Annotated in this window: 58 protein-coding genes and 6 tRNA genes (1 of these 64 only partly in view); 19 read left to right on the forward strand and 45 right to left on the reverse strand. The window is 60.7% G+C overall.

The features are described 5' to 3' along the window. Positions 1 to 30: 30 nt before the first annotated feature. The 19 genes from ACB031_RS14345 to ruvA all read right to left on the reverse strand — a co-directional run bounded on the left by ACB031_RS14345 (position 31) and on the right by ruvA (position 12,267). Positions 31 to 106: transfer RNA gene (locus ACB031_RS14345), tRNA-Val, on the reverse strand. Between the two features lie 16 nt (positions 107 to 122). Continuing rightward, positions 123 to 198, reverse strand: a tRNA-Lys gene (locus ACB031_RS14350). Positions 199 to 222: 24 nt separating this feature from the next. Next, positions 223 to 298, reverse strand: a tRNA-Val gene (locus tag ACB031_RS14355). Positions 299 to 319: 21 nt separating this feature from the next. Continuing rightward, positions 320 to 395, reverse strand: a tRNA-Lys gene (locus tag ACB031_RS14360). A 49-nt stretch (positions 396 to 444) separates the two neighbouring features. Then, a tRNA-Val gene (locus ACB031_RS14365) sits at positions 445 to 520 on the reverse strand. Positions 521 to 550: 30 nt separating this feature from the next. After that, positions 551 to 626, reverse strand: a tRNA-Lys gene (locus tag ACB031_RS14370). 174 nt (positions 627 to 800) lie between these two features. After that, a complete protein-coding gene (gene ybgF / locus ACB031_RS14375; RefSeq protein WP_026141093.1) occupies positions 801 to 1,610 on the reverse strand; it encodes a tol-pal system protein YbgF in 810 nt (269 codons plus the stop codon). 158 nt (positions 1,611 to 1,768) lie between these two features. Further along, positions 1,769 to 2,293 carry a peptidoglycan-associated lipoprotein Pal gene (gene pal, locus ACB031_RS14380; protein ID WP_005304908.1) on the reverse strand — a complete coding sequence of 175 codons (525 nt, stop codon included), beginning with the start codon at positions 2,291 to 2,293 and terminating at the stop codon, positions 1,769 to 1,771. 49 nt (positions 2,294 to 2,342) lie between these two features. After that, positions 2,343 to 3,668: a Tol-Pal system beta propeller repeat protein TolB gene (gene tolB / locus ACB031_RS14385; RefSeq protein WP_139751981.1), complete on the reverse strand. Its 1,326-nt coding sequence runs from the start codon at positions 3,666 to 3,668 to the stop codon at positions 2,343 to 2,345. 94 nt (positions 3,669 to 3,762) lie between these two features. Continuing rightward, complete coding sequence (gene tolA / locus ACB031_RS14390) at positions 3,763 to 4,920, reverse strand: cell envelope integrity protein TolA (protein ID WP_017765796.1); 1,158 nt, start codon at positions 4,918 to 4,920, stop codon at positions 3,763 to 3,765. Positions 4,921 to 4,925: 5 nt separating this feature from the next. After that, positions 4,926 to 5,372, reverse strand: a complete 447-nt coding sequence (gene tolR, locus ACB031_RS14395; RefSeq protein WP_005304918.1) for a protein TolR — start codon at positions 5,370 to 5,372, stop codon at positions 4,926 to 4,928. Further along, positions 5,372 to 6,049, reverse strand: a complete 678-nt coding sequence (tolQ, locus tag ACB031_RS14400; RefSeq protein WP_213344251.1) for a protein TolQ — start codon at positions 6,047 to 6,049, stop codon at positions 5,372 to 5,374. The genes tolR and tolQ overlap by 1 nt, the downstream gene beginning before the upstream one ends. A gap of 1 nt (position 6,050) precedes the next feature. Beyond that, positions 6,051 to 6,458: a tol-pal system-associated acyl-CoA thioesterase gene (gene ybgC, locus ACB031_RS14405; RefSeq protein WP_005304924.1), complete on the reverse strand. Its 408-nt coding sequence runs from the start codon at positions 6,456 to 6,458 to the stop codon at positions 6,051 to 6,053. 105 nt (positions 6,459 to 6,563) lie between these two features. Continuing rightward, positions 6,564 to 6,875: a cyd operon YbgE family protein gene (locus tag ACB031_RS14410; RefSeq protein ID WP_124249326.1), complete on the reverse strand. Its 312-nt coding sequence runs from the start codon at positions 6,873 to 6,875 to the stop codon at positions 6,564 to 6,566. Continuing rightward, complete coding sequence (cydX, locus tag ACB031_RS14415; protein ID WP_005304933.1) at positions 6,862 to 6,978, reverse strand: cytochrome bd-I oxidase subunit CydX; 117 nt, start codon at positions 6,976 to 6,978, stop codon at positions 6,862 to 6,864. Before cydX ends, ACB031_RS14410 begins: the two co-directional genes overlap by 14 nt. Positions 6,979 to 6,992: 14 nt before the next feature. Beyond that, the gene (cydB, locus tag ACB031_RS14420; protein ID WP_005304945.1) at positions 6,993 to 8,129 is read right to left on the reverse strand and encodes a cytochrome d ubiquinol oxidase subunit II; all 1,137 of its coding nucleotides are present in this window, start codon (positions 8,127 to 8,129) and stop codon (positions 6,993 to 6,995) included. A gap of 12 nt (positions 8,130 to 8,141) precedes the next feature. Continuing rightward, positions 8,142 to 9,698: a cytochrome ubiquinol oxidase subunit I gene (gene cydA, locus ACB031_RS14425; RefSeq protein ID WP_005304948.1), complete on the reverse strand. Its 1,557-nt coding sequence runs from the start codon at positions 9,696 to 9,698 to the stop codon at positions 8,142 to 8,144. Positions 9,699 to 10,633: 935 nt separating this feature from the next. Continuing rightward, positions 10,634 to 11,644 (reverse strand): Holliday junction branch migration DNA helicase RuvB, encoded by a 1,011-nt coding sequence (ruvB, locus tag ACB031_RS14430; RefSeq protein WP_268037514.1) that lies wholly within the window; start codon positions 11,642 to 11,644, stop codon positions 10,634 to 10,636. A gap of 8 nt (positions 11,645 to 11,652) precedes the next feature. Beyond that, a complete protein-coding gene (gene ruvA, locus ACB031_RS14435; protein WP_005304953.1) occupies positions 11,653 to 12,267 on the reverse strand; it encodes a Holliday junction branch migration protein RuvA in 615 nt (204 codons plus the stop codon). 237 nt (positions 12,268 to 12,504) lie between these two features. Here ruvA and ACB031_RS14440 point away from each other — a divergent pair, with 237 nt between their 5' ends. Next, on the forward strand, positions 12,505 to 14,514 hold the full coding sequence (locus ACB031_RS14440; protein WP_371139814.1) for a methyl-accepting chemotaxis protein: 2,010 nt from the start codon (positions 12,505 to 12,507) through the stop codon (positions 14,512 to 14,514). Between the two features lie 135 nt (positions 14,515 to 14,649). Next, positions 14,650 to 16,374, forward strand: coding sequence for a proline--tRNA ligase (locus ACB031_RS14445; protein ID WP_017787582.1), 1,725 nt, complete (start codon positions 14,650 to 14,652; stop codon positions 16,372 to 16,374). A gap of 93 nt (positions 16,375 to 16,467) precedes the next feature. Here ACB031_RS14445 and ACB031_RS14450 read toward each other — a convergent pair whose 3' ends face one another. From ACB031_RS14450 to ACB031_RS14460, 3 genes are all read right to left on the reverse strand, one after another. Further along, a complete protein-coding gene (locus ACB031_RS14450) occupies positions 16,468 to 17,148 on the reverse strand; it encodes an SDR family oxidoreductase (protein WP_371139815.1) in 681 nt (226 codons plus the stop codon). 65 nt (positions 17,149 to 17,213) lie between these two features. Beyond that, on the reverse strand, positions 17,214 to 17,843 hold the full coding sequence (locus ACB031_RS14455) for a TIGR04219 family outer membrane beta-barrel protein (RefSeq protein ID WP_010636188.1): 630 nt from the start codon (positions 17,841 to 17,843) through the stop codon (positions 17,214 to 17,216). A 93-nt stretch (positions 17,844 to 17,936) separates the two neighbouring features. After that, on the reverse strand, positions 17,937 to 18,377 hold the full coding sequence (locus ACB031_RS14460) for a copper chaperone PCu(A)C (RefSeq protein ID WP_042007917.1): 441 nt from the start codon (positions 18,375 to 18,377) through the stop codon (positions 17,937 to 17,939). An 89-nt stretch (positions 18,378 to 18,466) separates the two neighbouring features. Between ACB031_RS14460 and ACB031_RS14465 the strand changes: the two genes are divergently transcribed. Beyond that, positions 18,467 to 19,216 (forward strand): enoyl-CoA hydratase-related protein, encoded by a 750-nt coding sequence (locus ACB031_RS14465; protein WP_026139216.1) that lies wholly within the window; start codon positions 18,467 to 18,469, stop codon positions 19,214 to 19,216. Positions 19,217 to 19,219: 3 nt separating this feature from the next. Here the strand turns inward: ACB031_RS14465 and ACB031_RS14470 are convergent, their stop codons facing one another. After that, positions 19,220 to 19,648 carry a DUF2753 family protein gene (locus ACB031_RS14470; RefSeq protein WP_005304979.1) on the reverse strand — a complete coding sequence of 143 codons (429 nt, stop codon included), beginning with the start codon at positions 19,646 to 19,648 and terminating at the stop codon, positions 19,220 to 19,222. A gap of 290 nt (positions 19,649 to 19,938) precedes the next feature. Between ACB031_RS14470 and ACB031_RS14475 the strand changes: the two genes are divergently transcribed. Next, positions 19,939 to 20,598: a CatB-related O-acetyltransferase gene (locus ACB031_RS14475; protein ID WP_371139816.1), complete on the forward strand. Its 660-nt coding sequence runs from the start codon at positions 19,939 to 19,941 to the stop codon at positions 20,596 to 20,598. A gap of 40 nt (positions 20,599 to 20,638) precedes the next feature. On the opposite strand, the gene ACB031_RS14480 is transcribed toward ACB031_RS14475, so the two are convergent. Then, positions 20,639 to 21,346 (reverse strand): ParB-like protein, encoded by a 708-nt coding sequence (locus ACB031_RS14480; RefSeq protein WP_371139817.1) that lies wholly within the window; start codon positions 21,344 to 21,346, stop codon positions 20,639 to 20,641. A 156-nt stretch (positions 21,347 to 21,502) separates the two neighbouring features. On the opposite strand from ACB031_RS14480, the gene ACB031_RS14485 reads away from it, so the two are divergent. After that, positions 21,503 to 23,107, forward strand: coding sequence for an ABC transporter substrate-binding protein (locus ACB031_RS14485; protein WP_371139818.1), 1,605 nt, complete (start codon positions 21,503 to 21,505; stop codon positions 23,105 to 23,107). 120 nt (positions 23,108 to 23,227) lie between these two features. Continuing rightward, a complete protein-coding gene (locus ACB031_RS14490; RefSeq protein ID WP_017780459.1) occupies positions 23,228 to 23,539 on the forward strand; it encodes a hypothetical protein in 312 nt (103 codons plus the stop codon). 64 nt (positions 23,540 to 23,603) lie between these two features. Here the strand turns inward: ACB031_RS14490 and ACB031_RS14495 are convergent, their stop codons facing one another. Genes ACB031_RS14495 through ACB031_RS14515 form a run of 5 tightly spaced genes read right to left on the reverse strand, consistent with a single transcriptional unit; the run spans position 23,604 to position 26,519 of the window. Then, positions 23,604 to 24,023, reverse strand: a complete 420-nt coding sequence (locus ACB031_RS14495) for a DUF4426 domain-containing protein (protein ID WP_005304995.1) — start codon at positions 24,021 to 24,023, stop codon at positions 23,604 to 23,606. Positions 24,024 to 24,041: 18 nt separating this feature from the next. Beyond that, the gene (yggU, locus tag ACB031_RS14500; RefSeq protein ID WP_011707385.1) at positions 24,042 to 24,341 is read right to left on the reverse strand and encodes a DUF167 family protein YggU; all 300 of its coding nucleotides are present in this window, start codon (positions 24,339 to 24,341) and stop codon (positions 24,042 to 24,044) included. Next, entirely contained in the window at positions 24,341 to 24,892 is a 552-nt protein-coding gene (locus tag ACB031_RS14505) for a YggT family protein (protein ID WP_371139819.1), read from the reverse strand. The genes yggU and ACB031_RS14505 overlap by 1 nt, the downstream gene beginning before the upstream one ends. A 40-nt stretch (positions 24,893 to 24,932) precedes the next feature. Continuing rightward, positions 24,933 to 25,757, reverse strand: a complete 825-nt coding sequence (gene proC / locus ACB031_RS14510; protein ID WP_010636181.1) for a pyrroline-5-carboxylate reductase — start codon at positions 25,755 to 25,757, stop codon at positions 24,933 to 24,935. 60 nt (positions 25,758 to 25,817) lie between these two features. Continuing rightward, the gene (locus ACB031_RS14515) at positions 25,818 to 26,519 is read right to left on the reverse strand and encodes a YggS family pyridoxal phosphate-dependent enzyme (RefSeq protein WP_371139820.1); all 702 of its coding nucleotides are present in this window, start codon (positions 26,517 to 26,519) and stop codon (positions 25,818 to 25,820) included. Positions 26,520 to 26,558: 39 nt separating this feature from the next. Between ACB031_RS14515 and tapT the strand changes: the two genes are divergently transcribed. From tapT to yaaA, 3 genes are read left to right on the forward strand one after another with little or no spacing between them, the layout of a single operon-like run. Continuing rightward, positions 26,559 to 27,593 (forward strand): type IVa pilus ATPase TapT, encoded by a 1,035-nt coding sequence (gene tapT, locus ACB031_RS14520; RefSeq protein ID WP_005305010.1) that lies wholly within the window; start codon positions 26,559 to 26,561, stop codon positions 27,591 to 27,593. Between the two features lie 28 nt (positions 27,594 to 27,621). Beyond that, positions 27,622 to 28,731 carry a type IVa pilus ATPase TapU gene (gene tapU / locus ACB031_RS14525; RefSeq protein WP_010636179.1) on the forward strand — a complete coding sequence of 370 codons (1,110 nt, stop codon included), beginning with the start codon at positions 27,622 to 27,624 and terminating at the stop codon, positions 28,729 to 28,731. Between the two features lie 31 nt (positions 28,732 to 28,762). Then, a complete protein-coding gene (gene yaaA, locus ACB031_RS14530) occupies positions 28,763 to 29,536 on the forward strand; it encodes a peroxide stress protein YaaA (RefSeq protein ID WP_371139821.1) in 774 nt (257 codons plus the stop codon). A 176-nt stretch (positions 29,537 to 29,712) separates the two neighbouring features. Here yaaA and srmB read toward each other — a convergent pair whose 3' ends face one another. Continuing rightward, positions 29,713 to 30,936, reverse strand: coding sequence for an ATP-dependent RNA helicase SrmB (gene srmB, locus ACB031_RS14535; RefSeq protein ID WP_017783071.1), 1,224 nt, complete (start codon positions 30,934 to 30,936; stop codon positions 29,713 to 29,715). 128 nt (positions 30,937 to 31,064) lie between these two features. Here srmB and ACB031_RS14540 point away from each other — a divergent pair, with 128 nt between their 5' ends. From ACB031_RS14540 to brnQ (ACB031_RS14550), 3 genes are all read left to right on the forward strand, one after another. Then, complete coding sequence (locus tag ACB031_RS14540; RefSeq protein WP_201971278.1) at positions 31,065 to 31,775, forward strand: tRNA1(Val) (adenine(37)-N6)-methyltransferase; 711 nt, start codon at positions 31,065 to 31,067, stop codon at positions 31,773 to 31,775. Between the two features lie 191 nt (positions 31,776 to 31,966). Continuing rightward, positions 31,967 to 33,274 (forward strand): branched-chain amino acid transport system II carrier protein, encoded by a 1,308-nt coding sequence (gene brnQ / locus ACB031_RS14545; RefSeq protein WP_005305030.1) that lies wholly within the window; start codon positions 31,967 to 31,969, stop codon positions 33,272 to 33,274. Positions 33,275 to 33,667: 393 nt separating this feature from the next. Beyond that, positions 33,668 to 34,945 (forward strand): branched-chain amino acid transport system II carrier protein, encoded by a 1,278-nt coding sequence (gene brnQ / locus ACB031_RS14550; protein WP_371139822.1) that lies wholly within the window; start codon positions 33,668 to 33,670, stop codon positions 34,943 to 34,945. A gap of 64 nt (positions 34,946 to 35,009) precedes the next feature. Here the strand turns inward: brnQ (ACB031_RS14550) and ACB031_RS14555 are convergent, their stop codons facing one another. From ACB031_RS14555 to zur, 3 genes are read right to left on the reverse strand one after another with little or no spacing between them, the layout of a single operon-like run. Continuing rightward, a complete protein-coding gene (locus ACB031_RS14555) occupies positions 35,010 to 35,237 on the reverse strand; it encodes a hypothetical protein (protein ID WP_005305036.1) in 228 nt (75 codons plus the stop codon). A gap of 4 nt (positions 35,238 to 35,241) precedes the next feature. Beyond that, positions 35,242 to 35,703, reverse strand: coding sequence for a chemotaxis protein CheX (locus ACB031_RS14560; RefSeq protein ID WP_019838909.1), 462 nt, complete (start codon positions 35,701 to 35,703; stop codon positions 35,242 to 35,244). Next, positions 35,693 to 36,151 carry a zinc uptake transcriptional repressor Zur gene (gene zur, locus ACB031_RS14565; RefSeq protein ID WP_005305041.1) on the reverse strand — a complete coding sequence of 153 codons (459 nt, stop codon included), beginning with the start codon at positions 36,149 to 36,151 and terminating at the stop codon, positions 35,693 to 35,695. The genes ACB031_RS14560 and zur overlap by 11 nt, the downstream gene beginning before the upstream one ends. A 138-nt stretch (positions 36,152 to 36,289) precedes the next feature. Between zur and dusA the strand changes: the two genes are divergently transcribed. Further along, positions 36,290 to 37,276, forward strand: coding sequence for a tRNA dihydrouridine(20/20a) synthase DusA (gene dusA / locus ACB031_RS14570; protein WP_065018784.1), 987 nt, complete (start codon positions 36,290 to 36,292; stop codon positions 37,274 to 37,276). Between the two features lie 2 nt (positions 37,277 to 37,278). Further along, on the forward strand, positions 37,279 to 37,428 hold the full coding sequence (locus ACB031_RS14575) for a hypothetical protein (protein WP_005305049.1): 150 nt from the start codon (positions 37,279 to 37,281) through the stop codon (positions 37,426 to 37,428). A gap of 75 nt (positions 37,429 to 37,503) precedes the next feature. Here ACB031_RS14575 and ACB031_RS14580 read toward each other — a convergent pair whose 3' ends face one another. From ACB031_RS14580 to ACB031_RS14590, 3 genes are all read right to left on the reverse strand, one after another. After that, a complete protein-coding gene (locus ACB031_RS14580) occupies positions 37,504 to 37,929 on the reverse strand; it encodes a hypothetical protein (protein WP_005305052.1) in 426 nt (141 codons plus the stop codon). A 101-nt stretch (positions 37,930 to 38,030) separates the two neighbouring features. After that, on the reverse strand, positions 38,031 to 38,303 hold the full coding sequence (hupA, locus tag ACB031_RS14585) for a nucleoid-associated protein HU-alpha (protein ID WP_005305063.1): 273 nt from the start codon (positions 38,301 to 38,303) through the stop codon (positions 38,031 to 38,033). A 58-nt stretch (positions 38,304 to 38,361) separates the two neighbouring features. Next, complete coding sequence (locus ACB031_RS14590) at positions 38,362 to 38,547, reverse strand: hypothetical protein (RefSeq protein WP_128830359.1); 186 nt, start codon at positions 38,545 to 38,547, stop codon at positions 38,362 to 38,364. 97 nt (positions 38,548 to 38,644) lie between these two features. On the opposite strand from ACB031_RS14590, the gene ACB031_RS14595 reads away from it, so the two are divergent. Together ACB031_RS14595 and ACB031_RS14600 are read left to right on the forward strand one after the other, a co-directional pair. Then, positions 38,645 to 39,130 (forward strand): Rsd/AlgQ family anti-sigma factor, encoded by a 486-nt coding sequence (locus ACB031_RS14595; RefSeq protein WP_005305066.1) that lies wholly within the window; start codon positions 38,645 to 38,647, stop codon positions 39,128 to 39,130. Positions 39,131 to 39,231: 101 nt separating this feature from the next. Continuing rightward, positions 39,232 to 39,612: a PilZ domain-containing protein gene (locus ACB031_RS14600; RefSeq protein ID WP_005305070.1), complete on the forward strand. Its 381-nt coding sequence runs from the start codon at positions 39,232 to 39,234 to the stop codon at positions 39,610 to 39,612. Between the two features lie 78 nt (positions 39,613 to 39,690). Here ACB031_RS14600 and radA read toward each other — a convergent pair whose 3' ends face one another. Next, complete coding sequence (gene radA, locus ACB031_RS14605; RefSeq protein ID WP_005305075.1) at positions 39,691 to 41,055, reverse strand: DNA repair protein RadA; 1,365 nt, start codon at positions 41,053 to 41,055, stop codon at positions 39,691 to 39,693. Positions 41,056 to 41,155: 100 nt separating this feature from the next. Here radA and ACB031_RS14610 point away from each other — a divergent pair, with 100 nt between their 5' ends. After that, the gene (locus tag ACB031_RS14610) at positions 41,156 to 43,534 is read left to right on the forward strand and encodes a PilZ domain-containing protein (protein WP_371139823.1); all 2,379 of its coding nucleotides are present in this window, start codon (positions 41,156 to 41,158) and stop codon (positions 43,532 to 43,534) included. A 114-nt stretch (positions 43,535 to 43,648) separates the two neighbouring features. On the opposite strand, the gene ACB031_RS14615 is transcribed toward ACB031_RS14610, so the two are convergent. Then, positions 43,649 to 44,554 (reverse strand): alpha/beta fold hydrolase, encoded by a 906-nt coding sequence (locus ACB031_RS14615; RefSeq protein WP_017765771.1) that lies wholly within the window; start codon positions 44,552 to 44,554, stop codon positions 43,649 to 43,651. A gap of 50 nt (positions 44,555 to 44,604) precedes the next feature. Next, positions 44,605 to 45,615 carry a phosphoserine phosphatase SerB gene (gene serB, locus ACB031_RS14620; protein WP_371139824.1) on the reverse strand — a complete coding sequence of 337 codons (1,011 nt, stop codon included), beginning with the start codon at positions 45,613 to 45,615 and terminating at the stop codon, positions 44,605 to 44,607. A gap of 120 nt (positions 45,616 to 45,735) precedes the next feature. Between serB and ACB031_RS14625 the strand changes: the two genes are divergently transcribed. Together ACB031_RS14625 and ACB031_RS14630 are read left to right on the forward strand one after the other, a co-directional pair. Then, a complete protein-coding gene (locus tag ACB031_RS14625; protein WP_017783080.1) occupies positions 45,736 to 46,344 on the forward strand; it encodes an AhpA/YtjB family protein in 609 nt (202 codons plus the stop codon). A gap of 60 nt (positions 46,345 to 46,404) precedes the next feature. Further along, positions 46,405 to 48,651, forward strand: a complete 2,247-nt coding sequence (locus tag ACB031_RS14630) for a PAS domain S-box protein (RefSeq protein ID WP_201990021.1) — start codon at positions 46,405 to 46,407, stop codon at positions 48,649 to 48,651. A 69-nt stretch (positions 48,652 to 48,720) separates the two neighbouring features. Here ACB031_RS14630 and deoD read toward each other — a convergent pair whose 3' ends face one another. The 6 genes from deoD to ACB031_RS14660 all read right to left on the reverse strand — a co-directional run. Next, complete coding sequence (gene deoD / locus ACB031_RS14635; protein WP_005305092.1) at positions 48,721 to 49,437, reverse strand: purine-nucleoside phosphorylase; 717 nt, start codon at positions 49,435 to 49,437, stop codon at positions 48,721 to 48,723. 77 nt (positions 49,438 to 49,514) lie between these two features. Beyond that, positions 49,515 to 50,723, reverse strand: a complete 1,209-nt coding sequence (locus tag ACB031_RS14640) for a phosphopentomutase (RefSeq protein WP_010636141.1) — start codon at positions 50,721 to 50,723, stop codon at positions 49,515 to 49,517. Between the two features lie 14 nt (positions 50,724 to 50,737). Further along, positions 50,738 to 52,069, reverse strand: a complete 1,332-nt coding sequence (deoA, locus tag ACB031_RS14645) for a thymidine phosphorylase (RefSeq protein ID WP_371139825.1) — start codon at positions 52,067 to 52,069, stop codon at positions 50,738 to 50,740. Positions 52,070 to 52,179: 110 nt separating this feature from the next. Continuing rightward, positions 52,180 to 52,953 (reverse strand): deoxyribose-phosphate aldolase, encoded by a 774-nt coding sequence (gene deoC / locus ACB031_RS14650; RefSeq protein ID WP_371139826.1) that lies wholly within the window; start codon positions 52,951 to 52,953, stop codon positions 52,180 to 52,182. A 390-nt stretch (positions 52,954 to 53,343) separates the two neighbouring features. Next, on the reverse strand, positions 53,344 to 53,514 hold the full coding sequence (locus ACB031_RS14655) for a XapX domain-containing protein (RefSeq protein ID WP_005305103.1): 171 nt from the start codon (positions 53,512 to 53,514) through the stop codon (positions 53,344 to 53,346). A 124-nt stretch (positions 53,515 to 53,638) separates the two neighbouring features. After that, positions 53,639 to 54,669, reverse strand: partial view of a NupC/NupG family nucleoside CNT transporter gene (locus ACB031_RS14660; protein ID WP_010636138.1) — the 3' portion only. Its footprint extends 244 nt past the window's final position; only the last 1,031 of its 1,275 coding nucleotides appear in the window; its start codon lies off the right edge, out of view; the stop codon is at positions 53,639 to 53,641.

A 54,669-nucleotide genomic window follows, 5' to 3' on the forward strand; every position in this document is an offset into this window, starting at 1 on the left:
CGACCCATCTAAATCATTTTTTTACAAACTTGGTGGTCGTTACTGGGATCGAACCAGTGACCCCCTCCTTGTAAGGGAGGTGCTCTCCCAGCTGAGCTAAACGACCTGGGATTCTGAAATGATGGTGGGTCGTGCTGGATTCGAACCAGCGACCAATTGATTAAAAGTCAACTGCTCTACCGACTGAGCTAACGACCCATCTAAATCATTTTTTTACAAACTTGGTGGTCGTTACTGGGATCGAACCAGTGACCCCCTCCTTGTAAGGGAGGTGCTCTCCCAGCTGAGCTAAACGACCTGGGAATTCATCTGGGCAAATTGGTGGGTCGTGTAGGGATCGAACCTACGACCAATTGATTAAGAGTCAACTGCTCTACCGACTGAGCTAACGACCCACACCTGACTTGCCTCTTTCACTGCCCGCCTTGGCAGACAGCTTAAAACTGGTGGTCGTTACTGGGATCGAACCAGTGACCCCCTCCTTGTAAGGGAGGTGCTCTCCCAGCTGAGCTAAACGACCTGGGAATTCTGTCTCCACCTGGTGGAGAAATGGTGGGTCGTGCTGGATTCGAACCAGCGACCAATTGATTAAAAGTCAACTGCTCTACCGACTGAGCTAACGACCCTCACCACGACCAGGACCAACTGCAATGCTGCACCGGCTCTGACGGCGGCCTATATTACGGATTTATCATCCTGGCGCAACAGAAAAATCTTAAATTCCATCTGTTTGTTCACTGCGCATACAAAGCGAGGCTGTATTTACAAGACTGTTACGAAAACAGTGACATGCGGCAAAGTTATAGCTTGCTCAAACTCTGTTTGGCCAGCTGGGCCGGCGAGGTGTTGGGATAGCCCTTGATCACCTGCTCATAGAAGTTCTTGGCTTCCGCCTTCTTGCCATCCAGTTGTGCCAGCATACCCAGCTTCAACAGGGCGTCGGCTCGCTTGGGCGACTTGCTGAACTTGGTGGCCACCGTGGTGAACTGGGCGGCAGCGCCGGTCCGATCCCCCTTGTTGAACAGCAACTGGCCCAGCCAGTAATGGGCGTTGGGAACATAGCTGGAGCTCGGGAACTGCTTGATGAACCCTTCGAAGGCCGGAATCGCCTTGTCGTAGTTCTTCTCCTTGAGCACCATGTTCACGGCCGCATCATAGGCCTGATTCTCGTTCTGGTTGGTGGAGTAGTTGGCCGCGGCGGCCGGCGTCGCGCTCGCAGCGGCGGCTGCCGGGGCTGCTGATGTAGCGGCAGGCTGGCTGTTGGCCACCTTGTCGAGCTCCTGATAGAGCTGGCGCTGACGCTCCTGCGACTGTTCCATCTGGTAGGTCTGCTGCTCCAGCTGGCCACGCAGCTCGGAGACCTCTCCTTGCAGGGCATCCACCTGTTGCTGCAAATCTGCCTGCAGGCGCAGACGGGCGTTGAGCGTGCGCTCCAGCAGGGCAACCCTGTCTTCCAGGCTGCCGGTGGGCACGATGGCGCCGTTGTTGCCGCTTAGGACAACCCCGCCACCCGAGTCACCGCTCAGATCGCTCACCGGTGCCGCCGCTTGCGCATTCAGAGCAACCAATACGGCCAGCGCAACAGCAGCTTGCTTGTACACAGATTTCATTCGGATCAAACCTTAGCGTTTAGTGCAAATAAAACGGCCAGCGCCATCGTCGCTCGCTTATACAGATTTCATTCGGATCAAACCTTGGCGTTTAGTGCAAATAAAACGGCCATCGAAATGGCCGCTTGCATATAAACGAACTTCGTTCGATTCAAACCTTAGTAAACCAGGACCGCACGGCGGTTCTTGGCAAAGGCATCCTCGGTGTGAGACATATCCAGCGGCTTCTCTTCGCCATAGCTGACGATGGAGAGCTGCTCAGCCTGCACACCCAGGGTTTGCAGATACTTGGCAACAGCCTTGGCACGACGCTCGCCCAGCGCGATGTTGTACTCCGGAGTACCGCGCTCGTCGGCGTGGCCTTCGATCAGTACTTTGACGCTCGGGCGCTCACGCAGGTAGCTGGCGTGGGCATCCAGCAGGTCGGCGTATTGACCCTGGATGTCGTAACCGTCGAACGGGAAGTAGATCACGTTGTCACGCTGCAGCGCTTCGAACTTCTGACGCATCTGCTCTTCCGGGGACAACATGCCATTCGCGCCACCGGTTTGTACACCGCCCATGCCGTCGGTCATGCCTGATTCGGCGCCAGCGGCATCGGAATCAGAAGAGGAGCTACAAGCGGCCAGGGTGAACAGTGGCAGTGCGATGGCCAAACCCTTGAGCAGTTTATTGAGTTGCATGCTATTTCCTTAAACCTTTATAACAAAACAAAAAACAATTGGATTTTTATCAATTCAAGAAGGGCGACCAAGCTGGTGCACGAATTTCACCGCTACTGGTCGGAAGCACAGCCTTGAAGCGACCATCAGTCGACACCAATGCGAGACTCTTACGACCCTGATAGATGGTGGCATAAATGATCATGCTGCCATTGGGAGCCACACTTGGCGACTCATCCAGCGCGCTCTGGGTAAGGACCAGCAGGGCATTGTTTTCCATATCCTGACGGGCGATACGGTATTGCCCCTGAACCCGGGTCACCATCACCATGATTTTGCCATCAGGAGTAATGGACGCACCCTGGTTGGATTCACCTTCCCAGGTCATCCGGCGAGTCATGCCAGTCGCCAAATTTACGCTATAAATCTGGGGTTTGCCACCACGTTCAGAGGTGAACAGCAAATTTTGACCGTCCGGCATCCAGGAGGGTTCGGTGTCGATTACCCGGCTGGTTGTGACGCGGGTCAGCTGCTTGCTAGCAACATCAACGACATAGAGGTTCGGTGACCCGTCCTTGGAGAGAACGATAGCCAGACGACGACCATCCGGAGACCACTCCGGCGCCCCGTTGATGCCGCGGAAGCTGGTGATCAGGCTGCGCTGCTGGGTGTAGATGTCCTGCACGTAGATCTCGGATTTCTGGTTCTCGAAGCTCACGTAGGCCAGCTTGCTGCCGTCCGGCGACCAAGCCGGGGACATCAGCGGCTCGCGGGAACGCAGCAGGGTCTTCTCGTTGTAACCGTCGTAGTCGGAGATCCGCAGCTGATACGGGAACTGGGTACCCTGCTGCACGGAGACATAGGCCAGACGGGTCAGGAAGGCCCCACGCTCGCCGGTCAGACGCTCATAGACGATGTCGGAGATGCGGTGGGCAAACTGGCGCATCTGGGCACCCGGGATGGTCGCCATCCGGCTGTCCAGGATGTAGCCGTTGCTCTCGCCACCCTGGGTCTTGGCCAGCTGGCCCTTGAGCACGTCGACCAGCTCGAAGTTGATCTTGTAGGTACCGTCGCCGACGGCGGCGATGGAACCGACCACCACGGCTTCGACGCCTTGGGAGGCCCAGGGTGCGAAGTTGATTTCACCGCTGGAGCTCGGGGTCTGCGGCATCTGGCCACGAGCCAGCGGTCTGAACTTGCCGCTGCGCATCAGGTCGTTGGAGACCACTTCAGCGATGTCCTGCGGCAGCTGGCCATTGCCTTCCCACTTGAAGGGGGCGACGGCGATCGGTCGTGCACTGTCGATACCGCCGGTGATGACGATGTCCAAGGCCGCCTGGGCGCTCTGACCCAGCAACAAACAGCCAACCAAAGCAAAAAACACTTTTCTTATCATGGCTTAAACACTCGGTTCCAAAATAATGAGAGATTAACTTCCTTTTTCGGCAAGACGCTGCCAACCACCTTACTCGATCCCCTCGCCATCAGTGCTAGATGTTAGGTTCCAGCTTGAGGTTGAACTCCTTCAACATCTCGAATGCCGCAGGATCCTTGGGTACCGGCAACTGATTGGCCTTCAGTACGGCTGCTTTGCCGGAACGACATACCGCCGGGTCACCCTGGCCGTTATCTACCGAGATGACAAAGCCAGTGCTCGCAAGACGTACGCCGATAGTACATGTTTTGCCCCGCATGGTGGGATCCAAAATCATATATCGCTCAACAGTCGCCTTGATAAGCGCCGCATATTTGTCGACTTCACCCTTGGCCGCCGCCGATGCTGCCTGACTGCGGGCATTGGCCTCAGCCGCCAGCTGCTGCTGCATCATGTCTTCCATCTCTTTTTGCAGCTTGGCCTCCTCGGCCGCTTTGCGCTTGCGTTCAGCCGCGATCTTGGCCTGCTTGTCGGCCTCTGCCTTGGCTTTCTTCTCTGCGTCAGCTTTTGCCTTCTTGGCCGCCTCTTCCTTGGCTTTCTTCTCGGCTTCAGCCTTGGCCTTCTGCTCGGCCTCCGCCTTGGCTTTCTTGTCCGCTTCTGCCTTCGCTTTTTTCTCGGCTTCGGCTTTGGCTTTCTTCTCGGCTTCCGCTTTCTTGGCCTTGGCCTCCTCAGCCTTGGCCTTCTCTTCGGCCTCTTTCTTCTCTTGTTCCTTTTTCTTCTTCAGCGCCAGCGCCTTGCTCTCTTCTTCCGCGGCCTTGCGCTCGGCCTCCGCCTTCTTGGCCTTCTGCTCTTCGAGCTTGCGGGCTTCCTCGGCCTTCTGGGCCTTCTCTTCCGCCTGCTTCTGCTCGGCCTGCTTCTTCTGCTTCTCTACTTCGGCCTTGCGGGTGGCCTCCTCGGCCTCCTTGCGCTTGGCCTCTGCAATCCGCAACCGTTCCTGCTGCTGGGCCAGCTCGCGCTTGGCGATGTCCGTGTCTTCCTTATCCTTCTCTTTCTCTACCTTCTGCGGCTTGGGCTGAGCCTTCTGCTGCTGGATCTGCTTGGCCTGCTCGTTGAGGAAGTTCTCGTCGAGCATGACGGCATTGACGATCTGCCCCTTCGACTCGGGTCGCTTCGGCTTGCTGAAGTCGAGCCCGACAAACAGAATGATGCCGATGATCAGGTGCAGCAGAAGCGACGCGATGAGATAACCGGAAATACCACGCTTCACATCCATCTCCGTCAGTTCACCGGATCTGTCATCAGGCCGACCTGAGGCACACCGGCTTTCTTGAGGGCCACCATCAGCAGGATCACCTCTTCGTAGCGCACCGACTTGTCACCGGCCACCACCACGGGGGCGTTCTGGTTGATGGCCAGGTAACCCATGGCCTTCTCGGTGATGTACTGCTGCATCGCCTCGGGCGTCCCGCTCGGGACGGGTTCGTCCTCGGCCTCGCCGGCCTTGATGACGTACTCGCCTTCGGTATTGACGCTGACGATGAAGGGCGGCTTGGCATCCTCCGGCAGCTGCTCGGATTCCGCCTGCGGCAGGTCAACCTTGACCCCTTGCGTGATCACGGGCGTCACCGCCATGAAGATGATAAGCAGCACCAGCATGACGTCGATATAGGGAACCACGTTGATCTCGGCCACCTTCTTGCGCCGGATCCGCTGATAGGTTTGCATTACTGATCACCCTGCTGCTGAGCAATTTGACGGTTCAGAATGGTGGTGAACTCGTCCATGAAGTTGGCGTAGGCGTTCTCCAGCCGCTCGACCTTGTTGGAGAAGCGGTTGTAGAAGATAACGGCCGGGATGGCGGCAAACAGACCCATGGCGGTGGCGATCAGCGCCTCCGCGATACCAGGGGCCACCATCTGCAGGGTAGCCTGCTGCACCTGCCCCAGGGCGATAAAGGCGTTCATGATCCCCCAGACGGTACCAAACAGACCGATATAGGGACTGATGGAGCCGATGGTCGCCAGGATCGGCAGGTTGGACTCGAGATCGTCCACCGCGCGGGAGAGGGAGACGCGCATGGCACGGTAGGTACCGTCCATCACCGCATCCTGACCACGGGCGCCGGCCTTGAGCAGACGGGCATACTCCTTGAAGCCGGAGTAGAAGATGTCTTCCATGCCTTCGATGTCATCGCGGCGGGAAGAGGACTCCTGATAGAGACGGTTGAGGTCGACCCCGGACCAGAATCTGTCTTCAAACTGCTCCGATGCGATATTGGCTGCCTTGATGGCCTTGGAGCGCTGGATGATCAGCGCCCAGGAGACGACCGACATGCCCATCAGGGTCATCATGACCAGTTTTACCAACAGGCTGGCTTGCCAAAACAGGCCAATAAACGAAATTTCAGCGTGCACTTAACAGCACTCCCTTCACATTTTCAGGTATTGCAACAGGTTTCATATGCGGATGACTGACACAGGCTATCTGTACCATGGCCTGGGTGATCAGTCGTCCATCAGCCGCCAGTATCCGTTGTGAGAAGCGCATGGAGGCGCGTTTCACTTCGGTCACTTGCGTCAATACAGTCAAAAGCTCATTAAAACGGGCCGCCGAGCGGAAATCGATCTCTGTTCGACTCACCACAAACGCGTACCCGGCACCCAGCAGGACATCCTGTTCGATGCCGCCAGCACGCAGGAACTCGGTGCGAGCACGTTCCATAAACTTGAGATAATTGGCGTTGTAGACGATGCCCCCGGCATCGGTGTCTTCGTAGTAGACACGCACCGGAAACTCAGAGACTTCCCCCATAACAATCTGTGATCCATACGACAGTCAGATGGGGGGCTATCATAGCGCAGGGCTGAATAGGAAAGAAGCAGGGGGAAGCAGGGAAATCCTGCCTCCCCCCGTTTTTTATGAAAGGAAATAGCCTTGGGTCAGCCAGAGCCCGTACAACAAACTGGGCAAGGCGAGCCAGGGGAAAAACAGCACGCGACCGACGAGGCTGCGGGGATGGAATCCCAGCCCGTGCATGACCCCGCAACAGACCGCCCACATCAGCCAGGGCGCCAGCCAGAGGCCGTGTTCGCTGGTGTTGGCGGCCACCAGATTGGGGGCCTGTAAAATAGCGACGGCCAACAGGGCCGCCGCTACCAGCATCAACCCCTGCCAGGGTTGGCGCTCCAGGGGAGCGGCCAACCGGGCGAGTCGATCACTTGTTTTCATCGATCTGGCGATCCATGTTCTCGGTGTGTTCCAGCCACAGCGCATTGATGATGCCGAATGCACAAGCCAGCAGCAGACCCAGGATCCAGGTGAAATACCACATATCAGGGCACCTTCTTAGTAGAGCGATTGTTGGTTGTCTTCGATGTGCTTGCTGGTCACCCGGCCGAACATCTTGATGTAGGTCCACAGGGTATAACCCAGCACAATCGGTACGAAGATGGCGGCCGCTACCGTCATCACCCGTAGGGTGTTGAGAGAAGCGGTGGCATCCCACATGGTCAGGCTCAGTGACGGCTCAAGGCTTGAGGGCATCACGAACGGGAACATGGAGAAGCCGGCAGTCAGGATCACGCCGGCAATCGCCAGAGAGGAGCAGGTGAACGCCAGCCAGCCCTTGTTCAGCTTGGCAAACAGCGATGTCAGCAGGCTCATCGCCAGACCCAGCACGGGTGCCGCAACCATCCAGGGATAGAGGCTGTAGTTGTTCATCCAGGCACCGGCCTGACGCACCACTTCCTTGTTCATCGGATTGGAGACGGCATCGGTCGCGGCGGCCTTGACCACCACATAGCCTTCCATGCCGCTGACCCAGAAACCGGCCAGTGCGAACAGCACCAGGGTCACCAGCGAGCAGATCATGGCGGCGGTGCGGGAGCGGGCCAGCACTTCACCGTCGGTCTTCATCATCAGCCAGGTAGCACCCTGGGTGACCAGCATGAACAGGCTCACCAGACCGGCCAGCAGGCCGAACGGATTGAGCAGACCGAAGAAGTTGCCGTGATAGGTCAGCATCATGAACTGGTTGAAGTCGAACGGCACGCCCTGCAGCAGGTTGCCAAACGCCACGCCAAACACGATGGGCGGTACCGCGCTACCGACGAACAGTGCCCAGTCCCAGTTGCTGCGCCACTTGGCATCTTCACGCAGGGAACGGTACTTGAAACCGACCGGGCGGAAGAACAGTGCCATCAGGGTCAGGATCATGGCGATGTAGAAACCGGAGAAGGCTGCCGCATACACCATGGGCCAGGCTGCAAACAGGGCACCACCGGCGGTCACCAGCCAGACCTGGTTCCCTTCCCAGTGCGGGCCCATGGTGTTGAGCATCACCCGACGCTCAACATCTTTCTTGCCGACGAAGGGGAGCAGTGCGCCCACCCCCATATCGAAGCCGTCGGTGATGGCGAAGCCAATCAGCAGGACGCCGACCAGCACCCACCAGACCAGGCGCAACATTTCGTAATCAAACATGGGTTGCTCTCCTTATGCCTTGCTCTGTTCGAAGTGGTACTTGCCGGTCTTCAGGCTGCTTGGGCCCAGACGCGCGTACTTGAACATCAGGTACATCTCGATGATCAGCAGTACGGTGTAGAACAGGCAGATCCCGATAAGGGAGAACCAGATCTCGGAGGCCGGCACGTTGGAGGCCGAGACCGAGGTCGGCAACACTTCGGCGATGGTCCAGGGTTGACGACCGTATTCCGCGACGAACCAGCCACACTCGATGGCGATCCAGGGCAGCGGGATGCCGTACAGCAGCGCCTTGAGCAGCCACTTGCGCTCGCCGATCTTGTGACGGGTACTGTCATAGAAGGCCAGGCCAATAAGCACCAGCATCAGCATGCCGCAGGCAACCATGATGCGGAAGGCGAAGAACAGTGGCAGCACTTGTGGGATGGAGTCATCCACGGCGGCCTTGATCTGCTCGTCGGTGGCGTCGGTCACGTTGGAGGTATAGCGCTTGAGCAGCAGACCGTAACCCAGGTCCTGCTTCACTTCGTCGAAGCGGGCGCGGGTATCGTCAGACTTGTCGCCGGACTGCAGCTTGGTCAGCAGGTCGTAGGCGGTCATGCCGTTGCGCACACGCAGCTCGTGCTCGCTCTTCAGATCCTTGAGACCGGTCACCTGGCCGTCCAGCGAACGGGTGGCGATGATGCCGAGGGCATAAGGGATCTTGATGGCGTAATCGGTGCGCATCTCTTCCTGGTTCGGGATGCCGAACAGGGTAAAGGAGGCAGGCGCAGGCTCGGTGTTCCACTCGGCCTCGATGGCCGCCAGTTTCACCTTCTGCACTTCACCCGTCTCGTAGCCGGACTCGTCACCGAGGATCAGCACGGAGAGGATGGACGCCATGCCGAATGCGGCCGCGATGGCGAAGGAGCGACGGGCGAAGGCCACGTCACGATGCTTGAGCAGGTAGTAGGAAGAGATGCCCAGCACGAACATGGCACCTGTGGTATAGCCTGCCGCCACTGTGTGGACGAACTTCACCTGGGCAACCGGGTTGAACACCAGATCGGCGAAGCTCACCATCTCCATGCGCATGGTTTCGAAGTTGAACTCGGCACCGACCGGGTTCTGCATCCAGCCGTTGGCAACCAGGATCCAGAGCGCGGAGAGGTTGGTCCCGAGCGCCATCAACCAGGTCGCAGCCAGGTGCTGACGCTTGGAGAGCCGATCCCAGCCGAAGAAGAACATACCGACGAAGGTGGATTCCAGGAAGAATGCCATCAGACCTTCGATGGCCAGCGGGGCCCCGAAGATATCGCCGACATAGTGGGAGTAGTAGGCCCAGTTGGTACCAAACTGGAACTCCATGGTCAGCCCTGTGGTGACCCCGAGGGCAAAGTTGATACCAAACAACTTGCCCCAGAACTTGGTCATGTCCCGGTAGACAGGGTTGTTGGTCATCACATAGACAGACTCCATGATCGCCAGAATGAAGGCCATTCCGAGCGTCAAGGGCACAAACAGGAAGTGATAAAGGGCCGTCGCAGCGAATTGGAACCGCGATAGGTCTACCACATGCTCAGCAATCATGATGTTTCCTCACCGATTATTGGCACGGCTATTTTAAGTTTTAAGACAAAGCTTCCGTTGGAAGTCCCCGAATTATCGGTCATGTTCCAGTTTTGCACTGACGACCGGATTCGACTGCCACCACATTAACAACAAGGCAATAATAGGGAACAAAAAAAGCTAATGTTTAACAATTGCAAAACAATCAAGCTTGCTTTATTCCCGCCCATAATGACCTGAGTTTTATATCACCTTTATTTGATTGAAATCAATGTAAAACCACCATCAATACATGCCTTTCAAAGGCATTTTCACGACCCTTTCCATTTATTTTAGAGAGCTGGGTCACAAAAAAATAAAAACAGCAAATCATTGATTTAAATCAACTTTAATCTTGAAGCAAATAAGTAATGCTTCTGTTAAAAAACAACTCTCAAGGGTGTTTTCATCATGTTTCCCTCGCTTGTCCCCAGCCAGAATAAAACTAATTAAAAACCAATAAAAACGCATATCCATGCTAATTCGACAAGGTCACAAAATGATTAGTTAATCTAATCTGAGATGGGTAATTTTTCTTGTTTGTCCGAGTCAGACAGAGCTCCTACAATGCGCCTCGCAGTGAGGGCATACCCTTGGATACAGGCCGGTCAATCTGGGTTCCCGGTACGTATTCGATGAACATTTCGAACCTGTCTATTGGAATTAAAGATGAAAAAGTTTGTTGCTAAAACCATCCGTTACTACAAGCTTTCGTTCGTTCAGCTCTATCAAATGAACCGACTCTGAGGCCTCGCGACGGCTCACTCCGTTTTTTACCGGTCTGTCTCCAGACGCACTCACTGTCTGTGAACATCCATCCTGAATTGTCTTTGCCCACCGCATCCGCAGTGGGCTTTTTTTTGCCCGGATAACAAAAAACCGCCCTTGAAGGCGGTTTTTTGTTCAATCAACTATTTTTACCCTTCATCTGGCCGTTGCAGGCCAAAATGCGCATAAGCTCTTGGTGTCGCGATCCGCCCTCTGGGTGTACGTTGCAGGAAGCCCTGCTGGATCAGATAGGGTTCGAGCACATCTTCGATGGTGTCCTTCTCCTCGCCGATGGCCGCAGCCAGGTTGTCGAGCCCTACCGGCCCCCCCAGAAACTTGTCTATGACAGCCAACAATAGCTTGCGGTCCATGAAGTCGAACCCTTCGTTATCCACGTCCAGCATGTCCATGGCTCGGGCCGCTATGGGTCCGTCAATCCGGCCATCGGATTTCACCTGGGCAAAATCCCGTACCCGGCGCAACAAACGGTTAGCAATTCGCGGCGTCCCGCGCGAGCGACGCGCCACCTCCAGCGCGCCGTCTTCCGTCATGTCGAGCCCGAGGCAACGGGCGCTGCGGGCAACGATGTCGGTCAGATCCTTGACGTTGTAGAACTCGAGGCGCTGCACGATACCGAAGCGATCCCGCAGCGGGCTGGTGAGAGAGCCGGCCCGGGTCGTCGCGCCGATCAGGGTGAAGGGGGGCAGGTCGAGCTTGATGGAGCGAGCCGCCGGCCCCTCCCCGATCATGATGTCGAGCTGGTAATCCTCCATCGCCGGGTAGAGCACCTCCTCCACCACCGGGCTGAGGCGGTGGATCTCGTCGATGAACAGCACGTCGTTCGGCTCGAGGTTGGTGAGCAGCGCCGCCAGATCGCCGGCCTTCTCCAGCACGGGACCGGAGGTGGTCTTGATGTTGACCCCCATCTCGTTGGCCACTATGTTGGCGAGCGTCGTCTTGCCAAGCCCGGGCGGGCCGAAGATCAGCAGGTGATCGAGCGCCTCGCCGCGCTGGCGCGCCGCCGCGATGAAGATCTCCATCTGTTCGCAGACCGGATCCTGGCCGGTGTAATCGGCCAGCAGCTTGGGCCGGATGGCCCGATCGATGACTTCTTCCTCACGCCCGCCAGCGGCGGAAATGAGGCGATCCGCTTCAATCATTCTCTACCTCACACCAGGCTGCGCAGCGCTTCACGGATGATATCCTCCACCGACATACCATCCACCGCGACCTTGCTGACGATCTGGCTGGCCTGCTGCGGCTTGTAACCGAGTGCCACCAGCGCACTGGCGGCCTCTTCGCTCGAATCCGGCGCCCGCAGGGCACTCTCCTTGGCGGGCAGGGTGATCTCGGCCGGCGAGAAGAGATCGTGGCTGACCCACCCCTTGAGCCTGTCCTTCATCTCCACCACCAGTCGCTCGGCGGTCTTCTTGCCAACCCCTGGCAACTTGACCAGGGAGCTTATCTCCTCGCGCTCGACACTCAGCACGAACTGGGTGGCGGTCATGCCGGAGAGAATGGCCAGCGCCAGCTTGGGGCCGACCCCGTTGGTCTTGATCAGCTCGCGAAACAGCGCCCGCTCCTGCTTGTGATTGAAGCCGTACAGCAGCTGGGCGTCTTCCCGCACCACGAAGTGGGTGTGAATGACCGCTTCCTTGCCAATCTCGGGCAGATCATAGAAGCAGCTCATGGGCATGTGCACCTCATAGCCCACGCCCCCGACCTCCAGCAATACCTCGGGGGGTTGTTTCTCAATGACTACGCCTCTCAAGCGACCAATCACGGCTCTCTCCTCGCCAAACCAGCTATCTGTAAATTGGCTCATAGCATAAAGAATAACTGGATAAGTATCCAGCATAGGGCGGCGGTACCGCAGCGGATTTTCGGCACATTCGCGCGTTCCAAGCCATGCTTGGATCCGAGCCGGGCAACAACTTTATTTTCCATCTGGCATGGCATTTTGTTGCCACTGATAAAACACTAAATTGGGTTTGTTTGGAGCCAAGGAAGGTCCTTAATCATGAAAATCGTCACCACATCGAACCTGGGGCTGGCCATTCTGCTCAGCTGCACGCTGGGCATGGGCGTCGTCGGCTGGTATGGCAGCCAGCGGCTGGCGGATCTGCTCTCCTATGTGCTGGGTGCCGCCTGGCAGACTGCAGACGGCGCCATGGAGGGCTCCATCGAGCTCGGCAACCAGTCGCTCTACATCCAGAAGATGCTCAGAGGCATGTCCCTCGACGAGCAAGAGCTGCAGCAGGCCAGAACCGCCACCACCGACGCCATGCGCCGGGTGGGCGAAGGCCAGCTCATCGATGACGCCGCCATCAGCACCATGAACCAGCAGCATCAGGTCTACCAGCAGCAACAGGAACAGCTGCTGGCGCTCTACCAGACGTTTACCCGCCTCGATCAGGCGCTGCGCGCCAGTTCTGAACGCATGTCCCGCCTCTCGACCCAGCTCGAGGTGGTGGGTGATGGCGCGGTCGAGAGCCTCACCCAGTCACCGGATCAGGCCATCAGCTGGAATGGCGGCCTAGCGACCCGCTGGCACGCGGCCGATGGCGGCATGGAGGCCAACATAGGCTTCCTGCGTCAGCTCTATGCGTTGGAGAAGATGCAGAGCGAAGGGCTCACCCCCGCCATCCAGAGCGAAATGGAGGAGGCGACCCGCTTCTACCGGGAGGCTGTCGACGCCATGCTGGCCAGCGGACTGTTTGATGTGCCCGCGGAGGGGGAGTTTGCCGGCCAGTCGCTGGCAACCCAGTATCGGGCGCTGGAAACCGAGGTTCAGCAATTGATGGTGCAGTGGATGGCAGCCCTTGGCGAATATCAACGCCAGCTGACCAGCTATGAGCGCAGCGCCGATCAGCTCAAGAAATTGCTGGTCGACGTGGAGGCAAAGGGCGATGCCACGGTCGAGGATCAGGTTGGTCAGCTCAACACCATCATCAACCATACCAAGAGTCTGATCCTGGGCGGCCTGCTGTTCAGCCTGCTGATCGTGACCCTGTGCGGCTTCTGGCTGGTGCGCGCCATCGTGCGGCCCCTGCTGCAGGTCAATCGGCGCATGCAGGACATCGCAGCCGGCGAAGGGGATCTCAACGCCCGTATCAACCTCAGGCGTGACGACGAAATCGGCTCGCTGGCCGGCAGCGTGGATCGCTTCATCGAGAAGCTGCAGAAGATGATCAGCTCCACCATGGACAACAACCAGCACATCAGCGAGCACGTGCACACCTCGGTCAACCGGGTTCAGGCCATCAGCCAGAGCAGTCGCCAGACGGCCGAACATGCCCAGGCGCTGCACCATGACAGCGAGCAGATGGTGCAGGTGGCCACCACCATCTCGGACAACTGCAGCCTGGCGGCGCAAAATGCCAACGAGGTGCGCCAGCTCACCACCGAGAGCAGTCAGTATGTCTCCTCCGCCAGCGCGGGCATGCAGCGGGTGGTGATGGAGGTGGGCGAATGCGCCACCGCCATCAACGCCCTCAAGGAGCAGGCCAGCCAGATAGGCCAGATCATCTCCACCATCAGCGGCATTTCCGAGCAGACCAACTTGCTGGCGCTCAACGCCGCCATCGAGGCCGCCCGGGCCGGCGAGATGGGCCGCGGCTTTGCGGTGGTGGCCGACGAAGTGCGCACCCTGGCCAATCGCACCGCCTCCTCCAGCGCCGAGATCAACGAGGTGATCAACAGCATCCAGCAGCAGACCGAAACCGCCTACCTGATGATGCAGCGCAACCTGAAGACGGTGGAGTCGGGCATGGCGGATTCCGACAACACCAAGCAGATCCTGTTCAAGGTGGAGGGCGCCATCGACCACCTGGCGGACATGGTACAGCAGGTGGCGGACGCCACCGGCCAGCTCTCCCATACCCTGAGCCACACCTCGGACAAGGTCTCCGGCATCAGCCAGCAGGCCCAGACCGGTGAGCAGGAGGCGCAGGAGTGTCTGCAACTGGCCTCCTCTCTCCATCAGGCCAGCCTGCTGCAACAGCGGTTACTGTCGCAATTTCGGGTCTGACCGCAGCGGGGGCGACGCCCCCGCTTTCTCCCATCGTACGAATTTAGCCCTTGGGCCGCAGGGCCCGTCCTGTTAAAATTCCGCTCTTGAAATTATCCAGGGCCCCGCCGCCCGTCTTAGCTAAGGTCTACCGCGATGCGTACCAGCCAATATCTGCTTTCCACTCTCAAGGAAACCCCGTCCGACGCCGAGATCATCAGCCATCAGCTGATGCTGCGCGCCGGCATGATCCGCAAACTGGCCTCCGGCATGTATGCCTGGCTGCCGTCCGGTCTGCGGGTTCTGAAAAAAATCGAGAACATTGTTCGCGAAGAGATGAACAATGCTGGTGCCATCGAAGTCTCCATGCCGGTGGTACAACCCGCCGAGCTGTGGCAGGAGTCCGGCCGCTGGGATGACTACGGTCCCGAGCTGTGCCGTCTGACCGACCGTCACAACCGTCCCTTCGTGCTGGGCCCGACCCACGAAGAGGTGATCACCGCGCTGATCCGTTACGAAGTGAACAGCTACAAGCAGCTGCCGCTGAATCTGTACCAGATCCAGACCAAGTTCCGCGACGAAGTTCGCCCCCGTTTCGGCGTGATGCGTGGCCGCGAGTTCCTGATGAAGGACGCCTACTCCTTCCACATCGACAAGGCCTCCCTGGTCGATACCTACGAGAAGATGCACGCCGCCTACTGCAAGGCGTTCACCCGCATGGGTCTGAACTTCCGTCCGGTGCAGGCCGATACCGGCTCCATCGGTGGTACCGGCTCCCACGAATTCCAGGTGCTGGCCGAGAGCGGTGAAGACCTGATCGCCTTCTCCGACAGCTCCGACTACGCCGCCAACATCGAGATGGCCGAGGCGTTGGCGCCGGCGGGCGAGCGCGCCGCTGCCACCGCAGCCCTGACCAAGGTTGCGACCCCGAACGTCCACACCATCGATGAAGTGGCCGCCTTCCTGAGCGTGGCCCCGAGCACCGTCGCCAAGACCCTGCTGGTGCTGGGTGAAGCGGACGAGCACGGCAACCAGGCCGTCATCGCGCTGGTGCTGCGTGGCGACCACGAGCTGAACGAAATCAAGGCCGAGAAGCTGCCGGGTGTCGCCAACCCGCTGACCTTCGCCAATGACGAGCAGATCAAGGCAGCCGCCGGCTGTGATGCTGGCTCTATCGGCCCGGTCGGCTTTGCCGGTCGCATCATCGCCGATCGCAGCGCCGCCCACCTGGCTGACTTCGTCTGTGGCGCCAACGAGACCGGCTTCCACCTGACCGGTGCCAACTGGGATCGCGACATCACCACCTATGAAGTTGCCGACCTGCGCAACGTGGTGGAAGGCGACCCGAGCCCGTGCGGCCAGGGCAAGCTGCTGCTCAAACGCGGCATCGAAGTGGGCCACATCTTCCAGCTGGGTACCAAGTACTCCGAAGCCATGAAGGCGAGCGTGCTGAATGAAGGCGGCAAGTCCGTCACCATGGAGATGGGTTGCTACGGCATCGGGGTTTCCCGCCTGGTGGCTGCCGCCATCGAGCAGAACAACGACCAGTACGGCATCATCTGGCCGGACGCCATCGCCCCGTTCGAAGTGGCCATCGTACCGATGAACATGCACAAGTCCGTGCGCGTCGCCGAGCTGGCCGAGCAGTTCTACGCCGAGCTGAAGGCCGCCGGTGTCGACGTGCTGTTCGACGACCGTAAAGAGCGTCCGGGCGTGATGTTCGCCGACATGGAGCTGCTGGGCGTGCCTCACGGCATCGTCATCGGCGAGCGCGGCATGGACAACGGCGTGGTGGAATACAAGTGCCGCCGCACCGGCGAGAAGCAGGAAGTGGCCATCAGCGACATCGTCGCCATGCTCAAGGCCAAGCTGGGCCGTTAATCCCGCCCCTCGCTGGTATAAAAAAAGCGCGCCGATGGCGCGCTTTTTGTTTCTCTCTTCTGACGATGGCAACCGGATGACGGCAGCCTTTTGTCAGGGATTGCGACCGATAAAGAGATCGGTCACGTGGCAGCTGCTTCTGGCTTCCAGTGCATCCAGCATGTAGGCGGCGGCATCTTCCGGGGTCATGAAGCCGCTGCTGTCCACGTGATCCGAGTTGTCCCAGAATTCACTGCGGATCCCGCTCGGATAGAGGTTCACCAGCCGCAGCGGCAAGCCCTTCAGCTCGGCCCGCAAGGATTCGAGAAAGCCGCGCATCCCCCATTTGGAGGCGCAGTAGAGACTCTCGTTGGCCTTGCCCACCTGGGCGGCGGAAGAGAGCACGTTGGCCAGCACCCCGCCCTTGTCGCCGATGAGGCGCACCGTCTGCTGGGCCACCAGAATGGTGGAGATGAGATTGCTCTCCACCACCCGGCGGATCTGCTCGGCGGTATAGACGCCGACCGGGCCGAACTCGCCCACGCCGGCGCAATGCAGCACCAGCTCAGGCAGGCCGCCCCACTCCACCGCGGCGGCAAAGGCGACATCCACTTCCTCATGGTGCGCCAGATCGGCGGCAATGCCGATCACCGCCTTGCCGAGCAAGGCTTCCTGCTCCTGCAGCTTCTGATAACGACGCCCCATCATGGAAACCTGATGGCCCCGTTCAACCAGACCTATGGTCAAGGCGCGGCCCAAGCCGGACCCCGCCCCCGTCACTATGATATGACCCATGTTCGTTCCTCGCCGGATGCCGCCATCGGGATGATGAGGGCATCGTCACCAGAGATTGCCAGTATTTAGAAGGTGAATTCGCCGCCGATGAACCAGCCGTCTACCCGCTGGTCAACGCGATCGAAGTCCATGCTCGCATCACGCCAGCCGGCACGCACCTTGAGCGGTACGGTCGCGAACTTGTAGGAGCCACCCAGACGGTAGTCGTAGTTGTCGGCATCCTGCACGCGGGCATCGCCGAAGGCGGCAAAGCCGGTACCCGGGATGCGCAGTTCGGCACCGGTGTAGGCCATCAGCACGTCCTTGTCATAGGAGTAGTGCTGGGTGTTGAAATCGCCATCGTAGCGACGACCGGTCAGACCCAGGTCGATCTGGAACAGATCGTTGTTGAACAGGCGATAGTAGAGGCTCAGGTCATAGGCCATCAGATCGTTGTTGAGGGCGCCGCCGCTGGTGCCGAAATCGGAGATCTCGAACTTGGCGTTGGGCAGCAGGATGATGCCGTGCTCCAGTTGCAGGTAGCCGCTCCAGTTGTAGTTCTCGTCGTAGCTGCCGTTGGCCCCGACACCGTTGATCTGGCCGCTGCCCTGAGCATTCCATACATCGGCACCGGCGGCAAAACGCCAGTCATCGGCAGCCATGGCAGCCTGGCTGAACAGGGCCAGCACACAACCGGCAATCAAGGTCTTCTTCATCACGTTACTCTCTTGTTGGACTGGAAAGGCCATCATTTTACCCAGAGCGACGGGAATACACAGTGTAAAAAGCTGAACAAGCGTCCATTAATGTCAGTGCTGCATGCCCGCCATGGGTTCAACCGGCTTCACCGGCAGGCTCAGCTCCAGCTGCTGGCCATCATCCATGGTCAGCGTCAGCGGGAAAGGGGTGCCCTGGGAGAGCTCGCGCACCTCGAACAGCATGATGTGGAAACTGCCGGGCTTGAGCGCTACTTCCCCCTTGGCCGGCACCTCTATGCTCTCGACCTGGCGCATCCTCATCACGCCGTTCTCGTGCAGATGGGTGTGCAGCTCGGCGCGGCCCACCTCGGGCGAGGAGGCGGCCACCAGCTTGACCGGCTGATCGGCATCGTTCTTCAGCACCAGGAAGGCGGCGGTGTTGGGCGAGCCCGGCGGCAGCAGACGCACATAACCGTCGACGGCCTCGACCTTGGCCAGGGCGGGAGCGGCCAGTCCCAGGGCCAGCAGGGAATAGAACGCACGTTTAAACATGGTTGAAATCCTTTTATGATGTTGTTAAACGCAACAAAGCTTACCGCAGCGGTAAGCCTTTGACAGCCAGCAATAACAAGGATTTAGACATGGACCCCATTATCATTGCCGAGCAGCAGGATGGCTTGCTCACCTTGACCCTCAATCGCCCCGACAAGCGCAACGCCCTCAATACCGCCATGTATCGTGCGCTCACCGAGGCATTGCGGCAAGCGACGGCGGATGACGCCATCCATGCCCTGCTCATTCAGGGACAGCCCGACTGCTTCACCGCCGGCAATGATCTGGCCGACTTCATGGGCAAGACGGGGCTGGATCCCGACGACCCCATCCTGCAATTTCTGCATACCCTGGCCGACTTCCCCAAACCGGTGATCGCCGCGGTCGGCGGCGCCGCGGTCGGCATCGGCACTACCCTGCTGCTGCACTGCGATCTGGTCTATCTGGCCGACAATGCCCGTCTGCAACTGCCCTTCGTCGAGCTGGGGCTGGTGCCGGAGTTTGCCTCCAGCCTGCTGCTGCCGCGCAGCGTGGGCCACCTGAAAGCGGCGGAGCTCTTGCTGCTGGCCGAAGCCATCGATGCCGACGAGGCACTGCGGCTCGGACTCGCCAACCGGGTGCTGACGGCCGAAGCCCTGCTCCCCTTTGCCAGGGAGCAGGGTCTGAAGCTGGCGGCCAAAGCGCCGAAGGCGCTGCAAAAGAGCAAGGCGCTGCTCAAACAGGAGCTCAGGCAGGCGGTGCACTTCGTCATCGATCTGGAGGCGCGCGCCTTCTCCCTCGCCCTGCAGGGGGAAGAGGCGCAGACGCGGATCGCCCAGCGCCTCAAGGGCCGTAAATGATCCTCAGTTGAGGCGAAAACGGCCGATCAGCTCGCAGCCCTGCACCTGATCCTGCAACTGGATCAGGCGGGCGATGTCGGGATTGGGGTGGCGCTTGAGGAAAGAGAGTAGCGCCGCCCGACAGCAGCCCAGTTCACTGATGAGGGATTCACACTCCCGGTTCGGACACTGGGGCACCAGCGCAGTGACCAGCTCGGAGGCCAGCTTGAGGTAGCGCAGCTCGTAGGCAGGCTCCTCCATGGCGCGCCAGAAATCGGCCAGCCGGTGGCAGGTCGCCACCCGCATGCTGGCCAGTTCATCCAGATCGCCGTCACTCAGTTCATACACCTCGGCGAGGGCCTGTTGATAGAGGCAGATGGCGGTGCCGAGCGCGCCGGCGCCCAGCGCGTTTTCAGCCTCCAGCATGTAACGCTGCCAGATTTGATGGGTCATGCCGATCTCCCAGGTTGATGGGTGGGACTTTTATCATGCCCAGTTGAGAATGAATATCAACCCGATATTTTGTGCAGGTTTTGACCAGCTGGCGGTGCACGGCTTGGCTCCCGCCCCGGCATGGCTTACCATGGGCGCTCATCTTTCAGGATCCCTCTTCCCATGCTGCGACCCCGTTTACCCCAGGCGCTGGGCTGCTCGACCCTGTGCGTGCCCCGCCTGCTGGTCTGGATCTATTAGCTGCGCTCCTCGCGTCATCCACCCCTATCCATTTGAACGAGGAAACAGCCATGAAACCCTGCCAACACTGGTCGCAGGTCGAGTACCTGCATCTGACAGTGAGCAACCCCAACATCCATCTCAAGGGACGGCACAGCTACTACTCCGGCGCCTGGGACGGCCCCTTTGAAGAGCATGCCGTGCGCTATCTGCACGGCGACCGTTTCAGCCGCAGCCAGGAGACCGGCTGGGAGCCGCTCTGGCACATCGATCAGCTCCACATCGGCGACTATGTGCAAATAGCCGCCGGGGTGAAGATCATCATGGGTGGCAACCAGACCCACAACACGGCCTTCATCAGCACCTATCCGTTTTCAGATGTGGAGGCGCTCCGGCGCAGCTATCGTCCGGCCGGCGACACCCGCATCGGCAACGATGTCTGGCTCGGCATGGACGCCATGATCATGCCGGGGATCACCATCGGCGACGGCGCCATCATAGCGGCACGTGCCCTGGTCAACCAGGATGTACCGCCCTATGCCATGGTGGCCGGTACGCCGGCCAAGGTTATCAAGATGCGCTTTGATGAGGACGAGATTGCCCGTTTGCAGGCGCTGGCCTGGTGGGAGTGGCCAGATGAACAAGTGCAGGCCCTGCTGCCACTGATCCAGCAAGGCGAGGTGGCCCTGCTGGAACAGGCTGCCGCCCGCTGGGGCGAGACCCGATCATGATGCAGCGGGGGGCCATGGCCCCCCGCTTTCATCCTGTCGCTCAGTTGCCGCTATCGGGCTGATTGACCCGGCACTGCTTGCCGGGGTAGCCGGGCAGATCGGCCGCCTTGTTGCTGCACGCCAGCCGCTTGGCCTGATAGAGGCGACCCGCCAGGTTGGCACTGTCGATCGGCAGCCAGTCCATCTGCCGGCCAAGCCAGCTGGCCCAGGCGAACTCGACAAAGTAGACCTGCTCCCGCTTGTCGAAATAGCCCGCATCCTGCAGCAACCCGGCCAGGGTGCGATAGGGGTAGTCGGGTAGCAGGTCGATGCGGCTCGGCAACTGTTCCGGCGTGAGGGGCCGACCCTGCTCGTCCTTGAGCCAGGCCCAATGATTGCCCTGCATCTGGCTCCAGAAGCTGGCCTTGTCCTGCAGCCTGGCGATCACCTTGACCCGAACCTGCTTCACCCCGAGTTGCCACAGCGCCTTGGTCAGATGGTGTCTGTCCACCAGCCAGTAGCCGCCATCGGGTGCGATGACGATGGGGATCTCTTTCTTTTTCATCACCTTGTCGAGCTGTTTTGCGCTCTTGCCCGCCAGCTCGGCCTGGGTGTTGTCGACCTGGATCTGGCCCACGCCTCCCTGGGTGGGGTGCAGCGCGGCAATATTTACCTCGCACCAGCTGCCGACCTTGCTCTGCCGCTCGCACGGCGCCAGCGCCCAGGCCCCCTGACTGATGGCCAGGGCCAACAGGATCCATGTTCTCATCGCTTGCTCCTCTCCCCGGATTGGGAGTCAACGTCCCCTGCCGAGGGACTCATACTGGCGGTCTGACCAGCAAACGGGATATCATGATTTCCCGTCTGTCGGCGACCACTTATCGCCGAGTTTTCTCCCCGCTTCACACTATTTGAAGGATCAACCATGAAAGGATGGAGTCTCCTGCTGGCCCTGCTGGGCAGTGCCTGTGTCCAGGCTGCCGATGTTCCGCCCGGCACCCAGCTCGCCGCCGAGCAGGCCGTCGTGCGTCATCTGAAAGACGAGCCGGCGAGCCTGAGTCCGCTCAAGCTGGTCGGCCTGCCCGAGCTGCAGGTACTGCGGGATCTCTACGAGGGGCTGCTGACCCAGGGGCCGGACGGCAAGGTGCTGCCCGGGGTGGCCGCCAGCTGGGACAACCAGGGCAATCAGCGCTTCACCTTCCATCTGCGCCCGGACGCCCGCTGGTCGAACGGAGATCCCGTACAGGCCGCCGACTTCGTCTACGGCTGGCGTAAACTGGTCGATCCCAAAGAGGCCGCCACCTTTGCCTGGTTCGCCCAGCTGGCCCGCTTCGACAAGGTGGACGACATAGTGGCCGGCAAGCTGGCCCCCGAGGAACTCGGCGTGAAGGCCCTCGACCAGCACACCCTGCAGGTGACCCTCTCCCAGCCGGTGCCCTACTTCCTGAGCCTGCTGACCCACCCCAGCCTGTCGCCGCTGCATCGTGCCAGCATGGAGCAATACGGCAACCAGTGGACCCAGCCCGGCAAGCTGGTCGGCAACGGGGCCTTCGTGCTGAGTCACCGGGTGGTGAACGAAAAGCTGGAACTGACCCCCAACCCCTACTACTGGGATCACGCCCATACCGTGCTGACCAAGGTCACCTTCGTCCCCATCAACCAGGAGAGTGCGGCCACCAACCGCTACCTGGCCGGCGACCTGCACATCACCGAGTCCTTCCCCAAGGAGCAGTATCACAAGCTGATGCAGCAGATCCCGGGTGAGGTCTATACCCCGGATCAGCTCGGCACCTACTACTACGCCTTCAACACCCAGCGTGCCCCCCTCAACGATGTGCGGGTGCGCAAGGCGCTCTCCTACACCATCGATCGAGGCCTCATCGCCAACAAGATCCTGGGTACGGGTGAGAAACCGGCCTATCACTTCACCCCGGACGTGGTCGCCGGCTTCGAGCCCAAGGCCAACCAGCTCTCCAGCAGCAGTCAACAAGTCCTCGACGACAAGGCCAGAGCCCTGCTCAAGGAGGCGGGCTACGGCCCGGCCAACCCGCTCAAGCTAACCCTGCTCTACAACACGGCCGAGGTGCACAAGAAGATGGCGCTGGCCATCGCCAACCTGTGGAAACAGAAGCTGGGGGCCCAGGTCGAACTCACCAATCAGGAGTGGAAGAGCTATCTCGACAGCCGTCAGAGCGGCCAGTTCGAGGTGATCCGCTCCTCCTGGGTGGCCGATTACAACGATCCATCAGCCTTCCTCGGCCTGTGGGGCTCCCACCACAGCGGCAACATGGCCCGCTTCGCCAACGCCGGCTACGATGCCCTGCTGGCCAAGGCGGCCAACAGTCAGGATCCCCGTGAACGGGCCCGCCTGTTCGATGAGGCCGAGGCCGTACTGCAGGAGGAGGCGCCGATCGCCCCCATCTATCAGTACACCAACGCCCGGCTGATCAAGCCCTGGCTCAAGGGCTACCCCATCAACAATCCGGAAGACGTGGCCTACAGCCGCCAGCTCTACCTGGTCAAGCACTGATCCTGCCCGGGGCCGGCCATGCCGGCCCCAATCTTCTGCCATCGCCCCCTGTTCATGCTCAAGTTTTCGGCATAAAATGCCGCCCTTTCAGGCAACCGCCCCCTCAATCACCGGTTTGTTATGCGTTTTGTATTGATGCTCTCTCTGCTGCTGACCCTGCCCGCCCAGGCAGCCAGCGAAACACAGTGCCGCCAGGCCTTCACCGAATGGATGCTGGCCCAGCAGCAACAGTTCAGCGACCGCAAGGCCAGCAAGATGGAGCGGCGCAGCGCGGAGCGGGCCATCGATCAGGTGCGCAGCGAATTCTCGAAGCGGGAGAGCTTCTGCCAGGCCATGGAGTGGGTGGAACACAACCGGGATCAGGATCCTCGCTTCACCCCGCGACTGGGGGAGATCCACGACTTCACCCCGCCGACCGACTCGCCGTCATAACGTCATAAAAAAAGCCCCGAACCTGCGTTCGGGGCTTTTTTTCAGGGCATGGCGGGTGCCGGCATCAGTCGACGTAGAAGGTCTGCTGGAAGGTCAGCGTCTGCTGCTGCCCCTCCCCCATGATCTTCAGGGTGAACTGGTAGGTATCCTCGTTGCGATAGGGCAGCACCGCCAGATAGTAGATGGCGTTGCCCTCCTTGACCTCCTGGAAGGTCAGGTTGCGGATGGTGCCGGTGAGGTTCTTGGCCTCGCCGGTGATCCCCACCGCCTGGGCCACCCCCTGCTTGTTCTGCACAGCGATATTGACGATGCCGTTGTAGCGACTGCGCTCCAGGCCATAGGCCTTGGCCACCTCGGGGGTGAGGAAGCTGGAGTTGAAGGCGCTGTAGTGCACCTGCCAGGGGCCCAGCTCCTTCATCTGTTCGGCCCGCAGGGGCAAGGTCAGCAACAGTGCCAGCAGGCAGCTTATCCAGGCTGTTTTCATGGTGTCATCCTTCTCGTGTTAACCCTGATTGTCCAGCAGGGCACTGACCTCGGCGGGGATCTGCCTGGGCGCCTCGATGGCGACCGTCTTGTGCCGTCCCAGCTCCCCTCGCACGATGCGAACCTGCCCCTTGGCCACCTTGAACTGCTTGGCCAGATACTTGATCAAGTGGCTGTTGGCCTGACCATCCACCGGCGGCGCCGTGATGGCCACTTTCAACTCTTCTCCGTGCAATCCGACGATCTGATCCCGACTCGCCTTGGGCTGGATCATCAGATGCATTATCAGCTCATCCCCTTCCCGCAGGACGGCTGCCATCAAATCATCCACCACAGCTGGCCGAACAGATCCCCCAACAGATAGTTTATGGCCTGCAGCCCGATAAAGGCGACCAGCACGGAGAGATCCAGCCCGCCCAGCGCCGGCAGAATGCGGCGAATAGGGGCCAGGAAGGGCTCGGTCAGCTGGTGCATCACGTACTCGATGGGGTTGCGACCCTGGCTGACCCAGCTCAGGATGGCGCGGATCAGCAACACCCAGAAGATCATGGAGCCGGCCTTCTTCAGCACGGTGAGGGCGGCAAACAGGCTGAGGGTGAGCCAGTCGGCCAGCAGCACGTTCATGCTCTTGAGCAGCGCCAGCTTGGCGAAGGCGATAAGCAGCGCCAGCAGCACCGAGGCCAGATCCAGCCCGCCCAGCCCGGGAATGATCCGGCGCAGAGGCACCACCAGCGGATTGGTCAGCTTGACCACCATCTGGCTCATGGGGTTGTAGAAGTCGGCACGAGCCCACTGCAACCAGACGCGCAACAGCACCACCATGAGATAGAGGTCAAAAATCGTGTTAATCAGAAAGTAAGCAGTGTTCATCTGGGCTCCAGGTTGCAACTGAGAGTAACGAAAATCGGGTTCAGAACAGGGTTTCCATTTCGCCGGCCCGGGCAACGGCCGCCTGCATGGCTTGCGCAGTCAGCGGCATCAGCCCCTGCTGCTGGAAGGTCTTGATCGCCTCGGCGGTGGTGCCGCCCTTGCTGGTCACCTGCTCGCGCAGGGTCTGCAGCGACAGCTCTGGATTCTGCTCGACCATGGCAGCCGCGCCAAGGGCGGTCTGCTGCACCAGCAGGCGGGCCTGCTCGGGGGAGAAGCCCATGGCCTCGGCCTCCTCGGCGATGGCCTGCATGAACAGGAAGAAGTAGGCAGGCGCACTGCCGGCCGCGGCGATGACGCCGTTGATGCCGGACTCCTGCTCCACCCAGAGGGTTTTGCCCACCGCCTGCATCATCTGCTCGGCCAGCTCACGATCGGCCTGCTCGATGCCGGGCGGGGCGTACAACCCGGTCATGCCCAGCCCCAGCAGAGAGGGGGTGTTCGGCATGGTGCGGATGATCCGGCCGTGGCCGCCCGCCATCTCCGCCAGCCGTGCCACCTTGATGCCGGCGGCGATGGAGACGAGCAGCTTGCCCTCCAGCGTGCCCAGCTGTGCCACCAGCGCGCTCAGCATGGCCGCCATCAGCTGCGGCTTGACCGCCAGCACGATCACTTCGGCCGCCCGGGCCGCCTCGGCGTTGTCCTGGGTGACGCGAATGCCGTAGTCGCCGGCCAGCGCATCCAGCTTGGGCCGGCTGGGGTTGGCGGCAATGATCCGGTCAGCCGGGTAGCCCGCCTGAACCAGGCCGGCGATGATGCTGCGGCTCATGTTGCCAGCCCCGATAAAGGCAAGGGTTCTGTACTGCATCAAACACTCCTGTGATCTGAAGAAAGCAGAGCCCGCATGCACCGCATCACGGGCTCCTGCTCATGAATAGTCGCGGGCACCGAAGATGGCGGTACCGACCCGCACCATGGTGCTGCCGTGGCCGATCGCCAGTTCGAGATCCTCGGTCATCCCCATCGAGAGGGTGTCCACGCCCGGGTATTGTCGCGCAAGCTCGGTGAACAGAGTCTGCATGCGCGCCATCTGGACAGCCAGTACCGCCTCGTCGCTGGTGTGCTCCGGAATGGCCATCAGACCGCGCAGCCGCAGCCGCTCGCAGCGGGAGACCAACTCGGCCAGACGGAAAATCTCTTGCTCCGACGTTCCGGATTTGCTGCTCTCTCCGCTAATATTGATTTGCAGACAGACATTTAGCGGCGCGAGCCCGGTCGGGCGCTGGTTGTTGAGGCGTTCGATCAGCTTCTCTCTGTCCACGCTCTGTACCCAGTCGAACCGCTCGGCCACCAGCTTGGACTTGTTCGATTGCAGCGGGCCGATAAAGTGCCACTCTATGTCTGTACAGGTCCCTTGCTCACGCAGGGTATCTATCTTGGTGGCCGCTTCCTGGGCGTAGGATTCACCGAAGTGGCGCTGACCGGCGGCATAGGCCTCGCAAACGGCCTCCAGCGGTTTGGTCTTGCTGACCGCCAGCAGCTGGATGTGATCGCCGCGTCGGCCAGCCCGGCTGGCGGCTTGTACAATACGTTCCTTTACCTGAAGCAGGTGCTCGGCAATCTGGCTCATGTTTCGTTCGTGATCTTGTGATGGGAGAATGACAAATCTATGGATATCACAGAGTTATTGGCTTTCAGTGTAAAACATAAAGCCTCGGATCTACACCTCTCGGCCGGGGTTCCCCCGATGATCAGGGTTGATGGCGAGGTTCGCAAGATCAATTTGCCCGCCCTGGAGCACCGGGAAGTACACGCCCTCATCTATGACATCATGAACGACCACCAGCGCAAGGAACTGGAAGAGAACTTCGAGGTGGACTTCTCGTTCGAGGTGCCAAACCTCGCTCGCTTCCGGGTCAACGCCTTCCAGCAAGCGCGCGGCTCCGGCGCGGTATTTCGGACCATCCCCAGCACTGTGCTGAGCCTGGAAGATCTGGATGCCCCGGAGATCTTTCGCAAGATTGCCGAATACCCGCGCGGCCTGGTGCTGGTGACCGGCCCGACCGGCTCGGGCAAATCCACCACCCTGGCGGCCATGGTCAACTACATCAACGAGAACTTTCATCACCACATCCTCACCATCGAGGATCCCATCGAATTCGTGCACGAGAACAAGCGCTGCCTGGTGAACCAGCGGGAAGTACACCGCGACACCAAGAGCTTCAGCAATGCCCTGCGCTCGGCGCTGCGGGAAGACCCGGACATCATCCTGGTGGGCGAGATGCGCGACCTGGAAACCATTCGCCTCGCCATGACCGCGGCCGAGACCGGCCACCTGGTGTTCGGCACCCTGCACACCTCGTCGGCGGCCAAGACCATCGACCGGATCATCGACGTCTTCCCCGGTGCGGAAAAAGACATGGTGCGCTCCATGCTCTCCGAGTCGCTGCGGGCGGTCATCTCCCAGACCCTGCTCAAGCGCATCGGCGGCGGCCGGGTGGCGGCCCACGAGATCATGATGGGGATCCCGGCAGTGCGTAACCTCATCCGGGAGGACAAGATCGCCCAGCTCTACTCGGTGATCCAGACCGGGATGACCCACGGCATGCAGACCATGGATCAGAGCCTCAAGCAGCTGGTGAGCCGCGGCATGGTGGCGGCGCTGGATGCCAAGGCCAAGGCGGTCGATCCCAACACCATCTAACCACGACGAATCTAGGGAAGGAGTCGTTATGAATCTGGATGCCCTGCTGACCGAGCTGGTCGCCCGCAAAGGCTCGGATCTGTTCATCACGGTCGGCACGCCGCCGACCCTCAAGGTCAACGGCCACCTGCAGTCACTGGCAGAAGCGCCCCTCGACAAGGCAAGGGCACTGGCGCTGGTGAAGGAGACCCTGAGCCCGGAGCACTTCGAACGCTACCTGCGCACCAAGGAGGCCAACTACGCCATCCACCGCGAGGAGCTTGGCCGCTTTCGGGTCAGCGCCTTCTGGCAGCAGGAGCTGCCCGGCATGGTACTGCGCCGCATCGAGACCCGCATCCCCACCTTCGACGAGCTGGCACTGCCCCCCATCTTGCAGGAGATCGCCCTGGCCAAGCGCGGGCTGGTGCTCTTCGTCGGTGCCACCGGCGCCGGCAAGTCCACCACCCAGGCGGCCATGATCGGCTATCGCAACCAGCATGTGGACGGTCACATCCTGACGGTGGAAGATCCGGTGGAGTTCGTGCATCAGCACGGCCGCAGCCTGATCACCCAGCGCGAGGTGGGCATAGACACAGCATCGTTCGATGTGGCGCTGAAGAGTTCGCTGCGCCAGGCGCCGGACGTGATCCTGATCGGCGAAATCCGCAGTCAGGAGACCATGGAGTTTGCCCTGCAGTTCGCCGAGACCGGTCATCTCTGCCTCGCCACCCTGCATGCCAACAACGCCAACCAGGCGCTGGATCGCATCTTGCACCTGGTGCCCCAGGAGAAACACCGCCAGTTCCTGTTCGACCTCTCCTTCAACCTGCGTGCCATCGTGGCCCAGCAACTGCTGCCCAGCCCGGATGGACGGCGTCGTTTTGCCGCCTTCGAGGTGTTGCTCAACACCCCGCTCATCACCGACATCATCCGCAAGGGGGAGATGCACCGGCTCAAGGAGGTGATGACCAAGTCCACCGAACTCGGCATGCAGACCTTCGATCAGGCGCTGTTCGCCCTGTTCTGTGCCGGCCAAATTGGCTACAGTGAGGCCCTTGCCCATGCCGACTCGGCCAACGACCTGCGACTGCTGATCAAGCTGTCGGGCCGAGAGCAGCTGGGTTCAGGCACACTCGACAACGTCACCCTGGATGAATGAGGGGCGTGCGTCACCGCTATAAAGGATCGTTATGCTGATTGTGGTTTCCCCGGCCAAGACGCTGGACTACGAGTCGCCGCTGGTGACTTCCCGTTTCACCCAACCCGAGCTGCTGGACCACTCCGCCGAACTGATCGGCCGGGCCCGCCAGTTGAGCCCAGACCAGATCGCCAGCCTGATGAAGATCAGCGACAAGCTGGCCGGCCTCAACGCCGCCCGTTTTGCCGACTGGCAGCCTGATTTCACCCCGGCCAACGCCCGTCAGGCACTGCTGGCCTTCAAGGGGGATGTCTACACGGGGCTGGCGGTGGAAGATTTCAGCGAGGCGGATCTCGACTTCGCTCAGGCCCATCTGCGCATGCTCTCTGGTCTCTACGGGGTGCTGCGTCCGCTCGATCTGATGATGCCCTACCGGCTGGAGATGGGCATTCGGCTCGACAACGCGCGCGGCAAGGATCTCTATCAGTTTTGGGGCGACATCATCACCGAACACCTGAACAAGGCGCTAGCCGCCCAGGGGGACGAGGTGCTGATCAATCTCGCCTCCGACGAGTACTTCAAGTCGGTACGCCCCAAGGCCCTGCAGGGGCGCATCATCACGCCGGTGTTCAAGGACGAGAAGAACGGCCAGTTCAAGATCATCAGCTTCTACGCCAAGAAGGCGCGCGGCATGATGGCCCGTCACATCATCAAGCACAGACTCACCAAGGTGGAACAGCTGACCGGGTTCAACACCGATGGCTACTACTTCGTACCGGAAGAGTCCGACGCCAACACCCTGATGTTCAAACGCGCTGAAAATTAATTACGACCCGAGGGAACCAATTTCAGGATCCTCCAGTCTGAATAGGTGAATCCTCTGTTGTAAGCACTTTTTATTGGCCGACGTTTATGCGTCGGCTTTTTTCTGCCCGACATTCGGCCCATCAAACGCCAAAAAGCACAACGGCCATCCGGGGATGGCCGTTGTGGCGGGCAGGCTTACTTCTTTTTCTTCTTGGCAGACTTCTTCTTGTCGTCCTTCGGCTTTTTCTTCTTCACCGGCACCCGCGCCTCCTTGTGCTTGGGGCGCAGCTCGTCGATCACCCGGCGCTTGAGGCGCTCTTCGGTGTAGCGTTCGATCTTGGCCACCATGGCCATGTCGTGGGCCTCCACCAGGCTGATGGCGCAACCACGGTTGCCGGCGCGGCCGGTACGACCGATACGGTGAACGTAAACATCGGCGCCGTAAGGCATGTCGTAGTTGATGACATGGCTGACGTTGGGCAGGTCGATACCGCGGGCGGCAACGTCGGTGGCAATAAGGAAGGGCACCTCCCCTTCATGGAACTTGCGGATCGACTCGATGCGCTTGGCCTGCTCCATCTCGCCACGGATCCAGGCGCAGGGCACGCCCGCCGCCTGCAGCTGGCCGGAGAGCTCCGCCAGCCGCTCGCGGGTCTTGACGAAGATGATGGCCTTCTGGGTTTCCGGGTTCTTCAGGATGTGCACCAGCAGGGCCAGCTTGTGGGCTGCGTCGTCGGCCAAGTGAACCCACTGGGTGATCGGGCGACGCTCGCTGCGCGGCGGCTCGGCGTGCAGCTCCACCGGATCCTTGAGGATCTCGCTGGCGAACTTCTCGAGGCCAGCCCCTTCCAGGGTGGCGGAGAAGAGCATGGTGTGCTTGCGATAACGCGCCTCTTCCACTATGCGGTTCACGTCCTTGATGAAGCCCATGTCCAGCATGCGGTCCGCTTCATCCAGCACCAGCACCTCGATGTCGTGGCTCTCGAACTCCTCTTTCTCGATGTACTCGAGCAGACGGCCCGGGGTGGCGACCACTATGTCGGTGGTCTTGGTCAGGGCCGGCAGCTGCTCTTCGTGGCTGACGCCGCCGATGATGGTCTCGATGCTGAGATTGGTGTGGGCCGCCAGCGCCTTGGCGTGAGCGGTCACCTGCAGCGCCAGCTCGCGGGTCGGGGTCAGCACCAGCATGCGGCAGGGGCCAGGCTTGCGGCGTGGGAAGTCCAGCAGATGCTGCAGGGCCGGCAACAGGAAGGCGGCGGTCTTGCCGGTGCCGGTCGGGGCGGATGCCAGAATATCGCGGCCGTCCAGGGCTGGCTCCAGCACCATCTGCTGGATGGTGGTGGGGCGGGTGAAACCCATCTCGGCCAAGGCCCGGTTGAGGGCTGGATTCAGGTCGAAATCATCAAAGGACTGGCTCATGGCAATACTCGGTCATTAAGGAAACGGCAGATTATAGGCGATTATGTCGTCGGCTCCTATGGTGACTGTGCCTTAGCCGCTATAATCGCCGACCATTTTCTGCGAGGCGGGTACAGGACGGGAGTCGGATGGCACGAAACAGCGGTTTTACCTTCAAACAGTTTCACGTCGAGCACGATCGCTGCGCCATGAAAGTCGGCACTGACGGCATTCTGCTGGGCGCCTGGGCACCGCTTGGCAAGGCTCGCCGGATCCTCGACATTGGCACCGGCAGCGGCCTCATCGCCCTGATGCTGGCCCAACGCAGCCACGCCGACTGCCGCATCGATGCGGTGGAGCTGGATAAGCATGCGGCGCAGCAGGCCCGCGAGAACGCGGCCGCCTCCCCTTGGCCGCGGCGGGTCACCATCATAGAGAGCGCCATTCAGGGGTATCAGGCCGACCCTTACGATCTCATCGTCGCCAACCCCCCCTACTTCGTGGCGGGCCAGTCATTTCGCGATCCCGCCAGGGCGATGGCCCGTCATACCGGCGCCCTCGATAGCCATGCTCTGCTGGCCGCCTGCGACCGCTTGCTGGCCCCCGATGGCCAGGTCGCACTGGTCGTGCCGACGGTCATGGCCGATGAAATTTTATGCATTTCGGCGGATTATGATCTGCATGCCGTTTGTTATACAGCTGTTATCACCAGGGCGGGAAAAGAGGCAAATCGTGTTTTATTGCTACTTGGCAGAGGATTAAACAGGTGTGATAGGGGTGAAATTGTGATCCATTCTGCTGAGGGAACCTATTCCGACAGATATATCCAACTGACCAGCCCCTTCTATTTGAAGATGTAAATTTCGTCTTGAACTATTTTTTCACGCCATTATGCTGACTCCTAAACGAGCGCCCGCTCCAGACCAGCTCAAACCACTGGTTGCGATGAAAAAACAAGCGGGGCTCCTTTTTTTTACCCCTGAACAACGCCGGTCACCGACCAATAAAAAACTATAACAAGCAATAGTTTACAAGACAGACGAGGTTGAACTTGACGAAATCACTCACATTGTCCGACGTGCTCGGACTGGGCTTCATGACCTTCGCGTTCTATCTGGGCGCCGGTAACATCATCTTCCCGCCGCTGGCCGGCTACATGGCGGGTGAGCACCTCTCTCTGGCCATGCTGGGCTTCCTGGTGACCGCCGTGGGTCTGCCCCTCATCACCATCATTGCCGTCGCCAAGGCCGGCAACGGCTGGGCCGGCATGACCAAGCTGCTGCCGGCCGGCGTGGCCACCGCACTGGCCGTCGCCATCTACATCATCATTGGACCGGCCTTCGCCGCCCCCCGTACCGGTCTGGTGGCCTACGAGATGGGCCTCAAACCCTTCATCGGCGACATGGGCCAAGCCGGCCTGTTTGCCTACACAGTGCTGTTCTTCGGGGTGGCCATCCTGGTCTCCCTGAACCAGGGCAAGCTGATGGACGCCATCGGCAAATACCTGACTCCGCTGCTGATGCTGTTGCTGCTGACTCTGGCCATCGGTGTATTCGTGGCGCCGCAAGGCTCCATGCCCGTCTCTTCCGGCGACTATCAGAACGGCCCCTTCGTGAAAGGGATCCTGGAAGGCTACAACACCATGGACACCCTGGCGTCCCTGATGTTCGGCGCCCTGATCGTCGACCTGCTGCGCCAGAAAGGTATCCAGGACTACCGTAGCCAGTTCAAGTACCTGGCCATTGCCGGCATCATCTCCGCCATCGGTCTGTCCGTGGTCTATGTCTCCCTGTTCCAGCTGGGCAATACGGCTGCCGGCGTCGCTACCGACGTCAGCAACGGCGGCGCCATCGTCAATGCCTACGTACTGAGCCTATTCGGCCAGCCGGGCCAGTTCATTCTGGCAGCCATCATCACCCTGGCCTGCTTCACCACCGCCGTGGGTCTGATCTCCGCCTGCTCCGATTTCTTCCACAACCTCACCGGCATGAGCTACAAGAAGCTGGTGGTCTTGCTGGGCGTCATCTGTGCCGTAGTGGCCAACGTGGGTCTGAGCCAGCTCATCAGCCTCTCCATCCCGGTACTGGTTGCCATCTACCCGGTTGCCGTTGCGCTGGTACTGGTCACCTTCCTGAAGGGTTACTTCGGTCGTCCGCGCCTGGTGTTCCGTGGCGTGTTGATGGTTGCCTTCCTGTTTGGCTGCCTGGACGGCCTGGGTGCCGCCGGCATGAAGATGGATGCCTTCGCCTTCCTGCCGCTGTTCGACAAGGGCCTGGCCTGGTTGCTGCCGACCCTGCTGGCCTGTGGCCTCGGGATGCTGGTACGCTCCGGCGAGAAACTGGCTGCCGAAGCCGCCTGATTTCGCTCCCGCCCATGTCAAAGAGCCTGCCTTGTGCAGGCTCTTTTGTTTGTGTGCCATCTCGCCCGGCATGGTTTCCCGTCAGCTATGCCATGCAGCCACGCCCTTTCCCGCTCTGCCCTCTTGCTTCCGCCAGTTGCAGTTCTATCGGTGATTTATTCTGGCCAACTAAATTGTTTCAAGATATTAATGCGTGATTGAGATCAAATATCTCTTCTTTATGCTCAAGATGGTACTCCTGTGACGATCTTCCGATGGCACAGGAGAGGGAAGCATTGTTATCCGGTTATCTGCCAGGCAGTGGGTGCAATCAACAAGAACAAGCTGATAAGGCAGATGAGGTCAGGTTTGACGAAATCACTGAAGTTGTCCGACATATTCGGACTGGGTTTTATGACGTTTGCGTTCTATCTGGGGGCAGGCAACATCATTTTTCCACCGCTGGCCGGCTTCATGGCCGGTGAGCATCTGCTGGCCGCCATGGTCGGTTTTCTGCTGACGGCGGTGGGTCTGCCTCTGCTGACCCTGGTCGCCGTTGCCAGAGGCAGCGCCGGACAGGGCAGCAGTGGCTGGACGGCGATGACCCGCCATCTGCCGACCTGGGCAGCCACGGCGCTGGCCATTGCCATCTACATCATCATGGGGCCGGCCTTCGCCACCCCCCGTACCGGCCTGGTGGCTTATGAAATGGGGCTCAAGCCCTGGCTGGGTGACGCCGGCCAGCACGGTCTGCTGCTCTACAGCCTGCTCTTCTTCACACTGGTGATCCTGGTATCGCTGAACCGGGGCAGACTGCTGGATGCGGTGGGCAAATACATGACCCCTGTCTTGATGGTGATGCTGCTGATCCTGGCGATCGGGGTCCTGTTTGACCCGCAAGGCACCCAACCAGAGGCCAGCGGCGACTATACGGAGACGCCACTCATCAAGGGCATGCTGGAGGGGTACAACACCATGGATACCCTCGGCTCCCTGATGTTCGGTGCCCTCATCATCGGCCTGCTGCAACGCCGGGGGATCGAGGACTATCCGAGCCAGTTCAAGTACCTGACCATCGCAGGGCTCATCTCGGCGGTTGGTCTCTCGGCGGTCTACATCTCCCTGTTCTACCTCGGCAACAGCGCAGCAGGCGTGGTGACCAGCGTCGACAATGGCGGCGCCATCGTCAACGCCTACGTACTGAGCCTGTTCGGCCACTCCGGTCAGTTAATCCTGGCCGCCATCATCACCCTGGCCTGCTTCACCAGCGCGGTCGGCCTGCTCTGCGCCAGCGCCGACTACTTCCACGGTCTGGCCGGCTGGACATACCGCAAATGGGTACTGCTGATGGGATGCGTCTCCATCCTGGTGGCCAACATCGGGCTGAGCCAGCTCATCAGCCTCTCCATTCCGATCCTGGTCGCCATCTATCCGGTCGCCATCGCGCTGGTGCTGGTCACCTTTGCTCAGGGCCGTTTCGGTCGACCACGGCTGGCGTTTCGCGCCGTGCTGCTGGTGGCTTTTCTGTTCGGCTGCCTGGACGGGCTGGGCGCTGCCGGCATGCAGATGGATGCGTTAGCCTTCCTGCCGCTGTTCGACAAGGGGCTGGCCTGGTTGCTGCCGACCTTGCTGACCTGCGGCCTCGGCATGCTGCAGCGCCCCCGCGAGGCGCTGGCGGCAGAAGCCGCTTGACCCGTCAGCCAATAACGAAAGAGGCCAGCATCAGCTGGCCTCTTTCGTTGGGCGGGGTCTGCCGTTACAGCAGCGGATCCGGTTTGGGTTTGCCGGCCAGTCCGTACCAGTGGGTCTCCACTCGCCCGGCATGCCACTCAAAGGTTCCCCAGGGCTGTGCTGCCTGCCAACGCGGAAAATTCACGAGCACCCGGTTGTCTTCGTACTTGTAGAGCGAGGTGGTGATCTCGATGTCAGAGAGGATAAGCAGCAGGGCCCAGCCGATGAAGAACCATTTCAGCGCTTTCCACATAGGGTTACTCGAAGCAGATTTCGATGGTTGCCCGACCGTAATCTGATTCAAACGGCATCATGATCTTGGTGCCGTCGGCACGATGGGTGATGGTGTGGTTGATACCGGAGACGATGATGGGAGTCGCCATGTCGAATTCATACCCCTTCTCCCCCAGCATGCGCTTGGCACCGCCGGTCACCATGTTGGTGATCTCGCCCACCATGTCGGTCACCTCTTCATTGATGGTGGCCGGCGCCTCGCCCAGCATGCGGCGCATGATCTCCAGTGCCAGCCCCTTCTCGAAGCTGATGGAGAGGGATCCCCGGGTCTGCGGGCCGACCATGCCGATGAGGCCGGAGACATCACCGCGCGCCAGCTCGTCCATCTTGCGCTTGGGTTTGCCCGGCTTGAGCTCAAGCTGTGCCATGGTGGAGAGCACATTGAGCAGGGAGAGCAGGAACGGGTTTACAAAATCAGCCTTCATGTTGACTTCCTACAGTGGGCGTACAGCGAGCACATTGGCCATGTGCCTCAATCGTCTTATTGGTAATAGTAAAGCCATGCAACTTGGCTTGCTCGGAAAACGCGCCATCGATCGCCGGATCATGCAGCTCGACCACCTCGCCGCACTGGTCACAGATGAGCAACTGCATCGGGTGGGCATGGTCGAAGTGACAGCAGAATATGAAGGCGTTGAGCGACTCCACCTTGTGGGCAAAACCCTGTTCGAGCAGAAAATCGAGCGCCCGATAAACGGTCGGCGGCTTGGCGTGGGCCTCTGTCTGTTGCAACTGGGCCAACAAATCATAGGCGCTGATGGCATTGCCATGGGCAGCCAGCAGCCTGAATACCTGACGCCGGGTAGGGGTGAAGCGGATCCCGCGTTGTTCGCAGAGTCGTTCGGCTCGTTGTAAAAGTTGGTCTTGATTCATGATCACGCAATTACCCTTTTTATTAGCCGGATACTATCACAGGGCCCCCTTTGGCGCGGTGACAAAATTCATTTTCTGGGGCTGCCTCACGTTGTGGTAAAATCCGCCCCCTTTGTTTAGCCAACCCGGATGATTTTTATGCAGGCGCAGCGTTTTTCCATCGCCCCCATGCTGGACTGGACCGATCGGCATTGCCGTTATTTCCATCGTCTGATGACTCGCCAGACCTTGCTCTATACCGAGATGGTGACCACCGGCGCCATCATCCACGGCAAGGGTGATTACCTGGGGTACAGCGAGCAGGAACATCCCATCTCCCTGCAACTGGGTGGCAGCAATCCGGCCGATCTCGCACGCTGCGCCAAGCTGGCCGAGGAGCGTGGCTATGACGAGGTAAACATCAACGTTGGCTGCCCCTCCGATCGGGTACAGAACGGCCGCTTCGGCGCCTGCCTGATGGGCGAGCCCGCACTGGTGGCCGACTGCGTCAAGGCGATGCGCGATCTGGTCGACATTCCGGTAACGGTGAAGACCCGCATCGGCATCGACGATCAGGACTCCTACGAATTTCTGCAGGCCTTCATCGAGCAGGTGCGCGACGCCGGTTGCGATACCTTCATCGTCCATGCCCGCAAGGCCTGGCTGAGCGGTCTGAGCCCCAAAGAGAACCGCGAGATCCCGCCGCTCGACTATCCCCGCGTCTACCGGGTCAAACAGGATTACCCGGATCTCACCATCGCCATCAACGGCGGCGTCACCTCCCTGGAGCAGACCCTCGAGCACTTGCAGCACCTGGATGGTGTCATGATGGGGCGCGAAGCCTATCAGAACCCCTACATTCTGGCGCAGGTGGACAATCAAGTGTTCGGCCAGAACCAGGCCGTGCCGAGTCGCCACGAGGTGGTGCGGATGATGCTGCCCTATATCGAGCAGGAGCTGGCCAAGGGCAACTATCTCTCCCACATGACCCGCCACATGTTAGGGCTGTTCCAGAACATGCAGGGGGCTCGAGCCTGGCGCCGTCACTTGAGCGAAAATGCCTGCAAGCCCGGAGCAGATATCCAGGTGGTGCTGGATGCCATGGCCAAGGTGCCGGAATTCGCCGCCACCGAGGCAGCGGAGTAACCATGTACCGCTTCACCGGTTCCTGGCTGCACAAGGCCATCGTCCGACTCTGCGCCGGTCTGCTCGCCATCCTGGGCGTCAAGCTCAGCGCCTTCTACTTCATCGGCCTGCTCATCGTGCTGGGGTTGCATCGGGATCAGCTGCTCGGCTGAACTCCCCCCGAATCGACCAATAAAAAACCGGCAACACTCAGTGTTGCCGGTTTTTTTATGCTGCAGAGAGTGACGCTACTCCCCTTTCTCCACGAACTGCAGCTCGGGCGCCCTGGAGGTCAGCACATCGGCGCAGTAATCCCAGGTCGAGATGCGATAGTGCTGCAGATCCTCGTCCAGGTGCAGGCCGTCCGACTCCTGATGGAACCAGCTGGCAAACCGGGACGGGGTGATGAGCTGGATCTGCTCCTCGATAGCATGACTATCCTTGCCCTCTGCCAGATCGCAATCCTCCATGACCCGCACCGCGAAGATATGCCGGAAATAGACCCGGCACAGGATCTGCGGCGGCAGATCGATGCTGCGAGCCCTGCCCAGCATGATGGTGAGGGAATCGCTCCAGATATCCTGATGAAGTTCGGCCACGACCAGGCCCGGGGGGAGTTGGCGGGACGGAGCCCAAGGTACGGCAACCTGCCGAATGGCATTTTTCTGTTCCATCATCCACCTCACTACAGCGCACGCCATATCTTGAGTGTATCTGAAACAATTTCCGCTGACGATGGCAATAAAAAACCCGGCTGGCGCCGGGTTTTGGGGGATTACTTAACGGCGTCTTTGAGCGCCTTGCCTGCCACAAAGGACGGCACATTCGCGGCTGCAATCTGGATCTCTTTACCAGTTTGCGGATTGCGACCGGTACGGCCAGCGCGATGGTTCACCTTGAAGGTACCAAAACCCACCAACTGCACAGCATCACCTTCTTTCAGGCTCTGGGTAATACCATTGATGATCTCTTCCAGAGCAACTTTGGCCTGAGCTTTGCTCAGATCTGCTTTGGCTGCAATTGCATCGACAAGTTGAGCTTTGTTCATAACATTTCCTTTATGATCGGGCATTTAGCACCGGGCCACTCTATTCAAAAAAAAACACTCAGGCAAAGGCTTTATCAGCCGGATTGGCTTGAATGCTGGGGTTTTCATCAAGATCTGCGGAAATAGTCACATATCTCGCCCCTTCGTGATCGTAATTGACGGGAAGAGGAGAGCAAATGATGGCGCCTTGTAACCAAAACACCACCCGGTGTAACAATATCCCCATGCCCCTATTGACGGTCAACCGGATTTTCCCTAGTTATAGGAAGGTGTCGTCAGTCCATAAAAAGGCCGGAGGCCTGTCACGATAGCACTCCATGCCTATGCCCCACGGAGGGAGTATGTTAACTGAACTGGAACAAACCAAACGCGCATTGGCAGGAAAGCACAGAGCTATCGATGACTGGCTGGACGCCAGACAGGCACTGCTGGTCGAGTACATGCGCCTCGCCGGCTTGAAACCCACCCGCAACAGCAAGCAGCGCTCGCTTCCGGGCCATGTGGAACTGCAAAGTTTCTGCGAGCAATTGGTCGACTACGTCAGCGCCGGCCACTTCGAGATCTACCACCATGTGGTGACCGCTTTCGAACAGGCCAGCGGCGACAAGCTGGAGCTGGCCAAGCGCATCTACCCCCATATCCGCGCCTGCACCGAGTTCGCGCTGGAGTTCAACGACAAGTACAGCAACGCGGACGAGGCCCAGATGCTGCTGCTGGATGAAGACTTGAACCAGCTTGGCCCCGTGCTGGAAGATCGTTTCAAGCAGGAAGATCGGCTGATCAAGGCACTGCAGGTAGTAGAGTCACTCAGCGCCCAGCAGGTTTGATATCCAATTTCGGAGCCAGTTCAAGATCCTGATGTGCAAGGTGCATTACACTCTATGTCATGACCTCTAGCACCCGTACCTATTGCTGACAGGAGATGAGAATGTCCGAGCGTCGCCGTTTTTCACGGATCCTTTACTTGACCATGGCCGATCTCGTCCAGGGCGATAAAAAATGGCGGACCCAGCTGGTCGATATTTCCCTGCAGGGCGCCCTGCTGATCCGGCCCGATGACTGGGAAAGCAATGACGACAAAGAGTACTCACTCAGCTTCGTGCTGAGCGGCAGTGACATCGAGATCAAGATGCAGGTCATGCTGACCCATGAAGCCAGCAAGAAGCTTGGGTTCTATTGCCACCATATCGACATCGACAGCGCCACCCATCTCAAACGGATGATCGAGCTCAACGTCGGCGATGAAGAGTTGCTACACAGGGAGCTGGAACAGCTGCTGAGCGAGCATCTCGAACACCCCCACCCCTGAGCCACAGCCCCAATCACCCAATAAAAAGGAGCGCCCATTGCGCTCCTTTTTGTTGCCCGTCCGCGAACCCTGTTCTGCTTACAGCGCCTCCAGAGCATCGGCCAGCTTCTTGACCGGCACCACTTCCATGCCCTCGATGGGATGCTTGGGGGCATTGGCGTGCGGCACTATGGCACGGCGGAAGCCATGCTTGGCCGCCTCCTGCAGCCGCTCCTGGCCGGACGGCACGGGCCGGATCTCGCCGGACAACCCCACCTCGCCGAACACCACCAGATCCTTGGGCAGGGAGTGATCGCGAAAACTGGAGACCATGGCCAGCAACAGGGCCAGATCCGCACTGGTCTCCTCTACCTTGACCCCGCCGACTACGTTGATGAAGACATCCTGATCCGCCATCTGCAACCCGCCGTGGCGATGCAGCACTGCCAGCAGCATGGCGAGCCGGTTGTGATCCATCCCCACCGCCACCCGGCGTGGATTGGAGAGCTGGGAGTAGTCCACCAGCGCCTGCAACTCCACCAGCAGCGGACGCGTGCCCTCCCAGATCACCATCACGATGGAGCCGGGCGCCTGCTCTTCACCGCGACTGAGGAAGATGGCAGAAGGGTTGCTCACTTCCCGCATCCCCTGCCCGGTCATGGCGAAAACCCCCAGCTCGTTGACCGCCCCGAAGCGGTTCTTGTGGGAGCGCAGGGTGCGAAAGCGGGAATCGTGGCTGCCGTCGAGCAGCACGGAACAGTCGATGCAGTGCTCCAGCACCTTGGGACCGGCCAGGGTGCCATCCTTGGTCACGTGGCCCACCATGAAAATGGCGACGTGATTCTGCTTGGCATAGCGGGTCAGCAGGGCGGCCGCTTCCCGCACCTGGGAGACGGACCCCGGCGCCGACTGCACATCCGCCACATGCATCACCTGAATGGAGTCGATGACCATGATCTGTGGCTGCTCCTGCTGGGCAATCAGGCAGATCTGCTCGACCGAGGTCTCCGACAGCATGCGTAGCTTGTCGGTGGGCAGGCCGAGACGCGATGCCCGCATCGCCACCTGCTGCAACGACTCCTCACCGGTGACGTACAGGGTCTTCATCCGCTCGGCCAGGCCACACATGGTCTGCAGCAACAGGGTCGACTTGCCCGCCCCCGGGTTGCCACCGATCAGGATGGCCGACCCCGGCACCACGCCGCCGCCAAGCACCCGATCCAGCTCCTTGAAGCCGGAAGAGAAACGGGGGATCTCGGTGGTGGCGATCTCCGCCAGCGTCTGCACCTGGCTGCCGACGGCGCCGGCATAGCCGCTGTAGCGGGCACTCTTGCCCGGGGTCACCGATCCGAGGCGCACCTCGCTGATGGTGTTCCACTCCTTGCACTCACTGCACTGGCCCTGCCAGCGTGTGAAGTCGGCGCCACATTCGGTACAAACATAGGCAGTTTTGTTTTTGGCCATGGATAACTCGGGGACAGGATGAATTCCTGCTTGATATACTTGTTTGCGACCGACAGATCAAACCCAGAATCGGAAAAGTGACTTTCCGTGGCAGGAACACATGGAATCAGAACAACAACAGCACCTGATTGAACAACTTATTCCTCTGCTCAGAGAAAAGGATTTCGATGACATCTTCAATCGCCTGACCCAGGACGAGAACAGCAACAGCCGTTTTCTGATCAAGATGGAGCTCAAACGCAAATGCACCCCCTGCCGCCGGGTCATCGACATGCGCGACGAGCTGGGCGATGAGTGCCTGGTGCACGAGTTCGAAGGGATCACCCATTTCATGCCGGCCGAGGCCATCGGCCTGTTCCAGTCCCAGTGCTACCTCTACAAGGATGACTACACCCTGGGGGTCTACGAAGCGCTGCAATACTGGCAAAAATACCAGCATGGCAAGAACGATGGCCAGCTCCAGCCCCCCGTCAGCCCGTTTCGCCAGTACGACGTCAATCCCATCTCCTTTGCCAGCTACTATGGCCGGCGCCAGGAGCGGATGCACTTCAGCTCCCCCGTGGTGATCAAGTTCGCCGATGGCGACAAGCTGTTCGCCAAGAGTTCCGATCTCTCTCTAGGCGGGATCCGGGTTTCGGTGCCCTATCTGCCCAACTACCAGACCGGCGCTCAGGTCGAGGTGTTCTTCACCGGGCTGGAGCGGGATCACCCCAACCCCGTCCTGCACCATTCGGTCAGCTACCAGATCCTCGGGGAAGAGAGCAAGGAGGGGAAATACTGGCTCAGGCTGCTCAAGACCGGCGAGCACCCGGCCTTCGACCAGTTTTTGAACGATTTCATCGAGAGCAACAAGAGTCGCTACCGGGTCAGCGTCGACTACCTGCTCTCCGCCGCCATCATCAAGGGGTATGAACAGTTTTACCTGCCGCGCATGACCGGCATGCCGCTGTTCTTCGGCTCGGGCGACAGCCCCAGCCTCGAGATCGCCCTGCGCACCGAGAACAACCAGCACATCCTGGAGTATTGGCGCGATGCCAAGAACCGCGACATGCTCGCCAGCCTGTTCTCGGCCACCCGCATGCAGGCCCTGTTGCCGGCGAAGGGAGAATTGAAAGAGACCCTGATCTACTGCTTTACCCACTCGGTGCGCAGCCACCTCTACTTCTTCTCCGCCACCCGGGAAGAGCTGCTGCAAAGCGGCCTGATGTCGCTCTTCTTCCAGGTGGGAGCCCGGCGTCCCAGCTGGCGGGTCTACAAGTTCAGTCTGGAGCGCTGCGACCTGCACGAGGCCGATCTGGCCAGTCAGCAGGGCAAGGAGAGTCCCCAGCTGCAGGACATGCTGCTGCAGGAGCGGCTCAAGCAGATAAGCTACGTCGGTCTGCTGCAGCAAGTCGGCCTCGACAGCCAGCGGGAAGAGTTCCAGTTCGACGCCTCCAGCCAGCACAACGCCAACGAGCTGCAACGCTTCGGTCACGACAGCAGTGCCGCCCCCTTCGAGATCGAGACGCTGCACTATGTCCAGCTGCGCAAGGAGGCTCGCTACATCCACAAAACCGCCGTCGCCATCAAGCACAATGGCCGGGCCTGGCTCGGCTGGACCCGCGACATCTCGGCCCACGGCATGCAAATCGAGCTGGAAGAGCCGTTCGAGGGGGCGAAGGACGACATAGTCACCATCGCCCTGCCACGCCTGCAGGAACTCTCCAAGAGCATGGATCTGCAACGCCTCCCCTACCGGCTGGTCAGCATCAACCTGACCCGCACCGTGCTGCATCTGTGCATCGAGGGGGATCCCGAGCGCCACACTGGCCGCCAGTTCTTCAAGCTGCTGATCGAAAGCAACCAGAACAAGCTCAAAGCGGCCCAGGAGCAGCGCCGTTATCGCGGCATGGCGCGGGCACTGCGCAACATCTATACCCACCACGTCTTCTGCACCCCGGTCTACATCAACAAGCTCAAGGGGGCGCCCAAGCCGGCCTCGGTCGGCCATGCGCCGCAGCCACGTAGCCTGTCGCGGCTGCTCAAGGCCTGTGCCGAGCAGGGCGATCAGGACAACCTCTACCCGCTGTTCCAGGGGGAGTTGCTCAAGCAGCTCATCATGAACCCGCTGCGGGCCATCGAGCGCGAGGATCAACCCCAGGAGGAGGAGGTCTATATCGCCAGTCTGCAGACGGCGACCGGCCTGCCCATCTTCACCAGCCGGCTTGCCAGCAGCTTCCAGAACGTGGCGGAGAAACGCAGCTTCATCGAGCAGGCGCTGCGCCAGGGGGAGTTCTACTCGGTGCTGGTCGGCATCTCCCGTACCGGTCGCCCCGATACCAACTTCATCGCCAACGAGCTGGACTACATTGCCAAGTTCGCCATTCACAAGGCCAAGAAGCTGGAAGAGGAGCTGTGGAGCGTGGTGGGGGTTGGCGAGCTGACCGATACCAGCCAGGCAACTCTGTTCCGGCTCGGCATCACGACGCCCATCAAGTAAAGAAGAGGGCGCCGACTCGAGGCGGCGCTACACCAAGCAGCAAGCAATGGCGGACCCTGGGTCCGCCATTTTTTTTCGCATTCTTGCGGCTACCAGCCCCCCGGGGTTCCCCCATCAGGCCGCCTGCGGGTTGAGCAGCCATTCGAGGATCTGCGGGAAGTGATCCTCCTGCGCCTGAGGTGCAGTCAGCATGTTGATGTGGTCGTAATCGAGCCGGTTGCCGTTGTCCCGGCCGAGCCGGGTATGGCGTGCGGCCGAGCCCATCTCGGCGCTGAAGCGGCGCACGTCGGTCGGGTGACCCAGCACCTTGTCCGCCTTGGCCGAGATCATCCAGAGCGGCGGCCAGTTGACCCGGGCGGCCGCCTCGTCATAGGCGAACCCGTCGCTGGGATCCTGCCAGGGGCCACACTTGACCCAGGGGATGGTCTCCTGCAGGTAGCGCAACGGCTCGTCATCCGCCCCTATCTTCAATCTACGCGCAGCCAGAAAGCCGCTGCGGCTGGCCAGCCAGGGGGCCAGCCGGTTCCAGATCAGATCCACCTTCAGCCAACGCTCCGGATTTTGTACCGACACGCCGCGCTTGGTGCCAAAAAACACCAGGCTGGCCACCTGCTCCGCCAGCTCGGGAAAGCGCACCAGGGTCGACGCCATGATGACGCCGCCCCAGGAGTGGGCCATCCAGTGCAGCTTGAAGCCGGCATGACGGGCGGCAATCCAGCGGTGCAGGGCCGGCAGGTCCTCGGTGATGAGCTCATGCTGGCCATGTTCGGCCTGCTCGGCAATGGCCGGCGTGCTGAGCCCCCGCCCGCGCAGATCGGCCACATAGACCTGATAGCCGTGGCGGGCCAGAAAACAGGCCAGCCCCTTGCCCGACTCGGTATAGAAGATGCGGCCGTTCTCGATGGCGCCGTGCACCATCAGGATCGGCTCGCCATGTACCGCAACCCGCGGCTGAATGTGGCGTACGTGCAGCCGATGTTCGCCGCAGGGAATAAACAGGGATTGCTGTAGCAGTTCCATTTTGAGACTACGTCCTCCGTGACGTGGGGTTGAGTCCAGCCCTAGTGGGCTCAGCGCCTATCCCAGCGCTGCTGGCGGCAGGCCAGGGCACCGAGCAGGCAGATCACCCCTTCCAGATCGTGGTGGTTGAGGGTGGCCGCCGCCTGGGCCCGCACCAGCGGTTTGGCGTGGATGGCGATGCCGAGCCCGGCCACCCCCATCATCTTGAGATCGTTGGCACCATCGCCCACAGCCACGGTCTGACCAGTGGCGATGCCGTACTCCGCAGCCAGCTGCTGCAGCACCTCGGCCTTGACGGCGGCATCGACGATGCGCCCGATCACCTTGCCGGTCAGCTGCGGCCCCGCCACCGCCAGCTCGTTGGCGAAGATGGCGTCCAGCCCCAGCTCCCGCTGCAACTGGCCGGCAAAACGGGTGAAACCACCGGAGGCGATCGCCACCTTCCAGCCAGCCTGCTTGAGAGTGTCGACCATCAGTTGCAGGCCCGGCATCCAGGGCATGTTGGCCGCCACCTCGTCGAGAATGGTGACCGGTGCCCCCTCCAGCAGGGCGACCCTGGCCCGCAGGCTGTCGGAAAACTCCAGCTTGCCCTGCATGGCGGCCGCCGTGACCGCCGCCACCTGCTCGCCGACCCCGGCCAAACGGGCAATCTCGTCGATGCACTCGATGCGGATGGCGGTGGAGTCCATGTCCATCACCAGCAGACCGGGCTCAGCCAGGCTGGGCAGGGCCGGCAGATGACACAGATCGATATCCCACTCCTCCCCCTTGAGCGTCTGTACCAGAGCGGGTGAGAAGCGATCCGTGCCCAGCAGCAGCAGGGGTACCCCAGCCGGCATGGCAGGTGGATAGAGCCGTGCCTGCAGCCCGTGCCGCGCCAGCAGCCCGGCCAGCCGGCCGAGATGGTGGCCGCCAAGGGCCCGACCAAACAGCACCAGCCAGGCGCCATCCAGCGCACTGGCGGCGGGCAGCAGCGCCTGTGGCGTCGCCTCCCACCAGGGGGCGCCGGACAGGCACTCGGGCCACTCTGAAATATCTGCGGGCAATTGGGACAACAACATAGGGATAACGCCTTCCTTGGTGATCATGGGGTTAACAAAACTGGCCCAGAGTAGCGTATTGCTTTTTGTACAGGCAAGCGCCAAGATCCCGCCACTCCTTGTCAGCAAAAGGCTCAACGCTTGCGTCATCTCCCCATCAAACGTGTGCTCAGTCTGGGTGCCGGTGTCCTGCTCGGACTCTGGGTGCTCGCCGTGCTCATTCATATGCAGGGCGAGAGCCAAGCCTCGCTGCACAGCGAGGCGCGCAACCGGGCCCAGGCACTGGTGGCCTATGCCGCCAGGGACATGAAACGCTGGATCAAGGAGGAGAAAAACAGCGAGCTGGATCGGCTGGCCCGGGATCTGGCCGCCGAACCCGAGATCCTCGATGTCACCCTCTACGATGCCCGCGGCATTCCCCTCGCCCAGTCGGACAATGCAGTGCCGCTGGACAGCCTGCTGCCCATCGGCGACAACAACAAGTCGGTCCCCGAGCAGGGCAAGGGGCGCATCCAGTTCGTGCAGGAGATCCTGGATGGGGAGCAGACGCTGGGCTATCTGCGCATTACCCTGGAGGAGCAGCAGATGCTGGCGGACAAGGACACCCGGCTCAAGGTGGTGCAGGAGAAACAGCGGCTGATGCTGCTGGTCGCCCTGCTGGCCGGGCTGCTCATCTCCTACGGGGTACGCCGCAACTACATGCGGGTGCGCAAGCACAAGAAGAAAAGCAAACCGGTCGAACCGCAATAAGACGGTGCGACCTCATCGCCTTGTATACAACCCAGGCAATGCCACCAGCAGGAGCGCTGTATGATTGCCCCCCCTCTTCCTCTGGATGAAGAGAGCCGACTGGAACGGCTCCGCATCCTGGGCTTGCTTGACCGCGAGCCTATCGACCAGCTGGATCGCCTGACCCGGCTCATCACCCGCCATTTCTCGCTGCCCATCGCCATGGTCTCGCTGACCGACGTGAACCGGCAGTGGTTTCTCGCCCGTACCGGGGTCACCCTGTGCGAGATCAGCCGGGAGCACTCCTTTTGCGGCCACGCCATCCTGCGCCCCGACATCATGCAGGTGCAGGATGCCAGGCACGACCCGCGCTTTGCCGACAACCCGCTGGTGACGGGCGAGCCCCACGTGGTCTTCTATGCCGGCCGGCCACTGCGGGCGCTGGACGGCGTGGTGCTCGGCACCCTCTGTCTGGTGGATCATGCAGCGCGCCACCTCGACGAGGAGGCCTGTCGCGATCTCGACGACTTCGGCCGCCTGGTGGAGAACACCCTGCACGATCTGGAAAGGCGCCATCAGGTACGCAGCCTCAACCAGGTGCTGGAGGACAAGGAGCACCTGTTCACCCTCACCTTCAACCAGTCGTCGGTGGGCATGGCCCTCTCGTCGGTTGAGGGACGCTGGCTGCGGGCCAACCCGGGGCTGGAGCGACTGCTCGGTTACAGCGAACAGGAGATGCTGACACGCACCTGGCACGCCATGACCCACCCCGAGGATCTGCCGCGCGAGCTGGCCCTGTTCACCGCCCTGCTCGCGGGGCAACGGCAGGACTACCGGCTGGAGAAGCGGATGATCCGCGCCGATGGCAGCCTGTGCTGGGTCCAGCTCAGCGTGACCCTGTGCCAGAGCCGCACCATGGCCCCCCACATGATCGCCGTCTTTGCCGACCTCACCGAGCGCAAGCAGGTCGAGGCCGAGCTGCTGCAACTGCAGCAGGGGCTCGAGCAGCAGGTGCGTGAGCGCACCCGCGAGCTGTCGAGCACGGTGGAGCAACTGCATCGCGAGATGCAGGAGCGTGGTGCCGTGCAACAACGCCTGTGGCAGGAGCAACGCCGGCTGCAACACATGCTGGAGCACACCAGCAACGCCTTCCTCGAGCTCGACGAGGCGCTGGTCATTACCGGCTGGAACCCGGCCTCCACCACCCTGCTCGGCTGGCACCCCGAGGAGATGCTGGGACGCACCCTGCCCACCCTGCTCGGCAGCGCTCATCCTCTGCTGGCGCAACTGATCCATCCCGAGCGCGCGCAGCGCCGTCTGGAGTGCGACATCGGCACCCGCAGCGGCCGCCAGGTCCCGGTCGAGGTGAGCGCCGAGCGCTACCAGTTCGACGGCAAGGTGCGCCTCGCCCTGTTCCTGCACGACATCAGCGCCCGCCGCCAGGTGCTGGCGGAAATCGAGCGCGGGCGGGCCCGGTTGCGGGCCATCACCGACGGCCTGCCGGTCACCATCAGCATGGTCTCGCCCGAGGGGCGCTATCTGTTTGCCAACCAGGCCTACTGCCGCTACTTCGGGCTGGATCCCGAGCGAATGCGGGAGATGAGCGTGCGGGAGGTGATCGGCGAGGCGGCCTACGACCGGGCCATCGCTCATCTGGAGCGGGCCCTCGCCGGCGAGCAGGTGAGCTTCGAGAACCGTTTCGAGCTGCCCATAGGCCCACGGGATCTCAGGATCACCATGATCCCGAGCCGGGGCGACGAGCCAGGGGTCTACATCCTCGGCAGCGACATCACCGAGTTCAAGGCGCTGCAGAACCAGCTGGAGCACGAGGCGGCCCACGACCCCCTCACCGGCCTGCCCAACCGGCGCGCTTTCACCCTTCGCCTCTCCCGGGAGCTGGAGCGGGTGCGTCAGAATGCCGAGACCCTGGGGCTGCTGTTTCTCGATCTCGACGGCTTCAAGCGGATCAACGATCTGCTCGGCCACCACGTCGGCGACGCCCTGCTGCAGCGCTTCGCCAACGTGCTGAGTGCCGAGGTGCGCCCCGGTGACATGGTGGCGCGCCTGGCCGGCGACGAGTTCACCATCATACTGCCGGCCCTGCGCCAGCCGGAGCTGGAGCTGCCCGCACTGTGCGAACGGCTGCTGGCAGCCATGGCGGTACCGGCCGACGTGGCCGGCCACCAGCTGCCCCTCGCCGGCAGCATCGGCGGAGCCATCTGCCATTCGGGCCAGTATTGTCACATCGACGACCTGCTGCACCGGGCCGACAGCGCCATGTACCGGGCCAAACAGGCCGGCAAGGGGCGCTTCGCCCTCGACCTCTGATCTTCCCTCCTTGAAATGCAAAACGGCGGCCCGAGGGCCGCCGTTGTCATTATTCATGCGCGAAGAGGATTAGTTGTCACCCAGCAGGACGGAATCCAGCGCGATTTCGATCATGTCGTTGAAGGTCAGCTGACGCTCTTCAGAGGTGGTCTGCTCACCGGTACGGATATGGTCGGAGACGGTGCAAATGGTCAGTGCGCGAGCACCGTACTCTGCGGCCACACCGTAGATGCCGGCGGCTTCCATCTCGACACCCAGGATGCCGTATTTTTCCATGACGTCGAACATGGAGGGGTCCGGGGTGTAGAACAGGTCGGCGGAGAAGATGTTACCGACGCGCACGGCAACGCCCTTGTTCTTGGCGGCCTGTACGGCATTGGCAACCAGATCGAAGTCGGCGATGGCGGCGAAGTCGTGATCCTTGAAGCGCAGACGGTTCACCTTGGAGTCGGTGCAGGCACCCATGCCGATCACCACGTCACGCAGCTTCACGTCTTCACGCACGGCACCGCAGGAACCGACGCGGATCAGGGTCTTCACGCCGTAATCGGTGATCAGCTCTTTTGCATAGATGGAGCAGGACGGGATGCCCATGCCGTGGCCCATGATGGAGATGCGACGACCCTTGTAGGTGCCGGTGAAACCGAACATGTTGCGCACGTCGCACACCTGTTCGACGTTCTCCAGGAAGGTTTCGGCGATGTACTTGGCGCGCAGGGGGTCGCCCGGCATCAGCACGGTGTCAGCAAAGGCGCCATCTTTCGCATTGATATGAGGAGTTGCCATTCTCTTGATTCCTTCACACTAGGTTGAGTTTTATTGTCTTTATTGGTTGCCCGCCGCCGAGGCGACGGGCGGGTAACTTACAGGAAGCTGGTACCGTACGCCAGTTTGGGCAGACCGTGGTACGCCGCGATGCTCTGGCCGATGTCGGCAAAGGTCTCGCGACGGCCGACGGAACCGGCCTTGACCGGCTTGCCGTAGAACAGCACAGGGATGTACTCGCGGGTGTGATCGGTGCCGCTCCAGGTCGGGTCACAGCCGTGGTCGGCGGTCAGTACCACCACGTCGCCATCCTGCATCAGCTCGAACAGCTCCGGCAGGCGGGAGTCGAAGTACTCCAGTGCATCGGCGTAGCCCTTCACGTCGCGACGGTGACCGTAGGAGGAGTCGAAGTCGACGAAGTTGGTGAAGACGATGGTCTGGTCACCGGCCGCTTTCACCTCTTCCAGGGTTCTGTCCCACAGCTCGGTCAGACCTGTGCCCTTCACCTGCTTGGTGATGCCTTGCTGGGCATAGATGTCGGCGATCTTGCCGATGGAAACCACCTGACCGCCAGCTTCCTTCATGTAGTCCAGCACGGTCGGCGCCGGCGGCAATACGGAGTAGTCGTGACGGTTGCCGGTGCGCTTGAAGTTGCCCTTGCCGCTGCCCACGAACGGACGCGCGATGACGCGGCCGATGTTGTAGGGCTCCAGCAGCTCGCGCACGATGTGGCACAGCTCATAGAGCTTCTCGAGGCCGTAGGTCTCTTCGTGGCAGGCGATCTGGAACACGGAATCGGCGGAGGTGTAGAGGATCGGCTTGCCGGTACGCATGTGCTCTTCGCCCAGATCGTCCAGCACCTGGGTACCGGAGGCGTGGCAGTTACCCAGATAGCCCGGCAGACCGGCCTTCTCGACGATGGCATCCAGCAGCTCCTGCGGGAAGCTGTTGTGGTGATCCTTGAAGTAACCCCACTCGAACAGCACGGGCACGCCGGCAATCTCCCAGTGACCGGACGGGGTGTCCTTGCCGGAGGAGAGCTCCTGGGCAAAGCCGTAGGCACCGACTACCTCGACGTCCTTGTTCAGGCCAGCCGGGAAGGTGCCGCTGGCGAGTTCACCCGCGTGGCCCAGACCCAGCTTGCTGAGGTTCGGCAGATTGAGGGCGCCACGACCCTCCAGTTCGCCGGCGGCACAGGCCTTGGCGATATGGCCAAGGGTATTGGCGCCCACATCGCCGAACTTGTCGGCGTCGGCGGCTGCGCCAATGCCGAAAGAGTCCATCATCAGAATAAAGGTACGTTTCATGGGACTTCCCCTTGTTACAAATCAGCCAGACCGATGCGACGGTAAACCTCGGGCAACGCCTCCGGTTGGGTATCACCGATCTTGACGGCAGCCTGCACCATGCTGGCTGCCTGAGCAAATTGCTCTTCAGTTTGAGCGTGGATCAGGGCGAGCGGCTTGTCTGCCTCGACGCTTTGACCCAGGCGGATAAAGTCGGTCAGACCGACGGCATAATCAAGCTTGTCACCGGCAGCGCGACGGCCACCGCCCATGGCGACCACGGCCAGACCCAGTTCGCGGGTATCCATGGCGGTCACGAAACCGCTGTTGGCGGCATAGACGGGGCGCACGATGGCGGCTTTGGGCAGGTGATGATCGTAGCGCTCCATGAAGTCGCTCGGGCCACCGAGGCCGGTCACCATGCGACCGAAGATCTCGGCCGCCTTGCCGTTGTCCAGCACCGCCTGCAGTTTGCGGCGGGCATCGCTGTCGTCGCTGGCCAGGCCGGCGGAGATCAGCATCTCGGCGCACAGCGCCATGGTGACGGCATGGATGCGCGGGTTGCGGTATTCACCGGTCAGGTAGCGCACCGCTTCGCGCACTTCCACCGCGTTGCCGGCGCTGGAGGCCAGCACCTGGTTCATGTCGGTCAAGAGCGCTGAGGTGCGGCAGCCGGCACCGTTGGCCACCGCAACTATGCTCTTGGCCAGCTCCTCGGATGCTTCAAAGGTCGGCATGAAGGCACCGGAGCCCACTTTCACGTCCATCACCAGCGCTTCCAGCCCGGAGGCGAGCTTCTTGGAGAGGATGGAGCCGGTGATCATGGCGATGGATTCGACGGTGGCGGTGATGTCGCGTACCGCATAGATACGCTTGTCGGCCGGGGCGAGATCGCCGGTCTGGCCGATGATGGCGACACCCGCCTCTTTCACCACTTTCAGGAAACGATCGTTGTCGACCGAGGTCTGGTAGCCGGGGATGGCATCCAGCTTGTCCAGGGTGCCGCCGGTGTGGCCCAGGCCACGGCCGGAGATCATCGGCACGAAACCGCCGCAGGCAGCGACCATGGGGCCAAGCATCAGGGAGACGACGTCACCCACGCCGCCGGTGGAGTGTTTGTCGACGATGGGGCCGCCCAGATTGAGGTGGTCCCAGGTCAGCACCATGCCGGAATCGCGCATGGCGCAGGTCAGGGCAACCCGCTCATCCATGGTCATGTCTTTGAAGTAGACCGCCATCGCCAGTGCCGCAATCTGGCCCTCGCCGATGGTGTGGTTGGTAATGCCCTGAACGAAGAATTGAATCTCTTGGGTACTGAGCGCTTCACCGTTGCGCTTCTTGCGAATGATTTCTTGAGGCAAAAACATCTTTCATTCCCTCCGCCATTGCTGGCGTTACACAAGTCTGAATCCTTGCCCGCACCCCACACGGGTGGGGCGCAACAGGGCGGACAGCGGTCCGCCCTCTCATCAACCTATTAGTAACCGCTGGTGTTGGCCGGCTTGTCGCCATGCCCCAGCGTGGCCAGCAGGCTGGCCAGCAGGCTGGATGCACCAAAGCGGAAGGTGCGGGCGGATACCCAGTCCTTGCCGAGGATCTCTTCGGCCATGGCCAGGTACTGGCCCGCCACGGCGGCGTCTTTCACGCCACCGGCCGGCTTGAAGCCGACTTTCGGGTTCTTGGCCTTGATCACTTCCATCATGATGCGTGCCGCTTCCGGGGTCGCATTGACCGGCACCTTGCCGGTAGAGGTCTTGATGAAGTCGGCACCGGCGTCGATGGAGATTTCGGAGGCGCGACGGATCAGCACTTCCTCTTTCAGCTCGCCGGTCTCGATGATCACTTTCAGCAGTACGTTGGCGCCACAGGCTTCCTTACAAGCTTTGACCAGATCGAAGCCGACCTGTTCATTGCCGGCCATGAAGGCACGGTACGGGAACACCACGTCCACTTCGTCGGCACCGTAGGCCACGGCGGCGCGGGTTTCGGCCACGGCGATCTCGATGTCGTCGTTGCCGTGCGGGAAGTTGGTCACGGTCGCAATGCGCACGTCGGCAGCGCCGATCTCACGCAGAGTCTTGCGAGCGATGGGGATGAAACGGGGGTAGATGCAGACGGCGGCGGTCAGGCCGGCCGGAGACTTGGCCTTGCGGCACAGGTCGATCACCTTCTGATCGGTGTCGTCATCGTTCAGGGTGGTCAGGTCCATCAGATTCAGGGCGCGCTGGGCGGCCAGTTTCAGATCAGTCATTCTGTTCTCCAAAGTCTCGATGTAGTCCGAATTCCAGGGCATGGTGCTGCCTGTCGCAACGCAACCGGCAAGACGCGACTCCCGGAAAAACGGGAATGGAATTGCAGCGCAACTGCACGGGCAATAGGCTGCAAATAAGGCAAGAGCCCTGTCACTTTCTTACAAAAGTGCGGACTTGGTTCCATGAAGACTTGAGAAAGGCAGACAAGGTCTGACCCGACTTCCCAATCAATTCCATTTGACCGCCAACACCCGATTTCATCGGGCATTAGTCAATGCCAGCACCCTGCTGGCAATGCCTATTTCAGCCGAGATACCCCTTGTTTGCAAGCCGGATTTGCCATTTTCAGAGGTACCTCACATCTGGCAAATCCGGTACTGGAAAGTGCGTTAAGAGAAGAAACGGGTAAGTATCCAGGAGTATGCCAGGCCCCCCAGGTAGACTCCAACGATCCCCATCACCCCGGACAGTACGGGCGGGGCCGGGATCGGCAATTTGAGGAAAGAAAACAACAAGCCAACGATAAAGCCGGCTGCCATCGCCAGTAGCACTTCATTCATATAACCTCCGATTTGACTCATTTTATTATTAGTTTAGAAAGGAAAACGGTTGTCACCGCTCCATACACGAACGCCACGGCAGATGCCGTGGCGTTCGTGGTTATAGCTGTCAGTCAGGCTGACATTACATGCTGGACAGCGCCAGGAAGAAGCCTGCGATGGTCGCAGACATCAGGTTGGACAGAGAGCCGGCCAGTACGGCTTTCAGACCAAATTTCGCAATGGTGCCGCGACGGTTCGGTGCCATGGAGCCCAGACCCCCCAGCAGGATGGCAACGGAGGACAGGTTGGCGAAACCGCACAGGGCGAAGGAGATAATGGCCTTGGTGTGGTCAGACATGGCCACGCCATTGATCAGCACTTCATCCTTCAGGTACGGGGCGAAGTTCAGGTAGGCCACGAACTCGTTGACCACCAGCTTCTGGCCGATGAAGGAACCGGCAACGACGGCTTCACTCCAGGGCACACCGATCAGGAAGGCCAGCGGGGAGAAGATCCAGCCCAGCAGCAGTTCCAGGGAGAGCTGCGGATAACCGAACCAGCCACCCACACCGGAGAAGATGCCGTTGATCATGGCGATCAGACCGATGAAGGCCAGCAGCATGGCGCCGACGTTCAGGGCCAGTTGCAGACCGGCAGAGGCACCGGCGGCGGCGGCATCGATCACGTTGGCAGGCTTGTCTTCCAGATCGCCATCGGCATTGCTCTCGTCGTAGCTCGGGGTCTCGGTTTCCGGCACCAGCAGCTTGGCGAACAGCAGACCACCCGGGGCAGCCATGAAGGAGGCGGCAATCAGGTATTCCATCTTGACGCCCATGGAGGCGTAACCGGCCAGTACGGAGCCGGCAACAGATGCCAAGCCACCACACATGACGGCGAACAGCTCGGAGTCGGTCATCTTGGAGATGAAGGGACGCACAACCAGCGGCGCTTCAGTCTGACCCACGAAGATGTTGGCAGTGGCGGAGAGGGATTCGGTACGGGAAGTGCCCAGTACTTTCTGCAGGCCACCACCCAGCAGTTTGATGACCCACTGCATGATGCCCAGGTAATAGAGAACGGCGATCAGGGAGGAGAAGAAGATGATGACCGGCAGTACGCGGAAGGCGAAGATGAAGCCGCCACCACCGAACACTTCGAACATCTTGTTGCTGA

The sequence above is a fragment of the Aeromonas sp. S8(2024) genome (assembly GCF_041403085.1).
Classification (GTDB): domain Bacteria; phylum Pseudomonadota; class Gammaproteobacteria; order Enterobacterales; family Aeromonadaceae; genus Aeromonas; species Aeromonas dhakensis.

Bases quoted from the DNA above. Each gene is read 5' to 3' on its own strand.
- ACB031_RS14450 (WP_371139815.1), bottom strand. From the start codon at position 17,148: ATGGGTCATATCATAGTGACGGGGGCGGGGTCCGGCTTGGGCCGCGCC.
- ACB031_RS14505 (WP_371139819.1), bottom strand. From the start codon at position 24,892: ATGAACACTGCTTACTTTCTGATTAACACGATTTTTGACCTCTATCTC.
- hupA (WP_005305063.1), bottom strand. From the start codon at position 38,303: ATGAACAAAGCTCAACTTGTCGATGCAATTGCAGCCAAAGCAGATCTG.
- ACB031_RS14655 (WP_005305103.1), bottom strand. From the start codon at position 53,514: ATGAATGAAGTGCTACTGGCGATGGCAGCCGGCTTTATCGTTGGCTTG.
- pal (WP_005304908.1), bottom strand. From the start codon at position 2,293: ATGCAACTCAATAAACTGCTCAAGGGTTTGGCCATCGCACTGCCACTG.
- ACB031_RS14440 (WP_371139814.1), top strand. From the start codon at position 12,505: ATGAAAATCGTCACCACATCGAACCTGGGGCTGGCCATTCTGCTCAGC.
- tapT (WP_005305010.1), top strand. From the start codon at position 26,559: ATGGATATCACAGAGTTATTGGCTTTCAGTGTAAAACATAAAGCCTCG.
- deoD (WP_005305092.1), bottom strand. From the start codon at position 49,437: ATGGCAACTCCTCATATCAATGCGAAAGATGGCGCCTTTGCTGACACC.
- serB (WP_371139824.1), bottom strand. From the start codon at position 45,615: ATGTTGTTGTCCCAATTGCCCGCAGATATTTCAGAGTGGCCCGAGTGC.
- srmB (WP_017783071.1), bottom strand. From the start codon at position 30,936: ATGAGCCAGTCCTTTGATGATTTCGACCTGAATCCAGCCCTCAACCGG.
- ACB031_RS14470 (WP_005304979.1), bottom strand. From the start codon at position 19,648: ATGACCCATCAAATCTGGCAGCGTTACATGCTGGAGGCTGAAAACGCG.
- ACB031_RS14495 (WP_005304995.1), bottom strand. From the start codon at position 24,023: ATGAAAACAGCCTGGATAAGCTGCCTGCTGGCACTGTTGCTGACCTTG.
- ACB031_RS14580 (WP_005305052.1), bottom strand. From the start codon at position 37,929: ATGGAACAGAAAAATGCCATTCGGCAGGTTGCCGTACCTTGGGCTCCG.
- tapU (WP_010636179.1), top strand. From the start codon at position 27,622: ATGAATCTGGATGCCCTGCTGACCGAGCTGGTCGCCCGCAAAGGCTCG.
- ACB031_RS14540 (WP_201971278.1), top strand. From the start codon at position 31,065: ATGGCACGAAACAGCGGTTTTACCTTCAAACAGTTTCACGTCGAGCAC.
- ACB031_RS14455 (WP_010636188.1), bottom strand. From the start codon at position 17,843: ATGAAGAAGACCTTGATTGCCGGTTGTGTGCTGGCCCTGTTCAGCCAG.
- ACB031_RS14480 (WP_371139817.1), bottom strand. From the start codon at position 21,346: ATGAGAACATGGATCCTGTTGGCCCTGGCCATCAGTCAGGGGGCCTGG.
- ACB031_RS14630 (WP_201990021.1), top strand. From the start codon at position 46,405: ATGATTGCCCCCCCTCTTCCTCTGGATGAAGAGAGCCGACTGGAACGG.
- ACB031_RS14460 (WP_042007917.1), bottom strand. From the start codon at position 18,377: ATGTTTAAACGTGCGTTCTATTCCCTGCTGGCCCTGGGACTGGCCGCT.
- tolR (WP_005304918.1), bottom strand. From the start codon at position 5,372: ATGCAAACCTATCAGCGGATCCGGCGCAAGAAGGTGGCCGAGATCAAC.
- ACB031_RS14610 (WP_371139823.1), top strand. From the start codon at position 41,156: ATGGAATCAGAACAACAACAGCACCTGATTGAACAACTTATTCCTCTG.
- dusA (WP_065018784.1), top strand. From the start codon at position 36,290: ATGCAGGCGCAGCGTTTTTCCATCGCCCCCATGCTGGACTGGACCGAT.
- deoA (WP_371139825.1), bottom strand. From the start codon at position 52,069: ATGTTTTTGCCTCAAGAAATCATTCGCAAGAAGCGCAACGGTGAAGCG.
- cydA (WP_005304948.1), bottom strand. From the start codon at position 9,698: ATGATTGCTGAGCATGTGGTAGACCTATCGCGGTTCCAATTCGCTGCG.
- ACB031_RS14560 (WP_019838909.1), bottom strand. From the start codon at position 35,703: ATGAAGGCTGATTTTGTAAACCCGTTCCTGCTCTCCCTGCTCAATGTG.
- proC (WP_010636181.1), bottom strand. From the start codon at position 25,757: ATGCAGTACAGAACCCTTGCCTTTATCGGGGCTGGCAACATGAGCCGC.
- ACB031_RS14465 (WP_026139216.1), top strand. From the start codon at position 18,467: ATGGACCCCATTATCATTGCCGAGCAGCAGGATGGCTTGCTCACCTTG.
- ACB031_RS14595 (WP_005305066.1), top strand. From the start codon at position 38,645: ATGTTAACTGAACTGGAACAAACCAAACGCGCATTGGCAGGAAAGCAC.
- ACB031_RS14445 (WP_017787582.1), top strand. From the start codon at position 14,650: ATGCGTACCAGCCAATATCTGCTTTCCACTCTCAAGGAAACCCCGTCC.
- ybgF (WP_026141093.1), bottom strand. From the start codon at position 1,610: ATGAAATCTGTGTACAAGCAAGCTGCTGTTGCGCTGGCCGTATTGGTT.
- tolB (WP_139751981.1), bottom strand. From the start codon at position 3,668: ATGATAAGAAAAGTGTTTTTTGCTTTGGTTGGCTGTTTGTTGCTGGGT.
- ACB031_RS14600 (WP_005305070.1), top strand. From the start codon at position 39,232: ATGTCCGAGCGTCGCCGTTTTTCACGGATCCTTTACTTGACCATGGCC.
- deoC (WP_371139826.1), bottom strand. From the start codon at position 52,953: ATGACTGATCTGAAACTGGCCGCCCAGCGCGCCCTGAATCTGATGGAC.
- ACB031_RS14615 (WP_017765771.1), bottom strand. From the start codon at position 44,554: ATGGAACTGCTACAGCAATCCCTGTTTATTCCCTGCGGCGAACATCGG.
- ACB031_RS14410 (WP_124249326.1), bottom strand. From the start codon at position 6,875: ATGAAAACAAGTGATCGACTCGCCCGGTTGGCCGCTCCCCTGGAGCGC.
- cydB (WP_005304945.1), bottom strand. From the start codon at position 8,129: ATGTTTGATTACGAAATGTTGCGCCTGGTCTGGTGGGTGCTGGTCGGC.
- ACB031_RS14640 (WP_010636141.1), bottom strand. From the start codon at position 50,723: ATGAAACGTACCTTTATTCTGATGATGGACTCTTTCGGCATTGGCGCA.
- ACB031_RS14475 (WP_371139816.1), top strand. From the start codon at position 19,939: ATGAAACCCTGCCAACACTGGTCGCAGGTCGAGTACCTGCATCTGACA.
- yaaA (WP_371139821.1), top strand. From the start codon at position 28,763: ATGCTGATTGTGGTTTCCCCGGCCAAGACGCTGGACTACGAGTCGCCG.
- ACB031_RS14515 (WP_371139820.1), bottom strand. From the start codon at position 26,519: ATGAGCCAGATTGCCGAGCACCTGCTTCAGGTAAAGGAACGTATTGTA.
- ACB031_RS14575 (WP_005305049.1), top strand. From the start codon at position 37,279: ATGTACCGCTTCACCGGTTCCTGGCTGCACAAGGCCATCGTCCGACTC.
- radA (WP_005305075.1), bottom strand. From the start codon at position 41,055: ATGGCCAAAAACAAAACTGCCTATGTTTGTACCGAATGTGGCGCCGAC.
- cydX (WP_005304933.1), bottom strand. From the start codon at position 6,978: ATGTGGTATTTCACCTGGATCCTGGGTCTGCTGCTGGCTTGTGCATTC.
- tolA (WP_017765796.1), bottom strand. From the start codon at position 4,920: ATGGATGTGAAGCGTGGTATTTCCGGTTATCTCATCGCGTCGCTTCTG.
- brnQ (WP_371139822.1), top strand. From the start codon at position 33,668: ATGACGTTTGCGTTCTATCTGGGGGCAGGCAACATCATTTTTCCACCG.
- ybgC (WP_005304924.1), bottom strand. From the start codon at position 6,458: ATGGGGGAAGTCTCTGAGTTTCCGGTGCGTGTCTACTACGAAGACACC.
- ruvB (WP_268037514.1), bottom strand. From the start codon at position 11,644: ATGATTGAAGCGGATCGCCTCATTTCCGCCGCTGGCGGGCGTGAGGAA.
- zur (WP_005305041.1), bottom strand. From the start codon at position 36,151: ATGAATCAAGACCAACTTTTACAACGAGCCGAACGACTCTGCGAACAA.
- ACB031_RS14485 (WP_371139818.1), top strand. From the start codon at position 21,503: ATGAAAGGATGGAGTCTCCTGCTGGCCCTGCTGGGCAGTGCCTGTGTC.
- yggU (WP_011707385.1), bottom strand. From the start codon at position 24,341: ATGGCAGCCGTCCTGCGGGAAGGGGATGAGCTGATAATGCATCTGATG.
- ACB031_RS14555 (WP_005305036.1), bottom strand. From the start codon at position 35,237: ATGTGGAAAGCGCTGAAATGGTTCTTCATCGGCTGGGCCCTGCTGCTT.
- ACB031_RS14490 (WP_017780459.1), top strand. From the start codon at position 23,228: ATGCGTTTTGTATTGATGCTCTCTCTGCTGCTGACCCTGCCCGCCCAG.